Here is a 57,671-nt window from a genome sequence, read left to right on the forward strand (position 1 = left end):
ACCTAAAGACGAGAGCGAAAAGTTCAGATTGCGAAGAAATGATAACTTCCTCGAGTTTCTCGGACCTGGCGGATTTGCGACCCCGGATGACAACGAAGCTCTTGAGCTGTGTCAGGAAGGATACTTGAACAATTTAGAAGTGGAATGGAACGATATTTCAAAGGGAATGAACCGCGAACAAGCACAGGCTACGGATGAAGAGCAAATGAGAAGTTTCTGGAGAAGATGGAATGAAATTATGACGAGAGAAAATGTGAAAGAGGAGGTTTTATCATGACAGAGACGCTTCTGAGCACAAAGGTTACTATAAGCATCCAGCAGATTAAGGAATTTCTATACTACGAATCAGAGCTCCTTGATGAGTGGAAACTGGTGGAGTGGTCTGAGCTGTTTACGGATGACGGTACGTACGTTGTGCCACCGCTCGGCAATCCGGAAGCCGACCCTGCAAAGTCGATTTTCTATATCAATGATACTCGTTCACGTCTGAAAGAAAGAGCGGAGCGTCTGTTAAAAAAAGAAGCACATGTGGAATATCCGCATTCTACTACGATACGTAATGTGAATAATGTACGGATTAAAGGTCAGGAAGGTGATTCTCTTCATGTGCGCTGCAACTTCTCGACATACCGGACAAAGCGTGAAGTGTTGGATTGTTTTGTTGGCGTTAATGATTACAAGCTGATTGTGAAAGACGATAAAATCATGATCCAAGACAAAAAAGTTACCTTAAAGCATGATAGCCTACGTCCTCACGGGAAAATCAGTCTTATTTTATAAGGGTTTGTCGTGTAGATCTAAATTTTACCTAGCTAGGAGAGGAACAGCCATGGTTGAACAGTCTGAGATAGTAGATGTATCAATTATCGGCGGCGGTCCAGTCGGCATGTTTACAGCATTTTACGCGGGTATGCGCCAAATGACAGTAAAAGTCATCGAAAGTCTTCCGCAGTTGGGTGGACAATTAGCTGCCTTGTACCCTGAGAAATATATTTATGATATCGCGGGGTTCCCTAAAGTGAAAGCCCAAGATCTTGTAGATAATCTCACAGAGCAAATGAAACAATTTGAAACGACAGTTTGTTTAAATGAAGTTGTCGAACATGTGGAGAAACAAGCAGATGGTCATTTCAAATTGACAACTAGCCAATCGACACATTACTCTCGCACCGTCATCATCACTGCAGGCAACGGAGCCTTTCAGCCGAGAAAGATGAATGTTGAGAGGGGAGAGGAATTTGCGGAAGGAAATCTTCATTACTACGTTACGAATATGAGTGACTTCGCAGGGAAAGATGTCATCTTATTCGGCGGTGGAGATTCAGCAGTAGATTGGGCTTTGATGTTAGAGCCAATCGCGAGCAAAGTTTCCCTCATTCATAGAAGAGATAAGTTCCGTGCACACGAACACAGCGTAGAGCTACTGAAACAATCCAAAGTAGAAATCTTGACGCCGTACGTACCAGCGAAGCTAGAAGGCAGCGAAAGAATAGAAAAAGTGACAATCAAAGAAGCAAAAGGCGAGATAAGTAAGGTGATAGAAGTGGATGATGTACTTGTAAACTTTGGTTTTGTATCTTCATTAGGCCCTATAAGTCAATGGGGGTTGGAAATTGAAAAGAATTCCATAGTCGTCAATTCAAAAATGGAGACTACTATAGAAGGAATTTATGCAGTTGGAGATATTTGCACATATGAGGGGAAAGTGAAACTCATTGCAACTGGGTTTGGCGAAGCACCGATTGCGATCAGCCATGCAAAGGTTCACATAGACCCGGAGGCAAAGGTGCAGGCTCAGCACAGTACCAGTTTGATGTCAGAAACGGAACAAAAGACGGAAAAGGCAGAAAGAGCAATCAGCGTCAGATAATTAGTAAACATAATGCTCTGTATACTGATAAGTATTTAACAATTTAACAATCCAATCGTTTATAGATTCCGTAATTTGAAGGACAGAATACTCAACCCGAACGCAAAGTGAAGTGACATGAGGAGGATGCGATATCGTAAAATATACAGTCGTTGATCAGGATACTTGTATTGCGTGTAGTGCATGTGGAATAGCGGCACCTGATTTGTTTGATTACGATGACGAAGGGACTTCATTTGCCATTCTGGATGACAACCAAGGTCATACACCGGTGCCTGAAGAGTTAGTTGAAGATTTAGAGGATGCTTATGACAGTTGTCCATCAGGCTCAATCAAAATGGCAGATACACCCTTTACATGTGAAAAAAGTGAAGCAGGCTAAGTGAATGAGGTTTCATCATCGAGGCAGCGGCTTATTGATATTATTATAAAATACTGGAGATGAATAAAGTTATGATCACAAAAACAAAAGTGCAAGCAATCGACAGCCGTCACTTTATCGACGGAAAATATATCGAAATCGATAAAAATAAGAGCTTTGAAAATATTAATCCGGCAACTGAAGAAGTACAGGCAATCGTGGCAGAAGGCGGTAAGGAAGAAGTGGATGCTGCGGTAAAGGCTGCTAGAAAAGCACTTAACGGACCGTGGAAAAACGTTACTCTAGAAGAACGTTCTAAAATGCTTCGCAAAATTGGTGATCTGATCCTAGAAAGACAGGAAGAGCTGGCGCGCCTAGAAGCATTGGACACAGGGAAACCATTCTCCCTAGCCAACTCTGTAGATATCCCGAGAGCAGCATACAACTTCCATTTCTTTGCTGACTATATTACATCAGTCGGAACGGACGCTTACCAGCAGAACAGTGAAGCTCTGCATTATACACTGCGCCGTCCCGTCGGTGTGGTGGGGATGATTAAGCCTTGGAATCTGCCATTGCTTTTGCTTACTTGGAAACTAGCCCCTTGTATCGGTATGGGGAACACAGTTGTCGTGAAACCGGCTGAATGGACACCGATGACAGCCACTGTACTCATGGAAATCATTAAAGAAGCGGGCGTTCCGGACGGGGTCGTGAACTTGGTTCATGGATTCGGGCCAGGTTCAGCGGGCGGCGCGATTTCAGAGCACCCTGACGTGGATGCGATTTCATTCATCGGGGAGCCGAGTACGGGATCCGCCATCATGAAGGCGGGCGCTGATTCATTGAAGAAGCTTTCCTATGAATTGGGCGGTAAAAACCCGAATATCATTTTTGCTGACGCAGATATAGATGAAGTGGTTGCCACAACAGTCAAGTCTAGCTTTATAAATCAGGGTGAAGTTTGCCTATGCGGATCGCGAATTTACGTCGAACGGTCGGCGTATGACGAGTTCCTCGAAAAGTTCACAGCCAAAGCGAAAGAATTAAAAGTCGGACAGCCGTTTGATAAAGATACAAATGTAGGCGCACTGGTGAGTAAAGAACACTACGACCGTGTTAACAGCTATATCGATATTGCCCGGGAAGAGGGCGGAGAATTCGTGATTGGCGGTAAAAGACCTGAAGGAATCGACAAAGGTTATTTCCTAGAGCCGACGATTATTACCGGTCTTAAAAATGATTCCCGCTGTATCAAAGAAGAAATCTTCGGACCTGTCGTAACGGTCGTTCCGTTTGATACAGAAGAAGAAGTCATTGAACAGGCAAATGATACACATTACGGGCTAAGTGCTTCGATTTGGACAACGAACCTAAAACGCGGACACCGTGTGGCACATCAAATTGAAGCAGGAATTATTTGGGTGAATACCTGGTTCCTTCGTGATCTTCGCACACCTTTTGGGGGGATGAAGCACAGCGGCGTGGGGCGTACAGGCGGCATGCATAGTATCGATTTCTATTCCGAGTTGTCAAACATAACGATAAAACTGTAAAGGCGGGAAAGTGATTATGGCAACGGAAGTGGCTATGAAACAAAAAAAGTATGCGGAATCTTTGCTCGAAGCGGAGAACACTTTAGTCGGGATTCCTCCTTTAACAGAGGCTGATCCGGAACTGACAGTGGAAGAAGCTTACTCTATTCAACTGGAAAATATCAAAAAGAAAACAGCTGACGGTCAAACGATTATCGGTAAGAAAATTGGGTTGACATCAAAGGCCATGCAGAACCTGCTCGGGGTAGATGAACCGGATTACGGTCATCTGCTCGACAGTATGGTCATTGAAAACGGCGGACTCGTACCAAAGGATAAAGTACTCTTGCCTAAAGTGGAAGGGGAAATTGCCTTTGTTCTCAAGAAAGAGTTAAAAGGTCCGAATGTCACGACGCTGGATGTCCTGCAGGCTACCGATTATATACTTCCTTCTATTGAAGTAGTAGACAGTCGGGTGAAGGACTGGAAGATAAAATTACCGGACACAATCGCTGATAACGCATCTTCTGCTTTCTATGCTCTAGGCGGTAAGCCGGTGAAAGTCGAAGATGTCGACATGGAACTGCTTGGTATGGTGCTGACAAAGAACGGTCAACTGGTAAATACAGGAGTAGGGGCAGCCGCACTCGGAAACCCAGCTCAATGTGTTGCGTGGCTCGCTAACAGACTCGCGGACTTCGGTATTTCCTTGAACGCGGGTGAAGTGATATTGTCAGGAGCTCTTTCCGCAGCTGTTGAAGCAAAAGAGGGCGATACCTTTACCGCAAAATTTGCGCATCTTGGCGAGGTGAGCGTGCATTTTTAAATGCACATGATCAGTATAAATTCGTTTCCATGAGAGGGGTATACGATGAAAAAAGTGAAAGTAGCGATTCTTGGATCCGGAAACATAGGAACAGATCTCATGTTGAAATTGAGCAGATCCCCTATCTTGGAACTCACAACGATGATTGGCATAGATGCTGAGTCGGATGGATTGAAGAAAGCGGCGGAGCACGGTTACGAAGTCATCACTACTGGTATTGACGGCTTCCTAGAACGACCTGAGCTTGCTGAGATCATTTTCGATGCAACTTCTGCCAAAGCACATATCTATCATGACGAAGTGCTGCGAAAAGCAGGCAAAAAAGTCATTGATATGACACCAGCGGCAATTGGCCCGATCGTTGTCCCACCGGTTAATCTAGATGTACACTTGGACGCGGACAACATCAACCTGATTACTTGCGGTGGCCAGGCGACGATTCCAATCATCCACGCTGTTCATCAAGTGCAATCGGTAGAATACGGAGAAATTGTCTCCACTATTTCCAGTAAAAGTGCGGGGCCGGGTACACGGGCAAATATCGATGAATTTACCCAAACAACAACTCGTGGCATTCTCGAAGTGGGTGGAGCTAAAAGAGGAAAAGCAATTATTCTGTTAAATCCCGCAGAACCACCGATCCTCATGCGGAATACGATTCATATACAGGTGGAAGAGGAAGCGAAGATAGAAGAAATTACTGCTTCAATCCATGAAATGGAAAAAGAGGTCCAATCATATGTACCGGGCTATCGACTCAGACAGGAACCGATTTTTGACGGAAAGAATATTACCGTGTTCGTCGAGGTTGAGGGGGTAGGGGATTACTTACCTACATACTCCGGTAATTTGGATATTATGACAGCATCTTCTGTGAAGATGGCGGAAGAGTGGGCAAAGCATAAAGTAGCCCATATACCGGTCTGATTGATATTCGATAGAAATGAAAGAAGGGAATGGGAAGATGAACAGCAAACGAGACATAGTACTGACAGAAGTTGCATTACGTGACGGAAGCCATGCGGTTCGTCATCAATTCACAGTAGATCAAGTAAAATCTATCGCTAAAGGTTTGGATGATGCGAACGTACCGTATATAGAAGTTTCCCATGGAGACGGGCTTGGCGGTTCTTCCATGCAGTATGGATTGTCATTGACAAACGAAATGGAACTGATCGAAGCAGCCGTAGCCGAGGTGAAGCAGGCAAAGATTGCGGTACTTCTCATACCGGGTATTGGGACCATGCCACAATTGAAGGAAGCAGCCGGGCTAGGTGTAAAAATGGCACGTGTTGCGACACATGTCACAGAGGCGGATGTCTCTGCGCAGCATATCGCGTATGCGAAAGAGCTGGGTTTAGAAACAGTCGGCTTCCTGATGATGTCCCATATGGCGTCTCCGAAGAAATTGCTGGAACAAGCAAAACTGATGGAGAGCTACGGGGCGGATACTGTATATGTTGTGGATTCAGCAGGAGCACTGTTGCCTCATCAGGTGAAAGAGCGCATTGCATTGCTGAAAGAACATCTGACCGCAAATATCGGTTTCCACGCACATAATAATCTGTCGCTGGCAATGGCGAACACGCTTGCTGCAATGGAAGCGGGCGCTACACGAATCGACGGCAGTATCCGCTGCCTTGGTGCTGGAGCTGGGAATACACAGACCGAAGTGGCGGTTGCGGTGCTCGATAAGATGAATATTCATACTGGCATCGATTTGTATAAGATCATGGACGTGGCGGAAGATTTAGTAGCGCCGATTCTGGAAACACCGCAGGAGATCACACGCGGCAGTCTAGTTCTCGGTTATGCGGGCGTATATTCAAGCTTCTATCTGCATGCACAAAAAGCAGCCGAACGATTCGGGATTGATTCCCGCAGCATTTTAATTGAACTTGGCAAGCGCGAAGTAGTTGGTGGTCAGGAAGATATGATCATGGATGTAGCCGCGGAGTTATCCAAACGGAAAGCGGAAGTTGCTGTATAAAAGGAGAGGGTATCGTGAGTGCAACAGTGTACCAGGAAATTGCCGATTATCTAGTGGCAGGCGAAGAAGAAAAGCGTGAAGTGAAAAAAGTGACCGCCAAACTGAAGAAAGATTTGACGGTGGAAGAAGGATACCAAGTCCAAGAGAAGATCGTTTCTCGGAAATTAGCTGAAGGACGGAAAATAGTAGGTCCTAAAATGGGATTGACCAGCAAAGCGAAAATGGACCAGATGAATGTCGATGAGCCAATTTACGGATATGTCTTCGATTATATGGTCATCGACAATGGCGGTAAGGTTTCTCTGAGCGATTTGATTCATCCGAAAGTGGAGGCGGAAATTGCTTTCATTATAGATGAGGATATTGAAGGGCCTGGCATTACAGGCGCTCAAGTATTGGCTAAAACCAAGTCGGTCATCCCGGCTCTCGAAATTATCGACAGTCGTTATGAGAATTTTGATTTTACGTTACCTGATGTTGTAGCGGATAATGCGTCTACCTCTCGAGTGGTTTTCGGTACTTCGCCGAAATGCCCGTCGGATTTTGAACTGGATGTAGTCGGTGCGACATTGGCGATTAATGGCGAAATCAAGGAATTAGGTGCCGGTGCCGCAGTACTCGGCCACCCTGCGAATGCCATTGCGATGCTCGCTAATATGCTTGCACGTAAAGGCGAGAAGATCCGTAAAGGTGATGTCATTTTATCAGGTGCTTTAACAGGTGCCGTCCTGCTTGAAAAGGGAGATACGGTGCTTGGAAAGTTCGACGGGCTTGGCGACGTGTCGTTTACAGTAACTGAGTGAGAAGGAGGATGTAACGGATGCCACTAATACATGTAGAGATGATTGAAGGCAGACCTGAAGAAAAAGTTTCGGAGTTGATCCGCAATATCACTGAAGTAGTTTCATCCACACTGGATGCACCAAAAGAAGCGGTACGGGTTATCGTTTCGGAAGTGCCGAGCACGCACTGGGGCGTTGCAGGACAGACGATGGCTGAGAAAAGAGCAGCCGTTAAGTAAGTCGAAATCAGAAATACGAGCAGGGTAATAATGAAGTAACCTATAAAAAATAAAACTAACAGACAGGGGACAGAAACTATGAGTATCTCAAATAACGTAATTGTAGAAGAACACGCATTATTGAAAGAACTTGAAAAATATACAACAAGTATTGCGCATCTTGGCCATGTAGAAATGGGCGTTACGGATCTCGAAAAATCAGTCTGGTTCTTTACAGAAGTAATGGGCCTTGCGGTTTCTGCCCAGGAAGAAGATCGAGTATATCTAAGAGCATGGCAGGATTTCGATCACCACACATTAGTACTTCAGCAGGCGGATGTTTCAGGCGTTCAGCAAATCGGCTGGCGCGTAAGCAATAAAGGTGCTTTGAAAGCATTTGAAAAGCAGTTTAAGGATATGGGAATCGAGCACAACTGGGTGGAAGCCGGGAAGAAAAAGGCGCAAGGCGACACGCTTCAGTTCCGTTCACCTTCAGGCCTACCGGCAGAATTGTATTGGGAAAAAGAGAAGTTCATCACGGATGATCCGAATGTTGCTTCAAAATTGCCGAGCCACCCAAGTAAATATACAGGCAAGGGAGTATCTCCGCGTCGCTTTGACCATGTAAATATTATGGTAAACGATGTAGCGAAAGAGCAGGAATGGTGGACAGATCTACTTGGAATTCACCACCGTTACTATGTTCAGAATGAGGAAGACGTGCGTCTTGGTTCATGGTTGAGTCGAACAAATGTAGCGCATGAAATTGCTTTAATGCGCAATGCCAATCAAGATGGTGCACTGTTCCATCACTTGGCATACTACTTGGATTCACCGGATGAGCTAATCCGCGCAGCAAACTTGATGGCAGAGAACGGCATTAAGATCGAGTGGGGTCCGGGCAAGCACGGGACGAGTGGAGCACAGTTCATCTACGTCATCGAGCCTTCTGGAAATCGTGTGGAAATCTGGACTGGCGGATTCTTGATCTTCTCTCCAGATTGGGAGCCGATCGGATGGAACCCAGAAGTTGGACCGCTTGGTTTGGACCTGTGGGGAAGTAAGGCGCCGGAAAGTTACTTCACTTACGGAACAAAGCTTCTGTAAGTTGCGTGTCCAATAAAACAGATAGATGAAAATAAATAATGAGGTAGATGAAGCAAACGTCTACCTCATTATTTTTTATAAAAAATTATAAAGAATAGGGGTTAGGGTGAAATGGTGAAAAAGACATTGCGTGTGGATTTCCATACACATATCATCCCGGAGGATTTTCCGGATTTGGCAGCGAAATATGGTGATCCTCGTTTTCCGGTTATGGAGAAAACCTGTGACTGCGGGGCGGAAATCTTTATCCAGGGAAAGTCATTCCGTAAAATTACGGATCAGGCATGGGATATTGAAAAGAGAATCGAAGACATGAATAACGAAGGGATCGATATTCAGGTGCTATCGCCAATTCCGGTCACACTTGCCTACTGGAGTAGCCCGGAGGCCGGTTTGGAACTTTCACAAATACAGAATGATTTTATCGCATCCATCGCCAAGGAGTATCCGGAGCGGTTTATTGGTTTAGGGACGGTTCCGCTGCAGGATGTGGAAATTGCCATACAGGAAATGGATCGTGCCGTGCATGAACTGGGCTTAAAAGGACTTCAAATCGGTTCCAATGTGAACGGCCAGAACCTGGACGATCCTGCGCTGGAACCGTTCTTCGCGGCAGCGGAGAAATGGAATGTGCCGCTTTTTGTACACCCATGGGCGACACTCGGCGGCGAGAGAATGCCAAGACATAATTTCATGTATATGGTCGGCATGCCGTCAGAAACGGCACTGGCCGCGGGAAGTATTATTATGAGTGGACTTCTGGATCGATATCCAAAACTGAAGATCTGCTTCGCGCACGGCGGGGGAGCGCTCCCTTATCTGCTTCCACGTATGGATAAAGGCTGGGAAGTGTGGCCACATATCAGAAAAACTGAAAAACCGCCAAGCCATTATGCAAATAAACTCTATTATGATTCACTAGTGTACGATCCGGTGAATTTACAGTATATGATCGATAAATTCGGTGCGGAACAAATTATTGCAGGTTCCGATTATCCATTCCTGTTGCGGGAAGCACCGTCCGGCAAAGTGGTCGATCTATTGGAAGGTATTTCGGATGAAGACGCAAGATTGATACACGGACAGAATGCATTAAAGTTCCTCGGAATTCATGAAATGGCCACATCGAAGTAAAGACGCTGAAAAACCTTTTAATCTTTGTAATTTGTCACTTTCCTAATCAACCTGCCTGTACCAAACAAAAAAATATGTTTGCCTTACCAAAGGAGGAAATCAGTTGAAGCCCATTCAAGTCTTAAAAACTGTTGACGAATCTAAATTTAATCGTTTTCACGGCTTACTTGTTTTCTGGTGTGCGTTTATCATTATCTTTGATGGATATGATTTAATCGTTTACGGATCAATAGTTTCAATATTGATGGAGGAATGGTCTTTAACATCAGTACAGGCAGGAACGATAGGCAGCTATGCATTGATTGGCATGATGTTAGGCGCGTTCATATTTGCGCCTCTCGCCGACAGAATTGGGCGAAAGAATGTCATTCTCTTCTGTGTCATTCTTTTCAGTTTGTTTACAGGATTGATTGCATTTTCGAACGGTCCGACAGAATTCGGAATCTACCGCTTCATCGCGGGGCTCGGGCTCGGTGGGGCATTCCCGGTTACCGTGGCGCTGGTAACGGAATATGCACCGCGAGTCATGAAAAATCGATTGGTGACACTGATGTTATGTGGTTATGGGATTGGCGGAATGTTTGCTGCAGGACTGGCGATTTATCTGATTCCTGCTGCGGGCTGGAAAGCGATGTTTTTAGTTGGTGCCATTCCGTTGCTGGCTGTACCTTTGCTGTACAAACAACTTCCTGAATCACTAGGTTTTCTGATGGCGAAGCAAGAGAACAAGAAAATCGGCGAGGTACTGGCGAAGGTCAATCCTTCCTATATACAAAAGGATGAGGATGTCTACGATATTTCTGTTCCATCAAGGAAAGGCATACCGGTATCCAAGTTATTCGAAAACGGGCGGACAGTCAGTACGATCCTGTTCTGGTTTAACTTCTTCCTTTGCCTGCTGATCACATACGGTCTCGGAACGTGGTTGCCTAAGTTAATGTCAGAAGCGGGCTATAGCTTAGGATCCAGCCTGACATTCCTTCTGGTACTGAATATGGGCGGAATTGCTGGAGCGTTAATTGGCGGTTGGCTCGCTGACCACTGGAAAACGAAAAACGTGTTGACGATGTTCTTTTCTTTGAATGCGCTTTCACTGATCGGAATGAGTTTCCACCCCTCTATTTCCGTTCTATATATTCTGATAGCCGTAGCGGGTGCCACGTCCATAGGTTCGCAGATTGTTTTATACTCATTCGCTTCACAGTTCTATCCAACAGAAGTCCGTTCCACAGGAATTGGTTGGTCGTCCGGAGTGGGAAGAGTAGGCGGCATCATTGGTCCCGTAGTGGGCGGTGCGTTGCTCGGTCTAAGTCTTTCCTTCCAGCAGAACTTCATGGCGCTAGCTATACCGGGATTATTGGCCGCAGTCGCTATATCGTTTATTCGTGAAAAGCAATTTGCCGACAAACCGGTGAGTGTGGTTCCAACTCTGGCCACTAGCAAAGCGATCGACAAGTAAAATTACGTTTACATGAAAATTATTTTAGTAGAAAGCCCATATTATGTGGGCTTTCTGCGTTATATCGAATATATGAATACGAAAAAAGCTAATGGCAATTCGTTGATTATCAAGTACATTACAAGGAAAGGTGGAAATGTTAAATGAATAAAACTAGACAATTGCTATTATTTTCATTATTGACAGTTATATTGCTTGCTGCCTGTAACTCAGAAGAGGTAACACAGGCGGAAACTACGGACGGTAACCTGAACTATAAATTTAAAATGACCCATATCACGCAAAACACTCATATCTGGCAGGGCTTTTCAGAGATTCTCGCAAAAGAGCTGGATGAAAGATCGGATGGCCGCATGAAACTGGATATCTATCCCGGTGGACAGCTGGGGCCTGAAGCGGATATTGTGCAGCAGCTGGAAAACGGATCGGTTGATTTCGCTCTGCTGACGGTGCCATATTTAAGTTCTCGCATACCTGAATTGGACGCATGGAATATGCCGTTTTTATTCGAAAGCCTGCAGGAAGCGCTGGAAGCACAGGACTCTGAATCTGCACAGGAAATGCTAGGTTTACTGAACGATCAAGGACTGCTTGGGATGGGCTATATGCCTACAGGTATGCATCATCTTGTATTGAAAAATGATCCAATTAAGACAACGAAAGATGTGAAAGGACTAAAGTTACGCTTCACTGGCGGACCGTCCGTGCTCGAATATTGGGAGAAGCTCGGGGCAAGCCCGATTGCAATGGGGTTATCAGAAGTCTATTCCTCTCTTCAGACTGGCGTCATTGACGGTACATCGATCGACAGTAATGCGCTGTTGTCTGAGAAGTATTATGAAATCGCGAAAAACTATGTTTTAACAGGCCATATGGCATTCGGAGGAATTTTTACAGCGAGTAAAATGAAATTTGAAAATATGCCTGAAAAAGATCAGCAGATTATAACAGATGCTGTCCACGCCGCAGTGGAGTGGGGGAAAGTCGAACACTTGAAAAGAGAGAAAGATAATCTGGCGGAACTGGAAAACTATATACCTGTCCTAGAATTGGAGGATAAGGAGAGTTTTCTGAAAGAAGCCGGAGTCATTTATAACAAATACTCTAAAAAAGATGAAATGATTAAACAATTTATTGAGGAAAACTCGAATCACTGATCACAGAACATCATGATCGGCCGGTCAGAATACTGAGGGGGAGAAAAATTGAGGTTCATAAAAGGATTGAGTGACACTGTCTACACGTTGGAAAAATTTTTAGTCGTATTACTATTGCCGGCCCTGCTACTTTCGTTGTTTTCCGATGTGGTATTTCGGTATATTTTCAATTCACCGTTGCTGTGGGCCCAGGAAACCGCATTGTTTACATTTATATTCGCCAGTTTCATAGGTGCGAGCATGAGCGTCAAAGTGCGTGAAGCGGTTGCTGTCACGATTCTCGTAGACCGGGTGAATGAATCTCTGCGGAATGTGCTGATTATTATCGGGATGATCATTTCTCTGATTTTCACTGTCGCGATATTTTATTTATCCGTAAAATGGATTTTGAATCCGAATATCTTATTACAGAGGTCTGTCACGACACAGATTCCGATGATTATTCCGTATTTATCTATACCGATCAGCTTGCTGTTCATGATTGTTCATTTTGTATATCTGCTTATCGAGTCATTCCACGCCTCAAATGAAAGGCAGGCGGTTGAATGATTATTGCATTGCTGATTTTCCTTCTTTTACTGTTACTCAGAATTCCGATCGCTCTCGTACTTGGAATAGTCAGCGTCATATTGCTCTTTTTTGCCGGCAATATAGAGATGGTCATCAATTCCCCGCAGCGCCTGTTTTCCTCGCTGGAAAGCTACAGTCTGCTGGCAATTCCTTTATTCATGCTGGCCGGGGAAATAATGAATGCCGGTGGGATCACAATCAGGCTTGTGAACTTTGCGCAGAAGTTTGTGGGACACTTCCGGGGCGGGTTGGTGTATGTAAACATCGTAGCCAATACGTTTCTGGCGGCTGTCATCGGTTCTGCATCAGCACAAATCGCGATGATGAGTAAAATCATGATCCCGGCGATGGAGAAAGAAGGATATAAAAAAGATTTCGCTGCTGCGACAACGGCCGCTTCAGGTATATTGGGTCCCATCATCCCGCCCAGTATGCTGTTCATTATTTATGGGGCAAGCGCCGGAGTATCGATAGGCGATATGTTTCTGGCGGGGATTCTTCCGGGGTTTCTTATTATGATTGCGTTCATTTTGCTAGTCACTTATATCGGATATAAAGAAAACTTCACTAAATCAGAAAAGGTTCCCTGGATAGACCGCGGCAAGTCGTTTATTCAAATCCTACCCGCCTTGGCTGTCCCGGGTGTGCTGATCTGGGGAATTATAACAGGGGTGTTCACTCCTACCGAGTCAGCGGGAATCGCTTGTGTCATAGCATTCCTTATCAGCTTCTTCTTCTATAAAGATTTAGACGTAAAAATGCTACCTAGTATTTTCATTAATACTTCCATCACCACATCAATCGTTACATTGTTAATCGCGATGGCAAGCCTGCTCGGTTGGTCTATGACATTCGAACGGATTCCGCAGATGATAGCAGAGTGGATGACGACAATCACTACGAATCCGATCATATTCCTTCTTCTAATAAACATCCTGTTTATTTTATTGGGCATGTTTATAGAAGGGATTGCACTGATTATCATCTTGACGCCGATCTTCGTCCCGATACTGCCTGCGTTTAATATTGATCCCATCCACTTTGGGGTCGTCATTTGTTTAAATGTCGTGATCGGGATACTGACACCGCCTGTCGGATCAGGTCTCTTCCTGACGACTTCTATCGGTAAAGTAAAGTTGGAAGATTTCGTCAGGGCGGTTGTCCCCTTCGTTGCGGTGGCGGTTGTCGTGTTATTTCTCATTACGTATATTCCAAATTTAGTATTATGGATTCCTTCTATGACGGATTAGAAAGGGCGATGCGGAAAGCTATGATTATAGACTTTCCGCACAGCCTTTTTCGTTTTCAGACAATCGTCAGCAACTACCATAACCTCGTCAACGTAGTCAGATGCGTAGGCACAGTCAATATAACAACTACTTTGAAATGATATCCCCAAAAGGAAACAAACGGCCTTCCCTTGTTTAGTTCACTGTGCAAATGGGGATGCTATCTGTAGGTGCTAATGAAAACAGGGCCAAATAACTCTTGATTAATTTAAATACAAACTCTCATAACCATCTGGAAAAATAGTATGGTGTGAACTATTCCATTACATACAAGAGTTATGCAGGCAATAGGTTCCTTAACTCAATAAATAGTTGAACTGCGTTAAATCAGCTACCAAGTAAAAATGCTGGGTAAAATAAAGAGGGGAAAATTTATAGGCAGCTCAGCTCACTATCTAACTGTTTTTTGTTAGTTGTGAATAAGTCTGGAGGTGTTTAAGATGGATTATGTAATGATGGGTGGAAAGCTTGTAATCGGCTTGGTGGCTCTCCTAGTTGTCATAAGATTACTAGGGAAAAAACACTTGAGTCAAATGACACCGTATGATGTGGTGTATCTTCTCGTATTCGGTGGAATCCTTGAAGAGAGTCTCTATGATAATAAGATATCTATCTTCCTGTTTTTATTTTCGGTTGTAGTGTGGGCAGTTGCTATTTATGCTGTGGAGAAAATTGTCACCCTATCTAATCCGTTACGTATATTGATTAAAGGAGAAACGGACAAGTTGATCCATGATGGGAAAATCAATAAAAAATTGATGGAAAAAAACCAATTAGAAATGGAGCAGTTGAGAACGATGCTTCGTATACAAGGGATTTTTTCGCTGAGAGAAGTACGGGACTTGTTTATCGAGCCGGGAGGAGATATTTCAATTAATCAATACGCCAAGTATAAACCCGTGGCTGCACAGGATATGAATCTGGAGAATCGAGAAGAAGAACCGACCGTACTATTAATTGATGAGGGAAAAATCAAGAAGGAAGTCCTAGACTTTATTGGAAAAACGGAGGCATGGCTTTATGCTGAAATGGAACGCTTAGGGCATGTGAATCTTCAACATATATTGTATTGTGAATGGTCGAAAACAGAAGGTTTTTTTATAAAAACATATGCCGATGTTAGTAATAGCGAGAAGTGAAACATAACGCATGAACTACGCTAACAAGAAGAATATATCAATTGATTTTCAAAACAGAAATTCTAGAAGTCATTTCAGAAGAGTCCATTATAGATATTCCGGTGATCATCGTTTCACCTGAATCACTATCTACTTACTGCTTATAAGGATTCGATCAATATAAATAGGCCCCACACAGTGAGAAAAGACGTGATCTCACTGAGTGGGGCCTATATTAATGAAGTACTGTCCTTTCTACACATTTTAAGAAACTGAAAGCCACCACCATAGCCCCGTCAACGTAATGAGGAGAGTAGGCACAGTCAATATAATACCTACTTTAAAATAATATCCCCAAGAGATCCGTATGCCTTTTAACGACAGCACATGCAACCACAGCAACGTGGCGAGCGAACCGATCGGTGTCATCTTCGGACCTAAATCAGACCCGATTACATTGGCATAAATTAACGCTTCACGCACATTAGGCGGAACCGCAGCATCCTGGATCGCTAGCGCATCTATCATCACAGTCGGCAAATTGTTCATGAACGATGACAGGATTGCCGCAATAAACCCCATGCTAATCGTAGCGGCGTACAAGCCATGGCTCGATGTCCACTCGATCAACGCGGTCAAAACAGATGTCAATCCTGCATTGCGCAATCCATAGACGACTACGTACATCCCGATGGAAAAGAACACAATAGCCCATGGAGCACCTTTGATTACCGTTTTAGTCTGCACGGCCTCGCTCGTTCTTGCAATTAGCAAGAACATGATCGCAATGGATCCCGCGATGAACGAGACGGGTAAACCCAATGATTCACTAATGAAGTAGCCGATCAACAACATACCGAGCACTACCCAGGAAATGCGAAACAATTGATGGTCACGTATTGCACTGGCAGGTGTACGCAACAACTTTTCATCAAAACGTTTCGGTATAGATTTCCGGAAATACATATACAACACGAGAATACTGGCGCCAAGGCTGAAGAAGTTCGGGATGATCATACGGCTTGCATATTCAGCAAAACCGATGCCGAAGAAGTCAGCGGAAACGATGTTCACAAGATTACTGACGACAAGTGGCAAGGAAGTAGTATCCGCAATGAATCCCGATGCCATGACGAAGGGGAGAATCATTTTCTCTTTGAAATTAAGTGCACGCACCATCGCAAGGACAATGGGTGTGAGTATCAATGCGGCTCCATCATTCGCGAATAAAGCCGACACACCAGCGCCAAGTAGGATGACAAGTAAAAACATGCGAACGCCACTTCCTTTGGCAAAGCGCGCCATATGTAATGCGGACCACTCGAAAAATCCGATTTCATCAAGGATCAATGAAATAATGATTAGTGCGACGAACGTCAATGTAGCATTCCATACGATAGACGTTACATCGATGACATCAGTAAAACTGACGACGCCCGCAAGTAGAGCGAGAACAGCGCCGGCGATGGCAGACCAGCCGATGGATAGATTGCGTGGTTGCCAAATAACCAAGATCAATGTGAAAAGAAATATTAGAGAAGCCAGTATTATTTGCATAGGTCCTCCTCCTTGCTACATTCAATAATAGGAACCGGCAATAATTTCAATAATTCCAGTAATAAGAGGTAGTGGGGATGGGAACGATTAAGTGACCAATATACCCAGCGTCCACGTCGTTCATTCAGCACGATCTCATCACTTTTTAATCTGTGCATATGCTGACTAATTGCGGGTTGTGATACGTCTAGTAAAGTATTCAAATCACAAATGCATAAAGGTTTTTGCTCCAATGCCTTCAGTAATTGTAATCGGGATTGATCCCCAATGGTTTTTAAGTAACGTTCCATTTGTTTAGGATTCATAAAATACTCCTTTATTTCTTAGTATCTATATCATATAAGTTCAGGCTTATATGTTCAATGCTTTTAGACAAACAAAAAAGGAAGTCACAGGGCAGTGTGGCTTCCTAATTCTCTCAAATTGATAGATCATGCTAATTATCGTTCTTTGCTTAACTCATCATGGATAAGATTCATATTGTAGTTCAAGTATTTTATATACGTATCGATCGCGTCACCAGGGTTACCAATTTCGTCAGAGTAGATGGGCTTTTCAGCAATTGGAACGCCGGTCTCTGCGGAAACAGTTTCCATCGGGCGAGTATCTACGTTAGATTCCACGAATAATACAGGCACATTATGTTCTTGAATATAGCGAATGAGCTCTTTGATTTGTTTAGGTGAACCATTCTCTTCCGTATCGATTTCCCAGATAAACGCTTCTTTTAAGCCATAGTGGTCACTCAAGTATTGGAAAGCACGTTCACTTGTTACGAGTACACGATTTTCTTCAGGTATCGTAGAAATGCGTTCCGCAAATTCATCATCTAATTCTTGTAGGCGTTGAACGTACTCATCGCCTTGCTCTCGAATTTTTTCACTTTCTGTCGGGTGTTTTTCAATCAATGCATCGCGCATAGCTTCTGCCATTTTCACACCAACAGCTGGATCGATAAACGCGTGTGGGTTGATTTCCTCGTCAGTGCCGTCTTTTCCACCGATATACTTAGGTTCTACTTCTTCAGTCAAGCTAAAGATGTTTTCGTCTTTCTGGCCAACGGAATCCATCATTTTGAAGAACCAGCCTTTTTTTCCGCCTTCAAGATTTAAACCGTTGTAAAATAAAACGTCTGCATCGGTTGCGGCTTTAATATCATTTGGCAACGGCTCATATTCATGAGGATCCGTTCCGGTTGGCACTAAGTTATATACTTCTACATAGTCCCCACCGATTTCGCGTGCCATATCCGCAATGATGGTAAATGAAGTAACGACTTTTAGCTTGTCGTCCGTTTCCGCCGCTTTGTCACCAACGTTCGTGCCTTTGTCATTGCCACATGCTGCTAACATGAATACAGCGAGCAATGATAGTGTTAGCCATTTTGCGAATTTTTTCATGTAGTACATTCTACTCCTTTGTGAATACAAATTTTTTCTGCCAGGTCAGTTAAACGCTTAGTTGGTTGCGCCTGTAATCGATTTACGTTTAAACTTCTTACGGAACATCCCCACGACAATTCCTTGTTTAGGCGAGAATAAAAATGCCAAGACGAAGATGGCTGTCGCTGTCAAGGCAATCACGGGCCCGGTTGGCATATTATACAAGAAGCTGAAATACAGTCCAGTAATGGAGGACACAGCACCGAAAAATGCTGCCAATATGACCATGACCGATAGTCGATTGGTTAACAGATACGCTGTAGAAGCTGGTGTAATCAATAAAGATACAACGAGGATCACCCCGACAGTCTGTAGGGAAGCGACGGTAACCAGTGTGAGTAAAAACATAATCGCGTAGTGAATCAAACGTGTTTTTAAACCGTAAGCCGCAGCCATCGTCTCGTCGAAACTGGAAACGAGTAGTTCTTTAAAGAACAGAAAGACTACTAAAATCACAATGGCACCGACAATCAAAGTCAGCCACATGTCGGAACTGCGGACAGACAACACGTTACCGAATAAAATCTGCGTCAAGTCTGTCGCACTTTTAGCTTGTGTGATTAAAATAATCCCAAGTGCGAAAAACGCTGAAAAGACTATGCCAATCGAAGAATCATTCTTGATTCGACTATTTTGAGATATGGCACCGATACTGAATGCTGTCAGAACACCCGTAAACACTGCGCCGTAGAAATAGCTAATGCCGAGCATATACGAAATAGCAACACCCGGTAGAACTGCGTGGGAAATCGCATCGCCCATCAATGCCATGCCCCGAAGGACAATGAAACTTCCAATAACTCCACAAATGATGCCGACCATGATCGACGTAATCAATGCTTTCTGTAAGAAACCGTACGTCAGTAAGTCTTGAATAAATTCCATTACATAGAAACCTCCAAGCCATCGATCATAAATTCACGGTTATATGCTTTCGCCATATTGCTTGATTGAAATACTTTATTCGTTGGACCTGCATCAATTAACTCTTTGTTAATAAGAATGAGCCCATCAAAATATTTCTTCACTTTTGACAAGTCGTGGTGAACGACGAAAATCACTTTGCCATTCGCTTGCATTTCACGCAAAATCTCAATTATGATTTCTTCACTGGATACGTCAATCCCTACGAAAGGCTCATCAAGGAAGAAGTAATCCGCCTTTTGCGCTAGTGCACGTGCAAGGAACACTCGCTGTTGTTGCCCGCCTGATAATTCACCGATTTGGCGATTGGCAAAGCTCTCCATTCCTACTTGCCTTAAACACTCCATTGCCCACTCTTTATCCGCTTTACGTGGACGTCTTAGCAAGCCGATTTTTGGATAGGTTCCAAGCAAAACTGTATCTTTCACAACGATAGGGAAGTTCCAGTCAATATTGGAACGCTGGGGAACGTAAGCAATTTGCTTCCGCATAGAATCCACCGTCTCGCTACCGATCTTTACATCTCCATGATCTTTATGGATTAAGCCAAGCATCGCTTTCATCAATGTGGATTTACCCGCGCCATTCGGGCCAAGAACACCAATCAAACTTCCAGATCCAAATGAAAATGAAACGTCTTTTACTACTTCATGGCCGTCATACGAAACACTTATATTATTGACTGTTATCGGATGTATCATCCAGTTTCCTCCTCTTTTCTTTCCCTGGTGCAACTTTCAGATAAAAGGAATACTACTTTTATTTTAGTTAAGAAGCATTATGGTTTTTTGATAGGTAATAATATAAAACAATTGTTTCCCTTATGCAACTCTAATGCATGATTGGTACTGTATTGTTTCCTTCGTACAACTTTTATCAGTATAACTTACTCAAAATTGTCTGTAAAGTAGTTTAGAAAAATATTCTTGCAGATTTTATCTAAAAGCACAAATGATTGATTAGATGCATCATATTGTATGTAGTTTATGCTTATATATAGGAAGTAAATGGGGCATAGACCTAACCACTAACTTTTAAAATATCGCAACAGGAAGTTTGGCGAGTGAAAGAAGTAGGGTAAGTACATACTAATGAAATGATGAGAGGAGTAGTGATGTATGAAGAAAATAGCTGGCCCGCTTATAGCCATTATAGTGTTAGTAGTCATCGCAGCGATTATGATTGTTCCTTCTTACAACAAGTTAGTTAATTTGGAAGAAGACGTCGACCAGTCGTATGCGCAGATTGAAACGCAATTACAACGTAGAGTAGATTTAATCCCGAACTTAGTCAATACGGTAAAGGGATATGCCTCACATGAAAAAGAGGTGCTTGAAAACATTGCGAACGCACGTAGTAAAATGGCCGGCGCACGAGGTCCTGAAGAACAAGCAGCAGCAGATTCAGAACTATCGAGCGCATTAAGTCGTTTATTAGTAGTAGTAGAAAATTATCCGGATTTAAAAGCGAACCAAAACTTCCAACAGCTAATGGATGAATTAGCAGGCACGGAAAATCGTATTGCGGTGGCACGTAAAGATTATAACGACGTCGTGTCAGTCTTCAACAGAACCGTTAAACGATTCCCAGGTAAAATCGTGGCTTCGATCTTTGGATTTGATGAAAAAGAATACTTCAAAGCGGTCGAAGGGGCGCAACAACCGCCATCAGTCGATTTTGGGGATGACGTGAAGTGATAAACCGCGTCTGCATGTTCCTCGTAGCGCTACTAGTGGCCCTTACTGGTACTACGACGGTTCATGCGATTACAGAAGTGGTAGTGGATGATGCGGACATTTTATCACCCGCTCAAGAAGCAGAAATAGAAGAATATGGCATTCGCTTGCAAGCAGCTACGAAAGCAGAACTTGCTGTTCGTACAGTGTATTCCCTAGAAGGTGAACCTGTAGAGGATTATGCCCTACGCTTGCTTCGTGAATTGCAATTAGGCGATAAAGAAATGGACAATGGCGCATTACTTGTCGTGTCCACAGAAAAAAATGAAGCTGCAGGTATTGAGCGCAAGTTTTATTTAACGACGGGCTACGGTTTGGAAGGAGCACTTCCTGACGGGAAAGTCGGACGTTATATTGATGAACTCGCGATGCCCTATTTAAGGCAAGAACAACCAGACCTTGCGATTACGGAAGTATACAAAGCATTCTATAATGAAATAGCGGCGGAATACGGACTTAAAGGTGATGAGTTGCCAATCGCATACCCCGCACAAGGTGAAGAAGACGTTGGCATTCCGTCATTTGTTATAGTGATCATCGTTCTCTACATTATCTTCCGCGTCTTTTTTGGCGGTGGAGGAAGAGGCGGTGGCGGTGGTCCACGTGGTCGATCTAGCGGTGGCCCAATATTCTTCCCTGGCCCCGGTGGTGGTGGCTTCGGAGGTGGAAGTGGCGGCGGAGGCTTTGGTGGCTTCGGCGGCGGTGGTTCCGGTGGTGGTGGCGGAGCAGGCCGAAGTTGGTAATAGCTTGCTTCTCAGGAAGTGACGATAACTCGATACGTGAGTGATCGTCACTTTTTTTATGTCCGTGGCGCGCGCTCAATGATGCACGCTATCCGCTCTATGTGCACCTGCAAGTGCTCTATGCGAAGCGTTATTCGCTCAATCGCAATTCGCATTCGCTCATAGTTTCCCGTTACCCGCTCAATGAAGCCTTGCATCCGCTCAATGGCCGCGACCCGACACTTTATATTCTCACGTTCTATCGCCGCGCCATCTATTTTTGGCATTTGCGGTGCGCGCCGCTCAATGTAGCACGCTATCTGCTCTATGTGATTCGGCAAGCGCTCTATGCGTAACGTTATTCGCTCAATCGCAATTCGCATTCGCTCATAGTTTCCCGTTACCCGCTCAATGAAGCCTTGCATCCGCTCAATGCCCGCGGCCCTATACCTTATATTCCTCTACGTTCTATCCGCCGCGCCATCCCACCCAACCCAGCCACCACCCTAAAAAAGTCAAATCCCTAGAAATATAAACAGTTTCATGTAATCATAAATAAAAACGAGGTGACCGACATATGAAAATTCAATTTTACACGAAACCTAATTGTGGGTTGTGCGAAGAAGCGGAACAAATGCTTCGTTTGGTTGCAGAAGATCATCCACTCGAGTGGCAGAGGATTAATATAGAGGAAGATGACGAAATTCATGAGAAATATATGTTAATGATCCCAGTCGTTGAGCATGAGGGACAAGTGGTGGCCTATGGAAATATCGGCTATATCGATATTTTGGAATTAATTGAATAATGTAAACGCTTTCTTGTTGTGTTTCATTTCTGAATATGCTATACTTCATGTATAGTATTTTTTACACTAGGTGGGACGTTAATGATTCAGAGGGATCAAATACAACCCACTTGAAAAGAGTGATGTGAGTGAACTTATCATTTTACGAAGCGCAACTCGCACTTATACCTGAACTTCCACTGTTGATCGAGCAACGCTATCAGATGTTGAAACTGATCAAAGCGTCGGGGCCTGTTGGCAGAAGAACGCTTAGCTCCGTGTCGGGTCTTTCCGAAAGGGAAACGCGTACGATGCTCGATTTATTGAAAGAGCAGGAATTGGTGCATATTGCGAAAGAAGGCGTGTCAACTACGGAAAAAGGTATAGAAGTGCTCTTTGCATTGCATGATACGATGGAGGAAAGATCGGGCAGACGACAACTTGCGAATGAGTTGGCGGAGCGCCTTGGCATTCTAAAAGTACATGTAGTGGAAGGGAATTCCGATGACTCACCTCTGACGAAAAAACTACTCGGTATGCAAGCGGCGAAACAATTCCGCTCGCGTATTACAGGTAATGAAATTGTCGCAGTAACTGGTGGCAGTTCAGTAGCCGCGATTCCATCGTTTATGCAGCAAGACGAGTTGCCGGATGTGCAATTCATCGCAGCAAGAGGTGGCGTGGGAGAAGAAATCGGGTTACAGGCGAATATGATTGCTGCTTCGTTTGCAGAAGCGTGTCATGCAACGTATAAAGCGTTTTATTATCCAGATACTCTTAGTGAAGAAGCACATGCGGTATTTCAGCATGAGCCCGCTGCGAAAGAAATGCTGGAGTTATATAGTCGCACCGATTGCGTAATTCATGGTGTCGGGAATGCGACGAAGATGGCTGTATTGCGAAACTCTCCTGAAGAGGAACAGCAGATTCTACGGGATCGACAAGCTAAGGGAGAAGCATTCGGCTTTTATTTTAATCAGCAAGGTGAAATTGTCCATCGTATTCGTACAGTTGGGATTCAGATGGAGCAATTGAAAGACGTTCCGCTCGTGCTCACAGTAGCCGGCGGGGCGAGTAAAGCGGAAGCACTGCTGTCGTATTTAGCGAGTGCACCGTCCCAAACCATTTTAGTGACAGACGAAGGCGCAGCACAAAATATGCTGTCACTGATGTGAACCGTAGATACAATGCCTAGAAGGCGAAAGAATATAACTACCTTATATGGAGGCGATTTATTATGACAGTGAAAATAGCGATTAACGGATTTGGACGAATTGGCCGATTGGTGCTTCGAGAAGCATTTGCAACTAAGGATATGGAAGTAGTGGCAATCAATGATTTGACGGACGCAGCCATGTTGGCTCATTTATTGAAATATGATTCAGTACACGGTATTTTCGATGCAGACGTGCAATCAGATGAATCTTCCATTCGTGTAAATGACAAAAAGATTAGTGTATTTGCAGAAAAAGATCCTGCGAACCTACCTTGGAAAGACCTTGGGGTAGATATCGTTATCGATTGTACAGGTGTTTTCCGTTCAAAAGAAGGTTTGCAAAAACACTTGGATGCAGGCGCGAAGAAAGTCATCTTGTCGGCTCCAGCGCAAGGTGAAATGACTACACTTGTGATGGGTGTTAATGAAGGAACGTATGATGCGGCGAATGACAACATCGTATCGAACGCGTCTTGTACGACGAACTGTTTAGCGCCTATTGTGAAAGTGTTGAACGATTCATTCGGTATTAAGCGCGGTATGATGACGACCATTCACTCGTATACGAACGACCAGAAAATTCTTGATCTTCCACACTCCGACTACCGACGTGCGCGTGCGGCTGGTGTGTCGATGATTCCGACTTCAACGGGTGCAGCTTCCGCTGTAACGAAAGTTATTCCTGAATTGAAAGGAAAACTAGATGGAATGGCAGTGCGTGTGCCGACTCCGAATGTTTCACTTGTTGACTTTGTGACAGAACTAGAAAAAGAAGTAACAGTAGAAGATGTGAATAGTGCATTGAAGAAAGCGTCCGAAGGTGAATTACAAGGACTTCTATATTTCAGTGATTTGCCACTCGTATCTGTTGATTACAATGGAAACACTGCATCTTCCACAGTAGACGGTTTGTCTACAATGGTCATGGAAGGCAATATGGTGAAAGTCATTTCTTGGTACGATAATGAGTCCGGTTACTCCGCTCGTTGTATCGATTTAGCACGATATATGAACGAACAAGGTCTATAAGTAGAGAAAACCATGAATTCTGTTATAAATCGTAGCCATTCCACAACTAACCGATTATAATGAATAAATATGGGTGAGAGGAACGGAGAACCCCGTTCCTCTTTTTGTATTTAAGCCGAGGAGGACTTATTGAATGAACATGAAAAAGACAATTAGGGATATTACATTGGACGGTCAGCGCGTATTTTGTCGCGTAGATTTCAACGTACCGATGGAAGATGGAAAGGTAACGGATGATACGCGCATTCGAGCGGCACTACCAACAATTGAATACATGACAAACGCGGGGGCAAAAGTTATTTTAGCTAGCCACCTAGGACGGCCTAAAGGTGAAGTGCAAGAAGATATGCGTTTGACACCTGCTGGCGATAAATTGTCTGAGCTTCTAGGTAAAACAGTGAAGAAACTCGATTCATCGATCGGTGAAGAAGTGGAGAAAGCGATTGCAGAAATGAAAGATGGCGACGTGATTTTGCTTGAAAACGTTCGCTTTAATCCAGGCGAAGAGAAGAATGATGCTGAACTATCCAAGCAATTTGCAAAACTTGCCGACGTCTTTGTGAATGACGCATTTGGAACAGCGCACCGCGCACATGCTTCTACCGCTGGAATTGCAGAATACATACCTGGCGTTCTTGGCTTCTTACTCGAGAAAGAATTAGACGTTCTCGGAAAAGCATTGTCTCATCCCGATCGTCCTTTCACAGCGATTATAGGTGGCGCGAAAGTAAAAGACAAAATCGGCGTTATCGATAATTTGTTGGATAAAGTCGATAACTTGTTGATTGGTGGTGGATTGTCGTATACATTCACACGCGCACAAGGTCATGAAACTGGAGATTCTCTTGTAGAAGAAGATAAAGTAGAGTTGGCGAAGTCTTTCATTGAAAAGGCGAAGCGAAAGGCAGTCACTCTATACTTGCCGACAGATGCAGTCGTAGCGAATACGTTTGCTGCGGATGCAGAAACTAAAACGGTTTCAGTCGATGCCATTACAGAAGGCTGGATGGGTCTTGATATCGGGCCGGAAACTGCAAAGCGCTATGAGCAAGTCATTAAAGACTCACGGTTTGTCATTTGGAACGGGCCGATGGGTGTGTTCGAAATGGAACCGTTCGCAAACGGAACGAAAACTGTGGCGGACGCAATGGCGGAAACGTCTGCGTATACGGTAATTGGTGGAGGCGACTCTGCGGCGGCTGTTGAGAAGTTTGAAGTAGCCGACCAAATGGATCACGTATCCACTGGTGGCGGTGCTTCACTCGAATTCATGGAAGGCAAAGAGTTGCCAGGAGTAGCTGTATTACAAGATCGAGAATAAGGAGGAATTCTTTTGCGAAAACGAATCATTGCGGGCAACTGGAAAATGTTTAAATTATCTAGGGAAGCTGCAGAATTTGCGGAACATATTAAAGAACAACTCACGGCGTCAGATCAAGTCGAAGCAGTCATCTGCCCACCGGCATTGTATCTGAACGATTTACTGCAACGTTTTGAAACGACTGCGATCAAAGTAGGCGCTCAAACGATGCATGATACAGACGAAGGGGCATTCACTGGCGAAATTAGCCCGGCTATGCTTGAAGACTTAGGGGTACAGTATGTCATTCTTGGACATTCTGAACGTCGTCAATACTTCAATGAAACAGACGATACAGTGAATCAAAAAGTACTCGCAGCGTTCAACCATCATTTGGTTCCGATCATCTGTGTAGGCGAAACATTGGATCAGCGCGAAGCACTTGAAACGGTTTCAATCGTCTCTGCGCAAGTGGAAAAAGCGTTTTTCGGTGTCACTGCGGAACAAGCGAAACAGTCCGTCATTGCGTATGAACCTATCTGGGCGATCGGCACAGGCAAAACAGCAACAGCTGAAGATGCCAATGAAGTATGTGCAGCGATCCGTCATAAGATCGAAACACTCTACTCATCAGACGTGGCGAATGCAGTCCGCATTCAATATGGTGGTAGTGTAAAACCAGAAAATATTGCTGAATTGCTAAGCAAAGATCATATCGACGGTGCATTAGTAGGAGGAGCAAGTCTTGATCCGACCGCATTCGTTAAATTAGTGGAGGCTGGGACTCATGGCGAATAAACCGGTCGCGTTAATTATCTTGGACGGTTTCGGCTTACGAGATGAAACGTACGGCAACGCGGTAGCGCACGCCAACATTCCAAACTTTGACTTGCTGTGGGAGAACTACCCACACGCAACATTGACGGCATGTGGAGAAGCAGTAGGGTTACCAGAAGGACAAATGGGGAACTCTGAAGTGGGGCACTTGAACATTGGTGCTGGACGTATCGTCTATCAAAGCTTGACGCGTATCAATAAGTCGATTCGTGAAGGCGAATTCTTTGCCAACGCGGCATTGCTTGAAACGATGGAGCATGTCAAAATGAAAGGCTCTGCGCTTCACGTAATGGGCCTATTGTCTGACGGTGGCGTTCATAGTCATTATGAGCATTTATTCGCTTTATTGAAGATGGCGAAAGAACACGGTGTAGAGCGTGTCTACTTGCATGCATTCCTCGATGGCCGTGACGTAGGACCAACGACGGCTCTTCCGTATATTAAACGTACGGAAGACGTGATGGAAGAAGTCGGTGTCGGTCAGATTGCGACTGTGTCCGGCAGATATTTTGCGATGGACCGCGACAAGCGATGGGAACGGGTGCAGAAAACGTATGACGCTATGGTGTATGGAATCGGACCACATTGTGATTCAGCAGAAGAAGGAATCCGAGCTTCTTATGCCGAAGAAATACATGATGAGTTTGTCGAGCCGTTTGTCATTCAACAAGACGGCAAACCGGTGGCGACGATTGACAATGGAGATGCGGTGATCTTCTTCAATTTCCGTCCAGACCGTGCGATTCAATTGTCACGTGCTCTCACGCAACCTGACTTTGATGGCTTTGATCGAGGCGTGAAAAAATTTACGGACTTACATTTTGTTGGCTTTACGCATTATAATGATGATGTAGTAGCGGACATTGTATTCCATAATGTCAATTTAACCAAAACAATCGGTGAAGTGCTTGAAGACCAAGGCAAGCGTCAGTTGCGGATTGCGGAAACGGAAAAGTATCCACATGTGACGTTCTTTATGAGTGGCGGACGCGAAGAGAAGTTTGAAGGAGAAACACGAATTCTAATCAATTCGCCGAAAGTCGCGACGTATGATTTGAAACCGGAAATGAGCGCATACGAAGTGACGGATGCGTTAGTTGCCGAAATCGAAGCGGAACGACAAGATGCTATTATCCTAAACTTTGCGAATCCGGATATGGTCGGCCATAGCGGAATGCTAGAGCCCACTGTAAAAGCGATTGAAACGGTCGATACTTGTTTAGGCCGAATCATTGACGCTTTATCGGCAAAAGGCGGATCTGCTATCATCACAGCGGATCACGGCAATGCGGATGAAGTAACGACAATCGGTGGACAACCTATGACAGCGCACACGACAAATCCTGTACCTGTCATTGTCACGAATCCAGATGTCGTACTGCGCACAGACGGTATTCTTGCAGACTTGGCACCGACGCTATTGAAAATGTTAGGAATTCCACAACCGGTTGAAATGACCGGAAAACCATTATTCTAAGGAGAGATTTTCATGCCAATCATTACCCACATTCAAGCTAGAGAAGTATTGGATTCACGAGGCAATCCAACTGTAGAAGTAGAAGTATTCACAGAAAGCGGTGCCTTTGGACGTGCCATCGTACCATCTGGTGCATCTACTGGGGAGTATGAAGCGGTAGAATTACGTGACGGCGACGAAAATCGTTATAACGGTAAAGGTGTATTGAAAGCCGTAGATCACGTCAATGAAGTCATCTCTTCTGAATTCGAAGAAAACTATTCCGTATTGGATCAAGTTGTAATCGACAGAGCATTAATCGAACTTGATGGTACAGAGAATAAAGGCAAACTCGGTGCTAACGCCATTCTTGGTGTATCTATGGCGGTTGCACACGCAGCAGCAGACTACTTAGACGTTCCGTTGTACCAGTACCTTGGCGGCTTCAATGCGAAGCAATTGCCAGTACCGATGATGAATATCTTAAACGGTGGAGAGCACGCAGATAACAACGTCGACATCCAGGAATTCATGATTATGCCAGTTGGCGCAGAATCTTTCCGTCATGCACTTCGCATGGGTACGGAAATTTTCCACAGCCTAAAATCTGTTCTTCATGGCAAAGGCTTGAACACAGCAGTTGGAGACGAAGGCGGATTTGCTCCGAACCTGGCTTCTAACGAAGAAGCACTTTCTACAATTATCGAAGCAATTGAAAAAGCAGGTTACAAAGCTGGCGAAGATATTTTGCTTGCTATGGACGTAGCTTCTTCTGAGTTCTATGATAAAGACCAAAACAACTACTACCTTGCAGGTGAAGATATCCGTAAAACATCTGAAGAGATGGTTGCTTGGTATGAAGAGCTTTGCGACAAGTACCCAATCGTATCTATTGAAGACGGCTTGGACGAGAACGACTGGGATGGCCACAAGCTATTGACAGAGCGTCTTGGTAACAAAGTGCAATTAGTGGGTGACGATCTATTTGTTACAAACACAGAGAAACTATCACGCGGAATCAAAGAAGGCATCGGCAACTCGATCCTGATCAAAGTGAACCAAATCGGTACATTGACTGAAACATTCGATGCGATTGAAATGGCGAAACGCGCGGGCTATACAGCAGTCATCTCTCACCGTTCAGGTGAATCAGAAGACGTGACGATTGCGGACATCGCAGTTGCGACAAACGCTGGCCAAATTAAAACAGGTGCACCTTCTCGTTCGGATCGTGTCGCGAAGTACAATCAATTGCTTCGTATCGAAGATCAATTATTTGAAACTGCACAGTACCTAGGCAAAGATACATTCTATAATTTGAATAAATAATTGTAACTAGTACCAGTCAATCGGCGCAATTCGTAACAAAAGGTTGTGCCGAGAGACTTGCTTTGGTAGAATAGAAATGTTGTAACTTGCTATTTTTGGAGGTGGAAAAACATGCATGCAGTTTTCACAGCATCGCTGATAGTCGTAGCTATAGCATTAATAGTAGTCGTTTTATTGCAATCCGGTAAGAGTGCGGGACTGTCAGGGGCCATCTCCGGAGGCGCAGAGCAACTTTTCGGAAAACAAAAAGCACGTGGATTAGATCTCGTTCTACAAAGAGCGACAATCGTCTTATCCGTCTTATTTTTTGTCCTAACCATTGCGATCATGAAAATATAAAATGTAAGCGCCTGACCATGTTTGAACGGTCAGGCGCTTTTCGTAGAAAGGAACGAAAAACATGCGAATTGCCCAACCGAAACCATTCTTCTTTCAACATGGAAAACGTGCGGTATTACTGTTGCATGGTTTCACAGGAACATCCGCGGACGTGCGGATGCTCGGCCGCTTCCTTGAAAAACACAATTATACTTCATTGGCACCGCATTACCGCGGTCATGGAGTACCGCCTGAAGAATTGATCAAGACGAATCCTGACCAGTGGTGGGAAGATGTAGTCGATGCATATAATCAGCTAAAAGAGGCAGGATATGATGAGATTGCTGTGGCGGGATTATCACTTGGTGGTGTATTTTCATTGAAGCTCGCAACACAATTTCCGCTAAAAGGCATCGTGACGATGTGTGCACCGATGACGATGAAAACCACTGACTTGATGTGGTCAGGCGTGCTGAAATATGCACGGGACTACAAAAATTTCGCAGGTCAATCAGACGAGCAAATCAAATTAGAAATGGACGATTTGAAAACGAAGTCGATGCCGGGCCTTGACGGTTTACAATCCATGGTCCAAGACGTGCGCGATCAAGTCGACTGCATCTATACACCATTACTCGTGGTTCAATCGCGTCACGACGATGTAATTGATCCGAACTCTGCACAAATTATTTACGACGAAGCACAATCCACAGAAAAAGAACTACAATGGTACGAAGAATCAGGACATGTCATTACACTAGGTCCCGAAAAAGCACAACTTCACGAAAACGTACTACATTTTTTAGAATCCCTTGATTGGCAAGAGTGAAATTAGGGGAAGATATAACTAAAGGAAAAAAGGAGGAGATGATTGTTTGGAACCAAATATAAAAGAGTTACAAGAACGGGTTTTGTCTTTATTAAAAGAAAAATCCTATATGCCGTCCACTGTCCACGAGATTTCAGAAGCACTCAACTTAGAACAGGCGGACGACTTTAAAGATCTAGTGAAAATGCTCGTACAATTAGAACAGAACGGAAAAATCGTTCGTTCGCGCAATAACCGCTACGGCTTACCTGAACAAATGAATCTTCTTCGCGGAAAATTCATCGGTCATGCAAAAGGCTTCGGCTTTGTCGTACCAGAAGAAGTGGAGGGCGATGATGTCTTCATCCCACCTCATGAAGTAAACGGCGCGATGAATGGCGATATCGTCTTCGTACGCGTATCCGACAGCTCATTCGGAGATCGTCGCGAAGGCGTCATCACGAAAGTCGTCGAGCGTAAAACTACGCAAGTTGTCGGAACGTATCAAGCACATGAAGGATATGGTTTCGTCTTGCCGGATGACAAGAAATTGCCGATGGATTTGTATATCGAAAAAGGTCATTCATTGGAAGCGGTAGACGGTCAAAAAGTTATCGCGGAAATCACCAACTGGCCGAGCGATGAAAACAATGCAACGGGCATGATCACACAGATTCTCGGGCATAAAAATGACCCGGGTGTAGACATCCTATCGATCATTCACAAACATGGCATTGCGATCGAATTCCCTGAAGACGTCATGGAACACGCGAACAGTGTACCGACGACAGTTCAGCCAGAAGACTTCGAAGGCCGTAGAGATTTACGTAAAGAATTGACGATGACTATTGACGGGGCCGACGCAAAAGACTTGGATGATGCGATTTCAGTCTTCAAAGAAGACAACGGATCCTATCGTCTATTTGTGCATATCTCAGACGTAAGCTACTATGTCACGGAGAACTCTCCAATGGACGTAGAGGCAGCAGACCGTGGCACGAGTGTCTATCTTACGGACCGCGTCATTCCGATGTTACCGCATCGTTTGTCTAACGGCATTTGTTCCATTAATCCAGGAGAAGACCGCTTGACACTAACATGCGAAATGAAAGTCGATTCAAATGGTAAAGTCATTGACCATGATATTTATCCAAGTGTCATCAACTCGAGTTATCGTATGACATATGATGATGTCTACCAAATCATCGATCATCAAGACGAAGAACTATCGAAGAAATACGAAGAAATCGTACCGATGCTAAACGATATGGCGAAACTGGCTAGCAATTTCCGTCAAAAGCGTAAAAACCGTGGCGCTATCGATTTTGATTTCAAAGAATCCAAAATTCTCGTAGATGAAGATGGCTGGCCGACAGACGTGATCATTATTGAGCGTACAGTTTCTGAACGTTTGATCGAAGAGTTCATGTTAGCTGCCAATGAAACCGTTGCAGAGCACTTAGATCGGATGAAAGTACCTTTCTTATACCGAATCCACGAAGATCCAAAAGAAGAGAAATTACAGCGCTTCTTTGAGTTCCTTACTACATTCGGAATCGTCGTAAAAGGAACAGGTAAACAAGTAGATTCAGGTGCATTGCAAGAAATTGTGGAATCCATTGAAGGATTGCCAGAAGAATCTCTAATCTCGACAATGCTATTGCGTTCGATGCAACAAGCGAAGTATTTTGAAGACAGCATCGGTCACTTCGGTTTAGCGACGGAGTACTACACGCACTTCACCGCACCGATCAGAAGATATCCTGACTTAATCGTTCACCGTCTCATTCGCACGTATTTATTCAATAAAGACAAGTCGGCACAAACGGTTGCCCATTGGTCTGCTGAACTGCCTGAAATTGCTCGTCACACGTCTGAACGTGAACGTCGTGCAGTAGATGCAGAGCGTGATACGGACGCATTGAAAAAAGCACAGTTTATGGTCGATAAAGTGGGGGAAGAGTTTGAAGGGGTCATTTCGTCTGTTACGAACTTCGGTATCTTTGTGGAACTTCCGAATACGATCGAAGGACTTGTGCATGTCAAGAACATGAACGACGACTATTATCGTTTCGATGATCGTCAAATGATGATGATCGGGGAACGTACAGCAAAACAATACCGTATCGGGGACGAAGTAAAAGTGCGTGTGACTTCTGTTAAGCCAGAAGAGCAAGCAGTAGACTTCGAAATCGTGGGAATGAAAGAAAACTTCAGAGGCTCTCGTAAAGAGACACCAAAAGTCATCCAAGCTGGCAGAGGCAAGAGCCGTGGCCAAGGTGCAGGTAGAGGAAGAAGTCAAGGTACTAGTACTAAACCGAGTGCGGGTGGCGGAGCGAAAAGTTCCAGCGACAAGCGCAATAAAAAGTACGAAAAGCCAAAGAAGAAGTTTTATGAAGGTATGCCAAAGAAATCTAAGAAACGACCGAAGAAAAAATAAGACTGGAGCGTGTCTCCGGTCTTCTGTCAGGGAGGAAGTTGCATGGCCAAAGGAACTGGAAAAGTACTCGCCGTCAATAAAAAGGCGAACTTTGATTACGCAATTGAAGAAACGATTGAAGCAGGAATCGTGTTAAAAGGAACAGAAATTAAATCGATCCGCAAAGGGAAAGTTCAGTTGCGCGATGCATTTATATTAATCCGTAATAACGAAGCATGGCTGTCGAATATGCATATTAGCCCTTATGAACAAGGGAATATTCATAACCATGACCCGGTTCGTGTGCGTAAGTTACTGTTGCATAAAAAACAAATTGCTTCACTCGCAGGCACGATGAAAGAACAAGGTTATTCGATCATCCCGTTGAAAATGTATATTAAAAACGGTTTCGCTAAAGTATTAATTGGCGTAGGTAAAGGGAAGAAACTCTATGATAAGCGCCAAGACTTGAAAGAAAAAGAGCATAAGCGCGATATGCAAAGAGCTTTTAAAGCCAATCAACAAGATTGATAATCCTGCCGATTTATTGTATACTAGATGAAGTATCAAGTACGACCCGCCGTTTTAAGTGAAACGGGCCTGGGTTCCGGACTTTCCTTCGGGGACGTTACGGATTCGACAGGGGTGGTCTGGGCTTGAGCCGCGCGTCGGAGGGATCGTCTCCGTCAGAAACGACAGTTAATAATAACTGGCAAAACAAACAACAACCTAGCATTCGCAGCATAAGCTGTTGAATCTACCTTCCGTTTCCATCGCTCATGTGGAGGCGTAAGGTTCACTTATAGTGAGCTACGATGACATCTGCATTCTGAGGCTGTCATAAGAGATTCCCGGAATAGCGCACAGGAAGCCCTGATTGATGGCATAATGCTTGCGCGAAACCAAATGATCAATCTACACGCGTAGACGCTGAAGTAGCAGAGCCTTTGGACGTGGGTTCGACTCCCACCGTCTCCATATTACTGTATATGGGTAACCCACTAGCATTTAGTTGCTGGTGGGTTTTTTGATGGGGATTTTTTGTAGGTGCGGGCTTGGTTTGCGGCGGGGGAATAGGATTCGGCGGAAGAGAGGAGGACCGCGCCAAAAAGGGGACACATCGCGCTAAACTGGCTTGTGACCGCGCTAAAAGTGATCATGACCGCGCAAATGTTATGTTGTTCCGCGCCATTTGCTGTCACAATCGCGCTAAAGTGTAAACGAACCGCGCTATAGTGCTGCGGTCACCATTATTTATAATAGGTTACTAGGTCTACAAAAAAATGAATTTAATTATGTATTATCTCTGAGTTGTATACGGACCAAGTATCCTCATCAACATAGGGTAAAAGAATCAGTTAATAAGGTACCAAATCCCAACACAAATCAGAAACAATTCTAAATCAGACTAAAGTTGTGTGACGGCATGATACTTTCTGTACATTAAACCTCTATCCCCGCAATCCCAAATCCTCCAGGACCAGAATGTGACGAAATCATCGCGCCCGCTTCAATCCAAAGACTATTTTCAAATCCTTTTTCCAGTGCAATTTCATTGATCTGTTCTATGATAGTTTCACTAAGTCCGATAGAGTATATAAAATAAATTTGCTGTCTATCAATGTCGTATTGCTGTAAATAATCAAGTAGTAAACTTTCAGCCACTTTGCTCATTTTCCCACGATATTTTTTAGTCGAAACAAGCTTACCTTCCACTAATTCAATACATGGTTTGATTTTTAACAAAGCTCCGCCAAGATACGCCATGTTGCTGACTCGTCCGCCAGCTCTTAAAAAATCTAAGCTACCCGGAAGGAAGGCAAGTCTTGCTTTTGGAACCTTTACTTCGATTTTTTCTAGCAAGTGGATAGGATCCATTTCAGGTTCCTCCTCCAGCAGAGCAACCGCATACATAATAACTGCAGTTAATCCGCCTGTAACGTTTAATGCATCGATTAAATAAATATCCTCTACATCTTCCGCTGCTGTTAACGCATTTTGATAGGAAACAGATGCCTTTGATGTATAGCCTATATGAACGATTGTATGATCAGGAAATTCTGTTCGAATCTTTTTGAAGAACTCTTGGTACTCATGAGTGTTCGTGGCCGCGGTGGACGGTATTTTTTTGGTTCGGTCGTAAAAATCAAAGATATCTTTTACAGGTAGGTGACCGTCTAAATAGTCTTGGCCATCCATGATGACGTGCATGGGTACTACTTGTATAGTATGTTTCTTTGCTAGGAAGTCCGGCAAGTCGGCACCGCTTTCGGTTGTTAGGATGATTTTATTCACTATGTGTCGCCTCCAGTTCGTATTTTATTGGATGTGTGGTTATTGAGTTTAGTTTAACTATACATGATAGATAGGTGACGTATGTTGGAATTTATGAAATATGTAAAAGCATAAATAAGTTATCTGGGTGAAAAACAAACTTGAAAGTTTAAACATTCATGGAATTTTGTTATGTAGGTATCTTTCATTACTTAGACTCCTACAGTTTTGACATGAAAATTCTTAATCCAGATAGGTAAATGTAATGGTATACGAACAAAGAAGATTTAATATTAATTCACTAGATATATTAACTGGTGAGTTTTTTGCTTTTAAATCTATAAACTCATGTCAACTTTAGAATTTCCATTATTCTACTATCATATTTCACGAAAATTGTTATAATTAGTACTAAAGAATTAAAAAGTAGGTGGAAAAATGTCAGCTATTGAAATATTATCATGGCCATTCCAGAAGAGTGCTATTAATCAAATCAATAATAAACAAGACTTTTTAAATTATCCTGTCATTTATATTTTGAATGGAAAGAAAGAAGCGTATATAGGTGAAACTGTTCAATTCAAGAATCGTATGAAAGATCATATGAAAAATAGGGGGAATATAAACGAAATAAACTTAATTAAACATGATGAGTTCAATCGTTCTGCAACGTTTCACTTAGAAACAAAGTTAATCAACTACTTTTTAGGTGATGAAAAGTTTACACTTCAAAATAAAAGTAAGACTGCAAGTGACTTTACGCATAACTATTATAATAAGCCACATTATGATCAATATATTTTCCAAGAGCTGTGGAGAAAGTTGCATGAACGTCAATTAGTAAATAATAATCTGGATACTATTGAAAATAAAGACATTTTCAAGTTGTCACCTTATAAGGAATTGACGCTAGAACAAATTGATTTAAAAGATAAAGTGCTAAAGTTCTGTGAGAAGAAAGTTCTCGCGGAATCAGATGATTTCGTTAGTCTATTAGTGGTTGAAGGAGAAGCAGGCACTGGAAAAAGTGTTGTGCTAAGTTCTATATTCAACACCATTCAGGAGCGAGCAACAGAAATATCCTCAAACTTTTATGGATCGGAAAACTACTTAGTTGTAAATCATGAAGAAATGTACAAGACATACAAAGGTATTGCTAAGCGGGTAAAGCATTTAAAAGCTAAGAACTTTGCAAAGCCAACTCCTCTTATTAACAGACTGCAGAAAGAGAGTAAGAAAGCAGACATCATTTTTGTAGATGAAGCTCACTTATTACTGACCAAGCAAGATACATATAACAACTTTTATGGCGAAAATCAGCTAGAGGAATTACTTAAGCTCGCCAAAGTGGTAGTGATAATTTATGACCAAGATCAGGTCTTGAAACTTAAGAGTCTATGGGGTGTAGGTGTGCTGGAAGGGTTAAAGAAAAAGAGTACTTATCATGAAGAATACCAACTGACAAATCAATTTCGAATGCAGGCAAATGATGACGTAATTAATTGGATTAATGATTTTAAATGCAAAAAGTTAACGCCGTTACCGAGCGATGAGAAATATGAATTAAAAGTATTTGAGACGTTAGAAGAAATGCATAAAAAAATCAAATTGAAAAACGATAAATTTGGCTTGAGTCGCATTGTATCTACTTTTGATTATTTGCACAAGAAAGACGGAAAAACTTACTACGTAAGTGAGTCTAACGGTGATTACAAGATGCGTTGGAATACTACCAGCACTAAATATACATGGGCTGAAAAACCAGAAACGATTAACGAAGCGGGTTCTATTTATACGATACAAGGCTTTGACTTAAACTATGTAGGCGTTGTTTTAGGTCCATCCGTTCAATATGATGCTTTAAAAGATGAACTTATTATTGATACTAGTAAGTATATGGACAAAGGTGCTTATACGGGAATGGACGGCATTGAGGATGTGAATAAGGCTAAAGAGAAGATTGTATTGAACTCTATTAATGTATTGATGAAAAGAGGAATTAAGGGACTTTATATATATGCTAGTGATAAGGCGTTAAGAGAGAAGTTATTGGAGTATCAAGATTTATATAATTGAAGAATAATTACAAACCTATGAGGTTAAAAGTAAAATAAAACAATTATTAAGGAGAAATAAAATGGAGATGTATTACTATATATTTAAGCTAAATGTTCAACCAAATATAATTAATAGTTTTAAAAAAGATGGCAGCCTAGATTATTTACTTACAAAGCTAATTCCAGATGTTTTAGACCAAGCTGTAGGTATTAAGGAGGGAAAGAACATAAACTTATTAGAAATAGTTCCTGAGAAAAAAACTGATAAAGATTTCTACAAAAAGTTTAACCAATTAGAGATAGATACTAATAAACTGTATGATTATTACAAAGCTATATTAAAGAAATATAAAGAAACTGAAGAAATATATTATGAAAAAGACTTTTTAAATTTAAATGAAAAATGTATACGGCATAGGATTAGTTTAGAAAGAATATATCCAAACCTAAAGATGTCGTATAATTTAATTACGGATGAAGAGATTTATGAAAAATTTAAATTTGAATTTGACAATAAAATAGGTACTGGTATTAAACACATAAATAAGTTTTATAAATTAAAATTATATATAGAAAAAAGTAAGGATAAATTAATAAATCCACTCAATCTCCAAGCTTACTATAACCCTACAAAGGAATATATACTTGTGAAAAGTCATTCTGAAACTGATGCACAATATTACATAACTGCTTTAGAAAAAACATTGAATAACAATCAAAATACTAACGAGAAGATTGGGAGAATAAATATTAATCCTGTATATGAATTTATATCATTTGAAAAAGAAGAGTACTCAGAGATTAGCTTTGTAATAGTATATCCAAACGGGAACCCACCATTAGATCGACATGATATATTAAAGAATACAGAGGCAAAAGAAGTGAAAACAGTTATTTATGGAGCAGATGATCAACCTTTGAAACCTGAAACAATTGAAAGTGAATTAAATAGACAGGCAAAGTTGGGTTACTTAAAATCACTAGTTACAAAAGGACGTGGGAAAGGAAAAGCAGTAGTGAAAAAAATCAGAAGAACTAAAATTTTGGATAGGATTTTGTAAAGGGGGAGATTACTCAGATGGAAGGAAACTTTTATAAAAATCCATTAGTGATAATTTGGAAAGCAAAGAATAATTTAATGCCATTGTACTTAGTGGTAATAGCGTTAATATTCTTAGTGGGAACAATAGTTGGAGCATTTTACATAGATATTATAGATTTTTCTTCTTTTCAAATAGAAGAGTATTTTTCTGTTTCATCTACAGGTTTAACACTTACTCTAGCACTTTTTGTTGCTGGTAAAAGTGCATTCAATAAAGAAGAATTAAAAGTATTAGCACAATATGAAAATAAAGAATTTAAAAAAGGTCAAGCATTAATAGATTTCATAGGTCCTTATGTATTTACCTCGGCATTATTTTTGGCGACAGGTTTAGTATCAGTTTTTGGACCATTTATAAAAGTAAACCTAGATCCAATTATTTTAGTCCTAATGAAGATATTTTATATTAACTTGTTGAGTTTAGGCTTGCTGAGTTTATTTAATTTAGTTATAACAATGTTGAATGATGTTTATTCAGCAGCTAACAGAAATTAAGTAAGAATGTCCCTATCATTAAACATAGTACCTGTGTGAGAAACAAACATGAATATTTATACAATCAAGAGAGTTATGCGCACATAAATATGGTACCAGGTCCCAATAATAATCAGAAACAATTTTGAATTAGACTAGAGTTGTGTGAGGACCTGGTACTTACTTACCTGTAAGAACGGCTTGCGCGTCGAACTAAAGAGCATTATCAATTAACAGACGAGATAGCAAAGCGTAAGGTGGATTTCGTTAGTATTCAAGACAGCTTTGACCCAACTACTCCAACCAGATGTACTATGTTCGGGATGCTTGCCGTCTTTGCCGAATTTGAGCGTGATTTTATCCAGCAACGTACAAGAGCTGGACTGGAGGTTGCTCGCAAACGTGGACGTATTGGAGGATGCCCTGCCATGGATACCGACACGAAACAACGGATTGTAAAGTTATTTAATAATAGCGAAAGCGCCCCTGATATTGCGAAAGAGTATGAAATTGTGCGTAGTAAAGTTTATAAGATTTTAAACGCGGTAGGCATATGATTATAGACAACAAAATGTACTAATTATGATTATTTTGTCCCTAAGTAATAAATCTTGCACAAGTTGAGTACCAAAAGCTTATCACTTCATAAATCCTGGATAATTAATACTAAGTAATACAGTCTTCAGAAATCAGAGGTGTTATACTAATTATACTAACCGAATTAATGTACAGCGATTGGACTAGTAGGACTGGTTGATTGTGAACAGCTGATTGAATATCACACTCTCTATTGTGCCTAACAACACGGTCTCGTTATTATTCTGTTTGGTACAACAGAATAATAATTTGGTGACGTAGCGGAAAAAGGTTGCTATATTCCCTACATTTTAAGTTTGATATTTATTTTTAACTTTTTTCAATGAATTAATGCAGCTAAATAACATGCCTAATGTTTCAATAAGCATTCAACTTTGCCTATCGGATTGGAATGGTAAAGACTTTTATCAATATAGGAGCATTCCTGTTAGAAGCTTTTTGAGGCACTTGAACACAAAGAGCCCTCTTGGTATGATGCGGGGTGTCAAATCTGCACGAATTGACCCCTAATTTGTATACCAAGGAGGACTCAACATGAATTTTACGCAAAACGCTAAAATTAATCAAGTTACAGTAACATTTATCGATTTAGCACTACACAAGCAGTATATTTATTTAACTTACTTGCTAAGTAAACTACCACGTGGTCGAGGAAATAAAGATGTTTATTTAGCAGAGGATGTCGCACTTGAATACTACCGCGATCAAAAAATATTTGAAGGCAGCGTTGAGCTTAAGAAAACGGGCGGTGTAGACCTTGATCCACAGAAACACGGAGCTGGTGGTGCATTTGAAGATAAAAAGGTACAATTATCGAGTATTTTAGATAAGTTAAATGAACGGTTTGGCACACAATTCACAGAAACAGATTTCCTTTCTTGTGAGCAAGTGAAAGAGGATGTGTTAAATGATGAAGACCTTCGCCAAAAAGCAACGAACAATACAAAAGAGAATTTTAAATCGCTTTCGAAAAAACATTCATGGATTTCGTCATCGGCCGTATGAGCAGCAACCAGGACTTCTTTATGAAAATACCGGAGAACAATGAGTTTAAGTCTTATATCATGGAAGATATGATGCATGAGGTTTATGGAGAGGCGAATGGAGAAGGCGGTGTACTTTGAAGTTATTTTATAAAGAAGAAAAATTCAGACCATATTTTATCGGTGCTTTTACAGTTACTATTGCTTTATTTTTAGTTCTGTGGAATTTGTTGTTTTTTGATATAGGAATGAAACGTGATAAAGTTTACTTTACTTTATTCTTTTTATTAAGTTTAGCTGTAACTTTAATCTTTTATATATTGCATAGAAATGGTAATTTCGTATTTTCGAGTAATAAATCTGCAACCTTTATTCAGACAGCTGTTGGCTATGGTTTGACATTTTGTGCATTTTTGGCTACTATAGTATCCTTCATACCAGGTATCGGTGAGATGAAAGATAAAGTTTATTTAAGTATACTTTTCGCTCTCACGCTCATTATATCTTTTATTTATGACAATTTAGCGAAAAAATATAATACATTATTAACGAATCTTGAAAGTGATACTAAAGATCTTATAAATTCATATCATCAGCTAAAAGAGTATGAAATTAATGAAAGTTATAAACGTGCTTTTGCTGATTTTACAAGATATACAAATTATGTATGTGGTGTACAAGTTTATAATTATCATTTACTTCCTAAAATTAGCGGGGGTTCAATCAAAATTGAGTATGAAAATGGAAGCATGCAAGAAGGCGTTAATATAAATGCAATAATCCAACATTACTATGACTATAAGTCTGAAACTATCAAACAATTAAAGCAATTTATTTTAGATGCAAGGATCAATAAGGATATAAATGATGCAGGCAGATTATTGAATACAATAAGTGAGGAAATAAGGCAAACGGAATATAAAGATGATGCTTTGATAGCAGTCTGGATTATTATAGTAGATGAAATAATACTATTTGGTATGAGAATTAACAAAAAAGCAGTTTTTGAGGAATTTGTAGAAACGTTTTTTCCTCAAGAAGGATTGCGCTTAAATAAGAAAATAGGGTTATTTAAATTCATTTTGTACTCTGATATACTTAAATTAAAAAGTCGAGAAGAATTCACTTATAAAAATGATAACCCTCTCAAAGAAAATAGGAAGTATGTTGCAGTTAAAGCGATTTCTGATAAGGGTGTAAAAAAAGTTTTATTAGTCATTATAGATACTAAAGATTTAGATGACGATGCAAAAGAATCTTTTGTAGATGACATAATTGAAGTTCTAAAGGGTATATTAGATAGTAACAACTTATTTAAGTTGACATACACTATTAAGGACGGAAAGGGTGAAGCACATGACAACTTCAGAAAAATCTCAAATGAATATTAAAAAGAATGAGACGGATTTTGATAAGCTTCGAGATGACTTTATTCGGGTTTTAGCTGATTTTGGTGTAAAAAAAGTGGAAGACATTCCTGTAGGTAGTCATAGAAAACCTGAAAAGTCCGATCATGGTGTGTGGATTATTAAGTAAGGTTTTGTTTTAAAATCGTCATAGATAAATTCTCTATGGCGATTTTATTTTAATTCGTAGTTAAAAGCGAAGTAAATGTTTTCTTCGAAGGGCTAAAAACCCTTATAAAAACTGCTATTATAGCAATTGAAGGTAAGTGCTCACAGAAGTTCCTCCGACTCCATGTTCATGTAGATAAATAACCCACCAGCATACAGTAAACTGTACCCTATAAGATGGACACTTTGAAAAAGTCCCTCTTATAGAATGTTTTTATGTATACTATGAAAAATGATGTCGGGGGTGGGATCAAATGACTAACCTATTAAAATAAGGTACCTGTGTGAGAAACAAATATGAACGTTTAAACAATCATATTTGTTTCATGCACAGGTACCTTTACTATCAGACAACAATAGTTAATTGTTCTTCCTTCAATTCTTGACTTTGATAATACTCTTGGGCTAAAAGTGTTGTTTGGAACTCTACAGTCGGATCAATTTCTTCTACTACTTCTTGCAACTCATGAACAGTTGTTTCGAAAAATTCTTTTCTCAAGTTTACTTTATTGACTCGCTGTTTTTGTAGTAGCTGATGTAGTTGGTTTTCAAGACCTACTGCATCATTACTGAAAATCATAGCATGGATATCGAATTTGAACGGCACGGAGGCACTTCCCAGTTCATCAACGCGTTCCTGTGGATTTAACCTTCTTGTCATGCCGATTTTGAACATGTTATCTCCAAATGAACCTAAGTTGGATATCACATAAACATATCCGGCTTTACCATTTGCAAGTCTAGTGATTTCTTCCTTCTTCGCTTCAAGTTCATTCTGCTGATTTTCCAACTCTTGAATACGGGCTTCTAGGTTTGAAATTTTATCGGTATCCGTTTCAGATAACAGTAGTTCTCTGTTTCGTTCCATTTCAACTAAGAACTTTGCTTCTTCTTGTTCCAGCTTTTTCTGTTGCTCTTTCAGTGCTTTTCTTTCAGCGGCATCTTGCCTCATCTGTTCACGAATCGCTTGCTGCTCCTCTTTTTCACGTTCGCGTTTTGCATAATAGTGGTGTTCTATTTCTATCGCTTCCAAGAAGATTGGTTCGATCTCTGTTAGAAAACGTGTGATTGTAGGTAAAATTTGATTATTGCCGTCTGCACAGATCGTTAAGTATTTTCTTACTAAAGTACGAACATTATCTTGTGCTTCTTCGAGTTTTGAGTAGGTAAGTGTATATAAGATGTTTTGTAATTCCGCCTGCAGGCCTATTACCATTAACTGATAAATAGTCTTGTTTCCCTTGGTTGTATAACGGTCAACATAAGTATCCAGTACTTTACTCATCTCGCGCTTATTTCGGGTCATTTCTTTTCTGAGTTCTTTCGAGTTTTTATAATGACAATTAAGCTCAATCAAATTTTGTAACAAGCTTTCTTCGTCATAAAACTGACTGACTTTACGTACCTCTTCCTCCAACTTAGAATAATCAATGACGGATGGAAAACGATCGGTCAGTGTTTTGATTCCCAGTATTTCTGCTTTTGCTTTAATAATTTTGTTGGTGTTTGTTTTCAATTGTTTTTCCGATTTCTCATTATCGGCCAATAGTTGATTGCGCTCATCAATATATTTTTGAACATCCTTCAGTACATTTGCTGCATCATAAGCTGCAATTTCTCTAATCTTTTCAGCTTCAGTATTTGCTTCCTTAATCTGCTGGTTCATTTCATCTCGTACTTCATTTCTAAATTCTTCTTTACGTTGTCCAAATAATTCTTTGCTATTGACAATTTCGTCTTTAATAAAATCTAATTCCTCTTTACTGTTAGTAATCTTATCTTCTAACTCTTTCAATTCAGCGTTAAAGATATCTAATTGCCTATTCTTATCTTCCTCTAAAGTGACCAGCACTTCATATTCCTCAAAAGCTTTATTGTTCTTCTTAATTGCTTTCCGCAACTTCCAAACAACTATAGGGCCTACGATAAATATAGCCTCTGGGAATACGAATGCGAGTAAAGATAGAATAATTAATAATACGCTCCATGTCTTTTCAAACCATTTTAATTTGTCATATGACTTTTGAGAAGATAATGTCTGTAGGTCGTCAGGCGGTTGTTTCTTTAACTCTTTTTTACTCAATACCAAAACCCCTCTCATTTTTTCGAATAATAGTAACCAACAACATCAATTGATAGTAATCGACTCGTTTATGCAGAAATACGATACTTTTTACAGTATATGAAACTATTATACCAGTTCTTGTGAAATAAAGAGATGAATGTCACAATATAGATAAGTAAGAGACAGAAGTTGTATATTTCAAAAGCTTTTTTGTCGTTATTATCTAAAATTCGAAATAAGATCCAACAAAGATTGAGGGAAATTCTGAATTGATCTAGATTTATGTGTGAACCTAGTGCGATTTGTTAGAAGATATCAGGCGAAAAAAATACTATATATGTAAGAAACGCTCATGAATATTTCTTGCAAACGTGCTTATCATATCGTGTACCGAAGGATAGATTAATTAAAATTAGTGGTCAAGTTGAAGGTCTTACTATGATAAATAATTTGTGCAAGATAGTTGGTGATTGAGCAGGCGAGGCGATTAATACCTGAGTTTGAAGTACCAGGTCCCGACACAACTTTCACATAATTCTGATAGCCGAAAAGAGGAAATAGAAGCGAATAGTATAGCTGTTTTCAACTCATAAAATGGGGTATCAGATTCTACGAAATACTTCAAACTAAGTGCCGAAAGTGTCCATCAACAATTAAAAGTAAAGCTCACATCAAAAACTCTTATAAAACGCAGCACCTCCTCGATACAATGTATTCTACTGACAGATACTACATGATTTTCTTTCATGATCGTGCCAAGAATATACTAATTCAATAGTTCACTATCTAACGCTAATCTCTCACCACCACTAAAATCGAGAAGTGGTGGAATGTATATTTCTATATTCGGTTTCTTAGTAACAACTAGCTCATTGAAATAGTTTTCAAAATTCGTTGCGTTAAACAAAGTAGATGGTCGGAGGAACGCATTAAATTCACGGTGGTTCAACCACTGCTTGGCCTTTAGATCAATGACACGAATAAAGTCTTCCTGTGTGTAGCCTTCTTTGATTCGACCGTTGATGAATTTACAGGTAGCAGCGGACTGCGCTTTGAAATGTTTTCCGGTTTTGTCATTTAGGTACTGTATCACAGAATGTGCGACGTCGAGATTCTTCTCGACAAAGGTTTTATTCTTTAGATTCTTAAGTTCTTTGGTTATAGGCCCTCCCATAGTGGGATACGCCTTCGTACCAGTGTGGGTTTGCACAGCGTCCAAATGTGAGTTGGTAGACGTCTCATGTTGGGTTGGAGGAGTGTCCACATTTGGGTCTGCCGGTATCTCATTTGGCGTATAGGAAAATGGCAACTTTTCATAATCGATTCGGTACCATTTTGTGTTGTCGATTTTCATCTTATTGTGCTTGGAAGTGGAAATCAGATAACCTTTTTGTTCTAAGTCGTACGTTATCCGTTTAATCGTGTTTAACGACCAAAACGGAAATTCTTCCATCCAGTCGTCATACGTATTGAACACCCATTTATGACCGTCACGGATGTTTTTTGAAATGTTCAATCGGTAATGAAGCTGTTGTAAGAATATCGCAGCATTCAATCCAACTTTCATTGCCAATGAAGGTAATAATTGAATCGGATCTTCGTTAATTAATAATTTCATATGGTGGTCCCCCTAGAGTAAAGTGTTGTAGGAGTATTCATTTAGTGCTCCTCATACTTCATATAGAGAGTTTTCTAGAAAAGGATACACAGTCTTTAAAAGAAGGTAAAAAGGTGTATGTAGTATTTCTGATTGAAATTTACAAAATAAGATACCTTTAATTGAGTAACCTTCTACTATCGGTCTTTAACTGATAAAGCATTTCAGAAACAGTTTAGAGACTTGTGCTTTCTACTATCAATAACCCAAGTATTCATGAATAACATCCTCTCTTTATGTGTATCCTAACTGGAAACAAATATTACTTTAAGGAGGGTGGGGTAAAATGATAATTAAACACTTCCCGTTGAAAAACATCGGCACATTAATCATGCTGTTAATCTTTGGACTGTTACTCAGTGCATGTGGAGAATCGACTATCAAAGCAGAATCTAAAAACATACTAAGTTATCCCGAGGGCGTTCAAAATGGTTCTGTAACGGACAAGTATTATGAGGAATTACAATTCTACTACAAATTAGACACACAACACCAAAAGATAATTGTAGATCTGATTGAAGGCCTTGATAAGAATCCAAAATTATTATATAGCAATGAGAAGGTAGATGAAATGACTAAAGCAATAAGCGATTATAACAATTTTTTAATTGAATTTAATCCTATTAGTACAACAGAGGCTGAAAATGAATTTAGCGCTTTATTAACAGATATTACAAAAAGTCAATTATCAATAAACTCATCTCTCGAAAAGTATTTGAAGTCAAAAAATATACTTCATTTTATTCCATTAACTTTGTTATCCAGTGGCGATGAGGCAAAGAAAGAGGAGTTAATGGAACTATCAAAGAAGCACAAGATCTATACAGAGTAAATGAAATTAAAAAGCGAATGATTAACCAATTATAAAAGTTTAACGCATAGGTACTTTTCATTGTTGTACATGACCAACCCACCAGCATACAGTTGCTGGTGGGTTGTTTGATCTAAATTAATACATGAGAGAGATCTGGCATGCAGTAGACGAAAAAATAACCTGTAGCTACCTGTCCAAAGCACTAAAATAGTTGTCGAATTTCCAATTATCCATCACTTACGAACAATAATCTCATTAGAAAATTGAAGAGTGATATCAATAAAGTCTTGAATAGGAGGGGGAAGATACCGTTCAGGCTGATAGACTAAATACACTGTTCTCTTGGAAGCGAAGTCTTTTATGAAGACTACGTTTCTTCTTTTCGATGGATTTAAGGCGAGAAAGCTTTCTGGTACAACCGATATACCCAGTCCATTCTCCACAAGGCTACATGCAGTTTCTAAGCTTTCTGTTTCGAATTCTACTGACGGTGAAAAGCCTACACGCTCACATGCTTTGATAAATGTTTCTCTGATTTTAAAACCTTCCAGACTATGAATAAACGTTTCGTTTTTCAAATCGATAATTTCAATACTGTTCAGGTTTTTAAATCGATGATCCGGAGGTGTTAGTAATACGTAATTTTCCTGGAAGATAGGTATATATTTGAAGTTGTTGTGATCATTAGCTATAGATGTGATACCTAAATGAATGTCAAAGCTCTCTAAATTTTTTACAATATCCTTCGGTCCTAATTCCCGTACTTTCATCGAGACAGCAGGATTTTTGCTCTTGAAAATTCCGATCATATGGGAAATGAAATACCGGTATGATTCAATCATTCCTAGATTGATTTTGCCTTTACCTACATTTCGTGCGTCCTCCATCTCTTTGTAAATCTTATCGAATAACTCCAATACATTCCCCGCATGTTTATATAAAATTTCTCCTGGTTCGGTCAACTTCAAACTTTTCGTGCTTCTTTCAAATAATGTACATCCGAGCTCCTTTTCTAATGATTTGATTGTATTGCTCAAAGCTGGCTGTGAAATATGTAGCTGTATTGCAGCCCTTGTAAATTGTCCGCATTCTGCGATGGTATGAAAATGCTTTAAAGAGCGAATGTCCATTTTAACACCTCTTCTTTATAACTATAAGTTATCAATTCATAATAATCCGATATTAGACATTATATATCTAGTGATATACAATTTCAACTAGATGGAGTGTTTAGAAAGTTCTAATTCATTTGATTTCATCTTTTATGGAATTATCTTTGGCTCCTGAGCAAATAGCGATGTTTAGCGTCAAATTGAAAGGAGGAACTGCTATGTCATCGAGTAGAAGTGAGAATGGAATGCTAATCCTAGATGTCGATATGATTACGTTTACTGCTATCGGGGCAGTGTTACTAATCTTGGGAACATGGATTGTAAGGAGATATGAAATTCTTTGGAAGTATTCCATTCCAGGGCCTGTAATTGGAGGTTTTGGATTTTCACTATTAATGTGGGGAGCTTATGAATTAGGGCTTTTTGAGTTTCAATACGACAATACACTCTACGATTTATTCATGTATGTTTTCTTTGTAACTATTGGATTGTCTACCGGCGTGTCGATTTTGAAAAAAGGCGGAAAATTGCTTTTGATTTACATGTTGGTTTGTTGGTTTTTGGCTATTTTGCAAAACGGTATTAGTGTCGGCGCGGCATGGCTGACAGGCATTAATCCACTCTCTGCATTAATGGCAGGACAAGCATCTATGCAGGGCGGTCATGGCATGGCAGCCTCACTGGCTCCATTAATTGAGTCATTCGGTGAATCAAATGCACTTACGATTGGAATGGCTGCTTCAACCTATGGACTCATAGCAGGCTCGTTAATCGGAGGACCTGTCGGCAATTGGCTGATCACTAGAAAGAATTTGAAAATCCAAACTGACACGGATGATTTGAATGCGCTTGCAAGTGAGATTGAAGAGAAGAAGACGGCGATTACTTGGCAAAATGTACTCATAGAAAGCTCTTTAATCTTTGTTATATTAGCCATCGGTTTGCCAACAGCACAGTGGATTACAGAAGTGACTGGTTTCTCCATTCCAGGCCATATATTTAGTCTTTTCCTAGGTATTATTTTCCGCTCAATCAATGAGCGAACGTCATGGGTGCCTATGACAGACACGGCAATGGATATGATTTCAAATGTTTCATTGAACATGTTTTTAGTAATGGCCATGATGAAACTGAAATTATGGGAACTGTACGATCTGGCTCTTCCTTTAGCAGTAATACTTGTTTTGCAAACACTAGCGACAATGGCAGTTGCAGTATTCATCCTATATCGATTACTCGGGAAGAACTATGACGCGGCTGTAATGTCAGCAGGATTTATTGGACATGGATTAGGAGCCACGCCAAATGGATTGGTTGTCATGAATGCGATATGTACGAAATATGGTGTCTTTTCAAGGAAAGCGTTTATCATTATCCCGGTTGCGGGGACAGTTTTAACAGATATCGTCGGAGTACCTATATTTGTATTTCTTGCAAACCTTTTAGGAAATTAAACTAGTAATGGGGGAATAACGAATGGAAAAAATTAATATGCCGATCACAGGAATTTGTTCTTTTGCTAAGTATCCAATCTGCACGGACTGGGAAGAAATTGATGCAGACATCGCAGTTTTAGGGGTTCCGTATGATACGGGCGTTGGCTTTTTAAGCGGCTGTCGATTTGGACCTAGAAGAATTCGAGAAGTGTCCACGCATTACGCACGTGGCAATGCAGGGTTTTACGATCCTGAGCGGGATGAAGTATTTTTAGGCGGAGATGTAAAAATCGTGGATGCAGGAGATGCGGATGTCATCCATGGAGATATAGAGCAAGCATTTACTGCAATTGAATATGCTGTAGCAAAAATTCGAGAAAAAGGTGCTATTCCTGCAATTATGGGAGGAGACCATTCGATTTCCATCCCTGTTGCACGCGCATTAAAAGGTGAAGGCGATATCACCGTCATTCAATTAGATGCACATTTAGACTGGTCAGATGCACCAGGCGGGCAGACATTAGGAAACGGTAGCCCTATGCGTAGAATGTCTGAAATGGATCATATTAAAGATATGGTACAAATCGGTTTGCGCGGATTAGGGAGTAGTCGAAAAGAAGATTTTGACGCGGCAAAAGCTTACGGTAGCGAGCTAATCTCAGCACGCGATTCCGCTAAGTTGGGTGTAGAAGGTATACTTAATAAAATTCCAAAAGCCGATAAGTACTATGTGACGATCGATATTGACTGCTTTGATATATCATTGGCTACGGGTACAGGATCTCCTTCACCTGGAGGTTTCTCATTCGATTTCCTAAATGATATTTTAATTGGAATCGCTGAAAAAGGAAACGTCGTTTGTTTCGACCTAGTTGAAGTTGCTCCTCAATATGATCCTACTGGTGCCACGACCCGGGTAGCAGCTATGACGATGCTGAACTTTATGGGTCATATTCTTAAAAACAAAGAAAAACATACTAACTGATAGAATGTACTATAGCCATGTAGCGAATATATTTTATTCGCTGCATGGTTTTTTGAGTGGGTACGAATGAGTAAATCGGGTATCTTTAAAAAGTTTGAAACTTTTTAAAGAAATTGACGTCTGTACGGGGAAATATAGTTTAGGTGCCAAATTGGCACCGATTGTATATTACTACTACATAACGTAAAGGGGAGACAGGAAATGGAGAAACAGCAAAAAAAGAAAAAACCATTTTATAAAAAGTGGTGGGTTTGGTTGCTTGCAATTATTATTATAGCGGCAGTCAATAGCGATGATGAAGACACAGAGAGTGCTGACGTGGAAGAAAATCAACCAGCTGTTACGGCATCGGCGGAGGATAAGCCGGAAAAGGCAGAAGCAGAGACCGAAAAAGTAGAACCTGAAGTGAAAGAAAAACCAGTAGAAGACAATGTACCTAAAGAATTCAAAACAGCTTTGAATAAAGCTGAAACGTATGCAAAAACAATGAACATGTCTAAAAAGGCTATTTCTGAACAATTGACTTCAGAGTATGGTGAAAAATACTCTGCTGAAGCTGCTGAGTATGCAATGAATAATCTTGAATTTGATTGGAAAGCAAATGCACTGAAAAAAGCCGAAACGTATTCGGAAACTATGCATATGTCAAAGCAAGGAATACTTGAACAACTTGTCTCTGAAAATGGTGAGAAGTTTACAGAGGAAGAAGCACAATATGCAATGGATAATTTGCAAGCTGATTTTAATAAAAATGCGTTAGAGAAGGCAAAAACGTATCAGGATACTATGAGCATGTCACCGGAAGCGGTTAGAGACCAGCTGACTTCTACGTACGGTGAGAAATTCACACAAGCAGAAGCTGATTACGCAATCGCTAATTTAGATAAATGATGCTGGCTGATTGGGTGCCAGGTCCCAACGCAATTTAGAAACAATTCTGAATTGAACTAGAGTTGTGTGAGGACCTGGTACCATTTGCGAATCATGTTATAATTACCATAACCTTGCAAACAAATTAGAAAATCAGAAAGCGGGCGATTATTCTGTTTACGATTAAAAATTTTGAAGACAACGAGAATGTAAAAATCAGGGAGGAGCTAGGGCCTTTTAAAGTAGTAGAGTTTCAAAGAGAACTAAGTATCGATCATGCTACGGCCCAATCGGCATATTATGCTTCTGAAATGAATGTAAGAAGGAGACAGCTAGTTTGCGATGTCAGTCAGTCAAACATTACGATTCAGGCAGGGGCCATGCAATGGATGGCCGGAGATGTGAGAGCGACGACTGGACTTAAGGGAGTAGGAGACTTTATTGGAAAAGCGATTAGGGGCAAAGTAACCAAAGAATCGGCCATCAAACCTGAGTACACGGGAACCGGTACACTTGTTTTAGAACCAACGTACAAGCATATTTTGCTACTGGATGTTGACGAGTGGGATCAGTCACTCGTCATTGAAGACGGACTCTTTTTAGCTTGTGATTCAGGATTAAAACATAAGGCTGTGATGCGCTCAAATCTTTCTTCTGCTGCACTCGGTGGGGAAGGTCTTTTCAATCTTGGACTTTCCGGGCAAGGAACGATTGCACTGGAATCTTCCGTATCGAGAGAGGAACTTATAGAAATCGAGTTAGAAAATGATGAGTTGAAAATCGACGGAAATATGGCGATTGCTTGGTCAGGCGGTTTAGAATTTACTGTCGAACGCTCTGGAAAAACACTTATGGGTTCGGCGGCTTCAGGCGAAGGATTGGTAAATGTCTACCGCGGAACAGGAAAAGTATTAATGGCGCCGTTCCTTCAATAAATTCGGAATACCGGATTCTGTTAAAATAAGATGCCTGTGTGGGAAACAACCGTGAATGTGTAAACAATCATGAAAGTTTCACACGCAGGTATTTTTAATTTCCAGAAATATGTTAGGATAAAGTAAAAATGGAAGGGGAGTTTGAATTGAAAAAGATGAATAGTGCATTGGGTTCGTTTGTTATCCTTGGGCTATTGTTAGCGAGTTGTGGAACGGATGACGAAGAAACGAAGCAAGTCGATTCACCAGTGCAAAAAGTCGAGCCGGCACAAGACAATGAGTCAAAAGTCGAAGTAATGGAACGTCCACCAATGGTCAACGAATTCAATGAAGAAACCGACGACATTGAAGAAGCATTCTTCTCGGAATATTCAAGCGTAAAAAATTTCGTTGAAGACTCCGTAAATAGCATGAAAGAGGGATCTGACTATCGAGAGAAATTTGCGCATGCTGAACAATTTCTTGCTAATTCGACAATTACGTATATCGGATATTTCCACAAAGAAATTGAAGAACTTGGCATGACTGAAGACTTCGAAGAACTAAAGACGGCCGCAGCAGAAGTAGTTGAGATGTTTGAGACAAGCGGCGAACATCTTGAAGGGTATGAAACGAAGTATATTGAATTCGAAAATAAAATGAAGGACGTCTATTCAAAAATGTAACTAGACGTTCATTTTAAAATTAGGTACCTGTGTGAGAAACAAATATGAATGTGTAAACCATCATGAAAGTTTCTTGCACAGGTACCTTTTAGTTTTTTTTAAAAGACCTCCGAAAAAATTGAAACTTTTACCTGATTTCTCCGTCTGTACGACAAATCGACATACAGATCCATGATGGGGAGGTTAGAAAATTTGAAGAAGAAAATTATAACGATGTTTGGCGCATTGGTGCTGGCGTGCAGTTCTCCGGTTGCTGGTTGTGCCGCTGGAGAACAAATATTTTCTGATGTACCTGCGAGCAAGCATTTTGCACAAGCGGTGAATGAACTAGCGGAACGGCATGTCATTGGCGGCTATCCAGATGGAACATTTAAGCCCGGCAATCCAGTGACACGCGGACAGGCTGCTGCAATTATTGTGAAACTGACAGGCATAGACACTTCAAACGTGAAAGATCCGCATTTCAAGGATGTGGCAAAAACAAACGGTTCTTATCAGGCAATTGCCGCACTGGCGCAGGCAAATGTCATTGGCGGTTATGAAGATGGCCGGTTTGGTCCGAATGATCCAGTGAAACGGGGACAGCTCGCTTCTATTCTTGTAAAAGCATTCGATTTGCCGCGTTATGATTTCTACGGAATGAAAAATCCTTTTAAAGACGTCGCGGGCAACCAGTCTCACAGTGCCAGCATTTTGATACTTCACCAGTTTGGAATTGCGGGCGGCATTTCGCCGGACCGTTTTGGTGTGAATCAGCCGGTGACGAGGGGACAAGCAGCTAAGATGATGAAAGCAACAGAAGATGAAAAACCTGCGATGGTTTCATTTAAACCGGAAGAGCTTGGGATGGACGGAATATATTCAGTGATTTGGAAAGAGGATCAGGACGTGTACGAGTCGATTGTCGCTCGCGACACAGCGTATGGACCGGGTAGACTGCAACTTATAGCACTGAAAGAAGGAACTGCGACTCTGAATGTCAGCGGATATAACGGGGACTCGCCGATGAATGAAGATGAGGAGATCTACCGGAAATATTATGTACATGTAAAAAAAACAGCTGACGGACTGAAACTATCGATTGAACAAACAGATGATTACTTGCCGACAGAGGCACCGCTGGAATTGTCTAAAGCTGAGAAAATCAAGAAAGTCAGACTGTATTCAGCAACGGGTAAATTGCTAGAGGGTGACGCAGCTCTCCATATATGCAAAGAGAATCAAAAGACTTGTATAACGATTCGCCAGCCGGGCAACTATTATGCCGTTGCTCAATTGGGGAGCGGTGAAGAAATCCGCTATGCGATTCATGTGAAAGAGCCGGAGCATGCTTATTTTCATTACGACATGGACGTGCTGAGAGAGCGGCCGTCTTATACATTCAACGTGGAAGAGCTGTTTGAAAAGAATGGGTATTATGATAAGAAAGCGGCACGATATATTGGGAAGCACACTGTTATTACGGAAAACTCGGAAAACATTGCAAAAATTACAAGAGATCCCGGAACGAATGTATTTCATGTTACAGCTAAGAAAGTCGGCACAGTTGAAGTGAAGTTTGAAAATCCCGTTTATTTTACGGGTCAAGTGGGCGACGGGGTGTCAGGTATGATCACTGGCATGGAAATAAAGGTCCGTGATCTGAATAGTTTGATTCATGTTTCCGCTTCACAAATTTATGAACTTAATTATTGATGATATAGAAGAATGGGCAGTGAAGGAGAATATAAGGGATATCGCATGAGGGGGAACTCTTGTGTGATATCCCTTGTTTTAATTGAAAAGAGAAGAAGGAAGCGGTGTGTGGTTGAGAAACACGCGTTACACCTGTACGTGAAACAAACGTGAAGGTTTTATACACAAGTTCCTTTATCAAAACGACAATAAAATCTTTGAAACTATTTCCGGATTCCTGCGTCTGTACGGTGTTACATAGAGGGGAAGGAAGATGTGAAATGAAAAAGATGATGATGGCGTTACTGAGTGCAATCGTGTTGGCTTGTGGTCTGCCTTTATCGGCGGGAGCGGCAAGCAGTCAGCCGTTCAAGGATGTCTCGTCGAAGCAGCCATACGCGAAAGCGGTGAACGACTTGGCGGCACGCGATATTATTGGCGGTTATCCGGATGGTACGTTCAAGCCGGGGAATCCGATTACGAGAGGACAGGCCGCTTCCATTATTGCGAAGATGCTAAAATTGGATACGGCGAACGTCAAAAATCCTGAGTTTACAGATGTCTCAACGAAAAATGGCCATTACCCTGCGATTGCAGCGCTGGCTGAAGCGAATGTGATCAGTGGCTATCAAGACGGCCGTTACGGTCCGAATGATCCGGTAAAACGGGGGCAGTTTGCTTCGATCATTGTGAAAGCGTTCGATTTGCCGCGATATTATTTCTACGATACGAAAAATCCGTTTAAGGATGTCGTGGAATATCAATCGCATGGTACGAATGTTCTCATCCTGTACCGTCTTGGAATTACTTCAGGTACGTCTCCTGATAGATTCAGCATCAATGCGCAGATTACGCGCAGTCAAGCAGCTGTATTATTGACGAAAACCGAGAAATCGAAGCCGGCGATGGTTACGGTGCGGGCGGATGAACTAGGGTTCGATAGGATAAGTGTTCGTTCAGAATCGGGCGGCATCTATCAAGATCTTGGTAATAAAAATGAGTTGTTTCAAGCAATCTACACGTATGGAAAAGATCCATCAACAGACGGGCGGGTTCAATTGATTCCGCTGAATGAAGGAAAGGGCACTCTCGCTTTACACGGATGGAAAGGCTCGCAGCAAGAAATTATAAAGTATTACGTACAAGTGAAAAAAGTGAATGGAGAATTGCGGCTGACGCTTGAGAAAACGAATGATTATTTGCCGACTGCCGCGATCTTCGACATGCCTACAGCAGAAAAGATTACTAGTGTCAGCATTTATACAGTGGACGGTGCATTGGTGTCCGGTGATGCTACATTCGGGACGTACCAATACCCTACTCGCAAGTATATTGTGATCGACAAGCCAGGTGACTACATTGCGACTGTGCGTTTTGCGAATGGAAAAGATGTACGGTTCGCAATTGAGGCAAAGATACCGAAAGATGGGGCATTTTATTATGACACTGAGGTGTTGCAAGAACAGCCTTCGCTTACGTATGATGTAGCGTCGTCGTACGATGGATATTATACCTATGACAAAAAAGCCGCGAATAATATAGGGAAGCACACGATACTCACTGAAAACGCCGAAGCTATAGCAACAGTAGAGCGGGAGCCGGGTACGGGCATATTCCATATTACAGCGAAAAGCGTAGGCACAATTGATATGGAATTTGAAAATGACGTCTATTGGATGATTGGCCAGCCGGGTGACGCGACGTCAGGCATGGATAGAGGGAGAACGATCCATGTAAAAGAAATGTATGGCATAGTGAATGTGTCTGTACGCTCTATTTTTGACATAAATCCCGATATGTAACGGGCACGATCGGTGCAATGGATATTACTGATTTTACGTGAAGGTACCTGTGTTCGAAACAACCGTAAATGTGTAAACCATCATGAAAGTTTCGTGCACAGATATTTTTATTAAGATATTACCCAGAAGCCCAACTTCTGAGTAATATCTTTTTTACATACATTCGTACCAAAATCCCCCAAAAGACAAAATCCGCAACCTTCAAACACCCCCAACGTCTATACTATGCTGTATACTACCAATAAAAATCCTCAGCAATAAAGCAGGTGAATCCTATATGAAAAGATCCGAATATAAAGAACAACAGCGTAAAAAAACGCCAATAAAGAAAATTAGCCTGAAGAAAAAGATCATTCGTTTCGTATCCATCAGTGTACTGCTTGCCGTTCTTTGCACACTACTTGTACTGAATGTCTTCATCACATTCAGCGATGTTAGTAAAATTGAAGGACCCGCACCCAGATCGACGGTTATTTACGATCCGAACGGAGAAATCATCAGTAAGGTTTCGAATTCGAATATTGAAGGTGTATCGATCGACCAGATTCCGAATACGCTGATCGAAGCTGTCATTTCCGTGGAAGATCAACGATTCTACAAACATCACGGCATTAATTATTTCACGATGGGACGCGCCTTACTCGAGAACGCGTTCAAAGGCAAAATCGTGGCAGGGGGCAGTACGATTACGCAGCAACTTGCTAAAAATGCGTTTTTGACGCAGGAGCGTACGTACTCGCGTAAATTTAAAGAACTGATCCTCGCAAAGAAGATTGAACGAGTGTATTCGAAAGAGGAGATCATGGAACGTTATCTTAACCAAATCTATTTCGGCGACGGGGCGTGGGGTGTTCAACGTGCGGCGCAGACCTATTTCGGTAAGGATGTCAGCGAATTGACGTTAAGCGAATCTGCGACAATCGCAGGCATCATTAAAGCACCGTCGCATTTAGCGCCAACAAAAAATATGGAAAAGTCGGTGAAACGGCGCAATGTGGTGTTGTCGTTGATGCTACGTGAACAGTATAGTAGTCAGCAAGAATACGATGAAGCGATAGGACAGAAAATAGAACTGGCTGATTCGACAGTGCCAGATTATAAAGCGAAATATCCCTATTATATCGACCGTGTAGTGGACGAGGCGGTCAATATGTACGATTTAACGAGAAATGAAGTGCTATCCGGCGGTTTGCATATTACGACAGAAATCAATCCTATGGTCCAGAATGCGCTGGAAGAAGTGTATGGGGATGATAGATATTTTCCGAAGAGCACTCCGGATCAACTTTTGCAGAGTGC

The 57,671-nt window shown here is 41.5% G+C and carries 54 protein-coding genes, 1 other RNA gene and 2 pseudogenes (2 of these 57 cut by a window edge); 48 read left to right on the top strand and 9 right to left on the bottom strand.

The window, feature by feature from the left end:
* The 17 genes from CSV60_RS11630 to CSV60_RS11710 form a co-directional block, all read left to right on the top strand.
* Positions 1-277 carry the end of an aromatic ring-hydroxylating oxygenase subunit alpha gene (locus tag CSV60_RS11630; protein ID WP_099637093.1) on the top strand. It extends 995 nt beyond the left edge of the window, so the window shows 277 of its 1,272 coding nt (coding positions 996-1,272); its start codon lies beyond the left edge, outside the window; it ends in the stop codon at positions 275-277.
* Positions 274-780 (top strand): aromatic-ring-hydroxylating dioxygenase subunit beta, encoded by a 507-nt coding sequence (locus CSV60_RS11635; RefSeq protein ID WP_099630648.1) that lies wholly within the window; start codon positions 274-276, stop codon positions 778-780. Before CSV60_RS11630 ends, CSV60_RS11635 begins: the two co-directional genes overlap by 4 nt.
* 49 nt (positions 781-829) lie before the next feature.
* Complete coding sequence (locus tag CSV60_RS11640) at positions 830-1,870, top strand: NAD(P)/FAD-dependent oxidoreductase (RefSeq protein WP_099637094.1); 1,041 nt, start codon at positions 830-832, stop codon at positions 1,868-1,870.
* Between the two features lie 133 nt (positions 1,871-2,003).
* Positions 2,004-2,252 (top strand): ferredoxin, encoded by a 249-nt coding sequence (locus CSV60_RS11645; RefSeq protein ID WP_099630650.1) that lies wholly within the window; start codon positions 2,004-2,006, stop codon positions 2,250-2,252.
* Positions 2,253-2,323: 71 nt separating this feature from the next.
* A complete protein-coding gene (locus tag CSV60_RS11650) occupies positions 2,324-3,787 on the top strand; it encodes an aldehyde dehydrogenase (protein ID WP_099637095.1) in 1,464 nt (487 codons plus the stop codon).
* A 16-nt stretch (positions 3,788-3,803) separates the two neighbouring features.
* Positions 3,804-4,592, top strand: a complete 789-nt coding sequence (locus tag CSV60_RS11655) for a 2-keto-4-pentenoate hydratase (RefSeq protein WP_099637096.1) — start codon at positions 3,804-3,806, stop codon at positions 4,590-4,592.
* A gap of 45 nt (positions 4,593-4,637) precedes the next feature.
* The gene (locus tag CSV60_RS11660) at positions 4,638-5,519 is read left to right on the top strand and encodes an acetaldehyde dehydrogenase (acetylating) (protein WP_099637097.1); all 882 of its coding nucleotides are present in this window, start codon (positions 4,638-4,640) and stop codon (positions 5,517-5,519) included.
* A 37-nt stretch (positions 5,520-5,556) separates the two neighbouring features.
* Positions 5,557-6,582 carry a 4-hydroxy-2-oxovalerate aldolase gene (gene dmpG / locus CSV60_RS11665; protein WP_029054083.1) on the top strand — a complete coding sequence of 342 codons (1,026 nt, stop codon included), beginning with the start codon at positions 5,557-5,559 and terminating at the stop codon, positions 6,580-6,582.
* Between the two features lie 14 nt (positions 6,583-6,596).
* Positions 6,597-7,385 (top strand): 2-keto-4-pentenoate hydratase, encoded by a 789-nt coding sequence (locus tag CSV60_RS11670; protein ID WP_099637098.1) that lies wholly within the window; start codon positions 6,597-6,599, stop codon positions 7,383-7,385.
* A gap of 17 nt (positions 7,386-7,402) precedes the next feature.
* Positions 7,403-7,603 carry a 4-oxalocrotonate tautomerase gene (locus tag CSV60_RS11675; protein ID WP_029054081.1) on the top strand — a complete coding sequence of 67 codons (201 nt, stop codon included), beginning with the start codon at positions 7,403-7,405 and terminating at the stop codon, positions 7,601-7,603.
* Between the two features lie 78 nt (positions 7,604-7,681).
* Entirely contained in the window at positions 7,682-8,689 is a 1,008-nt protein-coding gene (locus tag CSV60_RS11680) for a VOC family protein (protein ID WP_099637099.1), read from the top strand.
* Between the two features lie 111 nt (positions 8,690-8,800).
* Positions 8,801-9,823, top strand: coding sequence for an amidohydrolase family protein (locus tag CSV60_RS11685; RefSeq protein WP_199175277.1), 1,023 nt, complete (start codon positions 8,801-8,803; stop codon positions 9,821-9,823).
* Between the two features lie 103 nt (positions 9,824-9,926).
* On the top strand, positions 9,927-11,282 hold the full coding sequence (locus CSV60_RS11690) for an MFS transporter (protein ID WP_099637100.1): 1,356 nt from the start codon (positions 9,927-9,929) through the stop codon (positions 11,280-11,282).
* Positions 11,283-11,425: 143 nt separating this feature from the next.
* Entirely contained in the window at positions 11,426-12,439 is a 1,014-nt protein-coding gene (locus CSV60_RS11695; protein WP_099637101.1) for a TRAP transporter substrate-binding protein, read from the top strand.
* A gap of 48 nt (positions 12,440-12,487) precedes the next feature.
* Complete coding sequence (locus tag CSV60_RS11700) at positions 12,488-12,988, top strand: TRAP transporter small permease (RefSeq protein ID WP_099637102.1); 501 nt, start codon at positions 12,488-12,490, stop codon at positions 12,986-12,988.
* The gene (locus tag CSV60_RS11705; protein ID WP_099637103.1) at positions 12,985-14,259 is read left to right on the top strand and encodes a TRAP transporter large permease; all 1,275 of its coding nucleotides are present in this window, start codon (positions 12,985-12,987) and stop codon (positions 14,257-14,259) included. The genes CSV60_RS11700 and CSV60_RS11705 overlap by 4 nt, the downstream gene beginning before the upstream one ends.
* 479 nt (positions 14,260-14,738) lie before the next feature.
* Complete coding sequence (locus CSV60_RS11710) at positions 14,739-15,437, top strand: DUF421 domain-containing protein (RefSeq protein WP_099637104.1); 699 nt, start codon at positions 14,739-14,741, stop codon at positions 15,435-15,437.
* 243 nt (positions 15,438-15,680) lie between these two features.
* Here CSV60_RS11710 and CSV60_RS11715 read toward each other — a convergent pair whose 3' ends face one another.
* From CSV60_RS11715 to CSV60_RS11735, 5 genes are all read right to left on the bottom strand, one after another.
* On the bottom strand, positions 15,681-16,973 hold the full coding sequence (locus tag CSV60_RS11715) for an arsenic transporter (RefSeq protein WP_099637105.1): 1,293 nt from the start codon (positions 16,971-16,973) through the stop codon (positions 15,681-15,683).
* Entirely contained in the window at positions 16,964-17,278 is a 315-nt protein-coding gene (locus CSV60_RS11720; RefSeq protein WP_099637106.1) for an ArsR/SmtB family transcription factor, read from the bottom strand. The genes CSV60_RS11715 and CSV60_RS11720 overlap by 10 nt, the downstream gene beginning before the upstream one ends.
* A gap of 135 nt (positions 17,279-17,413) precedes the next feature.
* Complete coding sequence (locus tag CSV60_RS11725) at positions 17,414-18,373, bottom strand: metal ABC transporter solute-binding protein, Zn/Mn family (RefSeq protein ID WP_199175278.1); 960 nt, start codon at positions 18,371-18,373, stop codon at positions 17,414-17,416.
* Positions 18,374-18,430: 57 nt separating this feature from the next.
* Positions 18,431-19,300, bottom strand: coding sequence for a metal ABC transporter permease (locus CSV60_RS11730; RefSeq protein WP_099637108.1), 870 nt, complete (start codon positions 19,298-19,300; stop codon positions 18,431-18,433).
* Complete coding sequence (locus tag CSV60_RS11735) at positions 19,300-20,040, bottom strand: metal ABC transporter ATP-binding protein (protein ID WP_099637109.1); 741 nt, start codon at positions 20,038-20,040, stop codon at positions 19,300-19,302. Before CSV60_RS11735 ends, CSV60_RS11730 begins: the two co-directional genes overlap by 1 nt.
* 417 nt (positions 20,041-20,457) lie before the next feature.
* On the opposite strand from CSV60_RS11735, the gene CSV60_RS11740 reads away from it, so the two are divergent.
* The 15 genes from CSV60_RS11740 (at position 20,458) to ssrA (ending at position 34,277) form a co-directional block, all read left to right on the top strand.
* The gene (locus CSV60_RS11740; protein ID WP_099637110.1) at positions 20,458-21,036 is read left to right on the top strand and encodes a LemA family protein; all 579 of its coding nucleotides are present in this window, start codon (positions 20,458-20,460) and stop codon (positions 21,034-21,036) included.
* Positions 21,033-21,818: a TPM domain-containing protein gene (locus CSV60_RS11745; protein ID WP_099637111.1), complete on the top strand. Its 786-nt coding sequence runs from the start codon at positions 21,033-21,035 to the stop codon at positions 21,816-21,818. The genes CSV60_RS11740 and CSV60_RS11745 overlap by 4 nt, the downstream gene beginning before the upstream one ends.
* A gap of 113 nt (positions 21,819-21,931) precedes the next feature.
* On the top strand, positions 21,932-22,153 hold the full coding sequence (locus tag CSV60_RS15780) for a hypothetical protein (protein ID WP_143565341.1): 222 nt from the start codon (positions 21,932-21,934) through the stop codon (positions 22,151-22,153).
* Between the two features lie 221 nt (positions 22,154-22,374).
* Positions 22,375-22,605 carry a glutaredoxin family protein gene (locus CSV60_RS11755; protein WP_099637113.1) on the top strand — a complete coding sequence of 77 codons (231 nt, stop codon included), beginning with the start codon at positions 22,375-22,377 and terminating at the stop codon, positions 22,603-22,605.
* Positions 22,606-22,733: 128 nt separating this feature from the next.
* Positions 22,734-23,759: a sugar-binding transcriptional regulator gene (locus CSV60_RS11760; protein WP_099637114.1), complete on the top strand. Its 1,026-nt coding sequence runs from the start codon at positions 22,734-22,736 to the stop codon at positions 23,757-23,759.
* A 62-nt stretch (positions 23,760-23,821) separates the two neighbouring features.
* On the top strand, positions 23,822-24,829 hold the full coding sequence (gene gap, locus CSV60_RS11765; RefSeq protein ID WP_099637115.1) for a type I glyceraldehyde-3-phosphate dehydrogenase: 1,008 nt from the start codon (positions 23,822-23,824) through the stop codon (positions 24,827-24,829).
* A 133-nt stretch (positions 24,830-24,962) separates the two neighbouring features.
* Entirely contained in the window at positions 24,963-26,150 is a 1,188-nt protein-coding gene (locus CSV60_RS11770; protein ID WP_099630673.1) for a phosphoglycerate kinase, read from the top strand.
* 12 nt (positions 26,151-26,162) lie between these two features.
* Positions 26,163-26,927: a triose-phosphate isomerase gene (tpiA, locus tag CSV60_RS11775; protein WP_099637116.1), complete on the top strand. Its 765-nt coding sequence runs from the start codon at positions 26,163-26,165 to the stop codon at positions 26,925-26,927.
* Positions 26,917-28,443 carry a 2,3-bisphosphoglycerate-independent phosphoglycerate mutase gene (gpmI, locus tag CSV60_RS11780; protein ID WP_099630675.1) on the top strand — a complete coding sequence of 509 codons (1,527 nt, stop codon included), beginning with the start codon at positions 26,917-26,919 and terminating at the stop codon, positions 28,441-28,443. Before tpiA ends, gpmI begins: the two co-directional genes overlap by 11 nt.
* Before the next feature lie 12 nt (positions 28,444-28,455).
* A complete protein-coding gene (gene eno / locus CSV60_RS11785) occupies positions 28,456-29,751 on the top strand; it encodes a phosphopyruvate hydratase (RefSeq protein WP_099630676.1) in 1,296 nt (431 codons plus the stop codon).
* A 111-nt stretch (positions 29,752-29,862) separates the two neighbouring features.
* Positions 29,863-30,090: a preprotein translocase subunit SecG gene (secG, locus tag CSV60_RS11790; protein WP_029054061.1), complete on the top strand. Its 228-nt coding sequence runs from the start codon at positions 29,863-29,865 to the stop codon at positions 30,088-30,090.
* 61 nt (positions 30,091-30,151) lie between these two features.
* Positions 30,152-30,898, top strand: a complete 747-nt coding sequence (locus CSV60_RS11795; protein ID WP_099637117.1) for an alpha/beta hydrolase — start codon at positions 30,152-30,154, stop codon at positions 30,896-30,898.
* A 109-nt stretch (positions 30,899-31,007) separates the two neighbouring features.
* On the top strand, positions 31,008-33,317 hold the full coding sequence (gene rnr, locus CSV60_RS11800; RefSeq protein ID WP_233189614.1) for a ribonuclease R: 2,310 nt from the start codon (positions 31,008-31,010) through the stop codon (positions 33,315-33,317).
* Positions 33,318-33,359: 42 nt separating this feature from the next.
* Complete coding sequence (gene smpB, locus CSV60_RS11805; RefSeq protein ID WP_099627435.1) at positions 33,360-33,827, top strand: SsrA-binding protein SmpB; 468 nt, start codon at positions 33,360-33,362, stop codon at positions 33,825-33,827.
* Positions 33,828-33,917: 90 nt separating this feature from the next.
* Positions 33,918-34,277: a transfer-messenger RNA gene (gene ssrA / locus CSV60_RS11810) on the top strand.
* A 462-nt stretch (positions 34,278-34,739) separates the two neighbouring features.
* Here the strand turns inward: ssrA and CSV60_RS11815 are convergent.
* The gene (locus CSV60_RS11815) at positions 34,740-35,591 is read right to left on the bottom strand and encodes a DegV family protein (protein WP_099637119.1); all 852 of its coding nucleotides are present in this window, start codon (positions 35,589-35,591) and stop codon (positions 34,740-34,742) included.
* Positions 35,592-36,008: 417 nt separating this feature from the next.
* Between CSV60_RS11815 and CSV60_RS11820 the strand changes: the two genes are divergently transcribed.
* The 7 genes and pseudogenes from CSV60_RS11820 (at position 36,009) to CSV60_RS11850 (ending at position 42,319) form a co-directional block, all read left to right on the top strand.
* Positions 36,009-37,646 (top strand): DUF2075 domain-containing protein, encoded by a 1,638-nt coding sequence (locus CSV60_RS11820; protein WP_199175279.1) that lies wholly within the window; start codon positions 36,009-36,011, stop codon positions 37,644-37,646.
* A 61-nt stretch (positions 37,647-37,707) separates the two neighbouring features.
* Positions 37,708-38,688, top strand: a complete 981-nt coding sequence (locus CSV60_RS11825; protein ID WP_099637120.1) for a hypothetical protein — start codon at positions 37,708-37,710, stop codon at positions 38,686-38,688.
* A 17-nt stretch (positions 38,689-38,705) separates the two neighbouring features.
* Positions 38,706-39,224: a hypothetical protein gene (locus CSV60_RS11830; protein ID WP_099637121.1), complete on the top strand. Its 519-nt coding sequence runs from the start codon at positions 38,706-38,708 to the stop codon at positions 39,222-39,224.
* A gap of 188 nt (positions 39,225-39,412) precedes the next feature.
* Positions 39,413-39,760: pseudogene (locus CSV60_RS11835) on the top strand (recombinase family protein); the annotation flags it as partial.
* Positions 39,761-40,373: 613 nt separating this feature from the next.
* Positions 40,374-40,924 (top strand): annotated as a pseudogene (locus tag CSV60_RS11840) (type I restriction endonuclease subunit R); the annotation flags it as partial.
* A complete protein-coding gene (locus tag CSV60_RS11845) occupies positions 40,921-42,174 on the top strand; it encodes a Got1/Sft2-like family vesicle transport protein (protein WP_099637122.1) in 1,254 nt (417 codons plus the stop codon). The pseudogene CSV60_RS11840 and the gene CSV60_RS11845, both read left to right, overlap by 4 nt.
* Positions 42,140-42,319 (top strand): hypothetical protein, encoded by a 180-nt coding sequence (locus tag CSV60_RS11850; RefSeq protein WP_099637123.1) that lies wholly within the window; start codon positions 42,140-42,142, stop codon positions 42,317-42,319. Before CSV60_RS11845 ends, CSV60_RS11850 begins: the two co-directional genes overlap by 35 nt.
* A gap of 384 nt (positions 42,320-42,703) precedes the next feature.
* Here the strand turns inward: CSV60_RS11850 and CSV60_RS15995 are convergent, their stop codons facing one another.
* Positions 42,704-44,440, bottom strand: coding sequence for a GIY-YIG nuclease family protein (locus CSV60_RS15995; RefSeq protein ID WP_199175280.1), 1,737 nt, complete (start codon positions 44,438-44,440; stop codon positions 42,704-42,706).
* A 748-nt stretch (positions 44,441-45,188) separates the two neighbouring features.
* Positions 45,189-46,040, bottom strand: a complete 852-nt coding sequence (locus CSV60_RS11860; protein ID WP_099637124.1) for a conserved phage C-terminal domain-containing protein — start codon at positions 46,038-46,040, stop codon at positions 45,189-45,191.
* Positions 46,041-46,365: 325 nt separating this feature from the next.
* On the opposite strand from CSV60_RS11860, the gene CSV60_RS11865 reads away from it, so the two are divergent.
* Complete coding sequence (locus CSV60_RS11865; RefSeq protein WP_099637125.1) at positions 46,366-46,911, top strand: outer membrane protein assembly factor BamD; 546 nt, start codon at positions 46,366-46,368, stop codon at positions 46,909-46,911.
* A gap of 215 nt (positions 46,912-47,126) precedes the next feature.
* On the opposite strand, the gene CSV60_RS11870 is transcribed toward CSV60_RS11865, so the two are convergent.
* Positions 47,127-48,023 (bottom strand): LysR family transcriptional regulator, encoded by an 897-nt coding sequence (locus tag CSV60_RS11870; RefSeq protein ID WP_099630696.1) that lies wholly within the window; start codon positions 48,021-48,023, stop codon positions 47,127-47,129.
* A 200-nt stretch (positions 48,024-48,223) separates the two neighbouring features.
* Between CSV60_RS11870 and CSV60_RS11875 the strand changes: the two genes are divergently transcribed.
* The 8 genes from CSV60_RS11875 to CSV60_RS11910 all read left to right on the top strand — a co-directional run.
* Positions 48,224-49,459, top strand: a complete 1,236-nt coding sequence (locus CSV60_RS11875; protein WP_099637126.1) for a sodium/glutamate symporter — start codon at positions 48,224-48,226, stop codon at positions 49,457-49,459.
* Positions 49,460-49,481: 22 nt separating this feature from the next.
* Positions 49,482-50,426, top strand: coding sequence for an agmatinase (locus CSV60_RS11880; RefSeq protein ID WP_099637127.1), 945 nt, complete (start codon positions 49,482-49,484; stop codon positions 50,424-50,426).
* Positions 50,427-50,627: 201 nt separating this feature from the next.
* A complete protein-coding gene (locus CSV60_RS11885) occupies positions 50,628-51,317 on the top strand; it encodes an Ltp family lipoprotein (protein ID WP_099637128.1) in 690 nt (229 codons plus the stop codon).
* Positions 51,318-51,607: 290 nt separating this feature from the next.
* Positions 51,608-52,231, top strand: coding sequence for an AIM24 family protein (locus CSV60_RS11890; protein ID WP_233189611.1), 624 nt, complete (start codon positions 51,608-51,610; stop codon positions 52,229-52,231).
* A gap of 146 nt (positions 52,232-52,377) precedes the next feature.
* Entirely contained in the window at positions 52,378-52,896 is a 519-nt protein-coding gene (locus CSV60_RS11895; RefSeq protein WP_143565342.1) for a hypothetical protein, read from the top strand.
* A 192-nt stretch (positions 52,897-53,088) separates the two neighbouring features.
* Entirely contained in the window at positions 53,089-54,591 is a 1,503-nt protein-coding gene (locus CSV60_RS11900; RefSeq protein WP_158233175.1) for an S-layer homology domain-containing protein, read from the top strand.
* A gap of 260 nt (positions 54,592-54,851) precedes the next feature.
* Positions 54,852-56,372, top strand: a complete 1,521-nt coding sequence (locus CSV60_RS11905) for an S-layer homology domain-containing protein (protein WP_099637132.1) — start codon at positions 54,852-54,854, stop codon at positions 56,370-56,372.
* Between the two features lie 277 nt (positions 56,373-56,649).
* Positions 56,650-57,671, top strand: partial view of a transglycosylase domain-containing protein gene (locus tag CSV60_RS11910; RefSeq protein ID WP_099637133.1) — the 5' portion only. Its footprint extends 1,018 nt past the window's final position; the window shows 1,022 of its 2,040 coding nt (coding positions 1-1,022); it begins with the start codon at positions 56,650-56,652; its stop codon lies off the right edge, out of view.

This window comes from Sporosarcina sp. P7 (genome assembly GCF_002743425.1).
Classification (GTDB): domain Bacteria; phylum Bacillota; class Bacilli; order Bacillales_A; family Planococcaceae; genus Sporosarcina.

Bases quoted from the DNA above. Each gene is read 5' to 3' on its own strand.
- CSV60_RS11705 (WP_099637103.1), top strand. From the start codon at position 12,985: ATGATTATTGCATTGCTGATTTTCCTTCTTTTACTGTTACTCAGAATT.
- smpB (WP_099627435.1), top strand. From the start codon at position 33,360: ATGGCCAAAGGAACTGGAAAAGTACTCGCCGTCAATAAAAAGGCGAAC.
- gap (WP_099637115.1), top strand. From the start codon at position 23,822: ATGACAGTGAAAATAGCGATTAACGGATTTGGACGAATTGGCCGATTG.
- CSV60_RS11820 (WP_199175279.1), top strand. From the start codon at position 36,009: ATGTCAGCTATTGAAATATTATCATGGCCATTCCAGAAGAGTGCTATT.
- CSV60_RS11720 (WP_099637106.1), bottom strand. From the start codon at position 17,278: ATGAATCCTAAACAAATGGAACGTTACTTAAAAACCATTGGGGATCAA.
- CSV60_RS11865 (WP_099637125.1), top strand. From the start codon at position 46,366: ATGATAATTAAACACTTCCCGTTGAAAAACATCGGCACATTAATCATG.
- gpmI (WP_099630675.1), top strand. From the start codon at position 26,917: ATGGCGAATAAACCGGTCGCGTTAATTATCTTGGACGGTTTCGGCTTA.
- CSV60_RS11710 (WP_099637104.1), top strand. From the start codon at position 14,739: ATGGATTATGTAATGATGGGTGGAAAGCTTGTAATCGGCTTGGTGGCT.
- secG (WP_029054061.1), top strand. From the start codon at position 29,863: ATGCATGCAGTTTTCACAGCATCGCTGATAGTCGTAGCTATAGCATTA.
- CSV60_RS11735 (WP_099637109.1), bottom strand. From the start codon at position 20,040: ATGATACATCCGATAACAGTCAATAATATAAGTGTTTCGTATGACGGC.
- CSV60_RS11715 (WP_099637105.1), bottom strand. From the start codon at position 16,973: ATGCAAATAATACTGGCTTCTCTAATATTTCTTTTCACATTGATCTTG.
- CSV60_RS11680 (WP_099637099.1), top strand. From the start codon at position 7,682: ATGAGTATCTCAAATAACGTAATTGTAGAAGAACACGCATTATTGAAA.
- CSV60_RS11685 (WP_199175277.1), top strand. From the start codon at position 8,801: ATGGTGAAAAAGACATTGCGTGTGGATTTCCATACACATATCATCCCG.
- CSV60_RS11880 (WP_099637127.1), top strand. From the start codon at position 49,482: ATGGAAAAAATTAATATGCCGATCACAGGAATTTGTTCTTTTGCTAAG.
- CSV60_RS11655 (WP_099637096.1), top strand. From the start codon at position 3,804: ATGGCAACGGAAGTGGCTATGAAACAAAAAAAGTATGCGGAATCTTTG.
- CSV60_RS11640 (WP_099637094.1), top strand. From the start codon at position 830: ATGGTTGAACAGTCTGAGATAGTAGATGTATCAATTATCGGCGGCGGT.
- CSV60_RS11755 (WP_099637113.1), top strand. From the start codon at position 22,375: ATGAAAATTCAATTTTACACGAAACCTAATTGTGGGTTGTGCGAAGAA.
- rnr (WP_233189614.1), top strand. From the start codon at position 31,008: ATGCCGTCCACTGTCCACGAGATTTCAGAAGCACTCAACTTAGAACAG.
- CSV60_RS11860 (WP_099637124.1), bottom strand. From the start codon at position 46,040: ATGAAATTATTAATTAACGAAGATCCGATTCAATTATTACCTTCATTG.
- CSV60_RS11825 (WP_099637120.1), top strand. From the start codon at position 37,708: ATGGAGATGTATTACTATATATTTAAGCTAAATGTTCAACCAAATATA.
- CSV60_RS11635 (WP_099630648.1), top strand. From the start codon at position 274: ATGACAGAGACGCTTCTGAGCACAAAGGTTACTATAAGCATCCAGCAG.
- CSV60_RS11850 (WP_099637123.1), top strand. From the start codon at position 42,140: ATGACAACTTCAGAAAAATCTCAAATGAATATTAAAAAGAATGAGACG.
- CSV60_RS11875 (WP_099637126.1), top strand. From the start codon at position 48,224: ATGTCATCGAGTAGAAGTGAGAATGGAATGCTAATCCTAGATGTCGAT.
- CSV60_RS11725 (WP_199175278.1), bottom strand. From the start codon at position 18,373: ATGAAAAAATTCGCAAAATGGCTAACACTATCATTGCTCGCTGTATTC.
- eno (WP_099630676.1), top strand. From the start codon at position 28,456: ATGCCAATCATTACCCACATTCAAGCTAGAGAAGTATTGGATTCACGA.
- CSV60_RS11740 (WP_099637110.1), top strand. From the start codon at position 20,458: ATGAAGAAAATAGCTGGCCCGCTTATAGCCATTATAGTGTTAGTAGTC.
- CSV60_RS11905 (WP_099637132.1), top strand. From the start codon at position 54,852: ATGAAAAAGATGATGATGGCGTTACTGAGTGCAATCGTGTTGGCTTGT.
- CSV60_RS11885 (WP_099637128.1), top strand. From the start codon at position 50,628: ATGGAGAAACAGCAAAAAAAGAAAAAACCATTTTATAAAAAGTGGTGG.
- CSV60_RS11695 (WP_099637101.1), top strand. From the start codon at position 11,426: ATGAATAAAACTAGACAATTGCTATTATTTTCATTATTGACAGTTATA.
- CSV60_RS11890 (WP_233189611.1), top strand. From the start codon at position 51,608: ATGAATGTAAGAAGGAGACAGCTAGTTTGCGATGTCAGTCAGTCAAAC.
- CSV60_RS11660 (WP_099637097.1), top strand. From the start codon at position 4,638: ATGAAAAAAGTGAAAGTAGCGATTCTTGGATCCGGAAACATAGGAACA.
- CSV60_RS11650 (WP_099637095.1), top strand. From the start codon at position 2,324: ATGATCACAAAAACAAAAGTGCAAGCAATCGACAGCCGTCACTTTATC.
- CSV60_RS11770 (WP_099630673.1), top strand. From the start codon at position 24,963: ATGAACATGAAAAAGACAATTAGGGATATTACATTGGACGGTCAGCGC.
- CSV60_RS11675 (WP_029054081.1), top strand. From the start codon at position 7,403: ATGCCACTAATACATGTAGAGATGATTGAAGGCAGACCTGAAGAAAAA.
- CSV60_RS11870 (WP_099630696.1), bottom strand. From the start codon at position 48,023: ATGGACATTCGCTCTTTAAAGCATTTTCATACCATCGCAGAATGCGGA.
- CSV60_RS11795 (WP_099637117.1), top strand. From the start codon at position 30,152: ATGCGAATTGCCCAACCGAAACCATTCTTCTTTCAACATGGAAAACGT.
- dmpG (WP_029054083.1), top strand. From the start codon at position 5,557: ATGAACAGCAAACGAGACATAGTACTGACAGAAGTTGCATTACGTGAC.
- CSV60_RS11730 (WP_099637108.1), bottom strand. From the start codon at position 19,300: ATGGAATTTATTCAAGACTTACTGACGTACGGTTTCTTACAGAAAGCA.
- CSV60_RS11830 (WP_099637121.1), top strand. From the start codon at position 38,706: ATGGAAGGAAACTTTTATAAAAATCCATTAGTGATAATTTGGAAAGCA.